Genomic DNA, 54,928 nt, shown 5'->3' with positions numbered 1-54,928 from the left:
CATGCCGACGGGGTCGAGCCGGGCCCGGAGAACCCGTTGGGATCGCGGGCCTTCTATCTCTACGTGGGTAACAGGGATACTTATCTGCGCATCCACGGCACACCCGAACCCCGGACGATCGGCGGGCGCGCGAGCTCGGGCTGCGTGCGCATGGTCATGGCGCACATCAACGATCTTTACGACAATGTCGAGACAGGCGTGACCGCATATCTCTATCCCGCCAACGGCACAGCGATCGCACGCGGCTGAGGCGCGGACTACCCCGCGGCCGACGTGCAGATCTTGCCGCCGCCGTCGGCGCGCAGCGGCACCATCACGGTTTCGACGGGTCCGTCGTAACGGTACCAGTAGCATCCATCCTGCGGCCGCAGCCGCACGGCATCCAGGTTCTGGTTCGGCGCCGCCATTTCGGCCACGTTGGCCGGGAGATCCTTGATGAATCCGTCCTCGTCAATTCCGGGCTCGGGTGCGGCGCAGGCGCCGGCGGCCATGAGGGCCGCGACGAGAGCCGCGATTCGCGCGCGCTGGGCAGAATGTGCGTGCTGGTTTTCGTTCATCGGTGATCCGTCCCCGTAACTTCTGAAACCTTGGTCGACTCGTCGCGGGCCCGGGTGTCCACGCCGGGGGTGCGCCCCGCTCCGGGTGCCGGCCCGCTAGTCATGCCACACTACACGCCGGGAAGCGAACCGCTTTCCGCACGCGCGCTGCAACCCCGGCAGGTGCGCGCCGCGCAGGTGCCGTGGCGCGGTGGTGAGACTGCGTGACGCATGCGGGCTGCGTTTCAATCTGCCGCGCGATCCATACGTGGGCTCGTAACGTGTTAAAAGAAGGAGTTTTTTCATGACCGACAGAAGCCGGAGCATCGACAACCTGCAAACCGCGCTCGCGATGGAATTGACGGCCGTGAACCAGTATCTTCTGCATGCCCACACGCTGGATGACTGGGGGCTGGACAAGCTGGCGCAACGGATGCGCGACGAGATGCAGGAAGAGCTGACCCACGCGGGCAGGTTCGCCGACCGGATCATTTTCCTCGGCGGGACACCCCGGATGACGCCCAAGAAAACACCGGCAATGGCATCGGGCCTTGCCGAGCTGTTCGAGGCCGACAAGACCGAAGAGCAGGGGGCGATCGAGTTCTGAAGCCAGGCCGCGCGGGATGCCGCGGACGTCAACGACATCGGGACACGAACCCTGTTCGAGACGATCGTTCTGGACGAAGAGGGGCATTGGGATTGGCTGGACAGGCAGACGGCCACGCTTGAGCGCATGGGCGAACCCGCCTTCATGTCGATCAACATGAGCGGCGGAAACAACGGGGTCTGAGCCGAGTCATGGCCGGTGAGCGGCAACGCAGAACGGTGCTGACAGCCGGTTTCGCCGGCAACGTCGTGGAATGGTACGACTTCGCGCTTTACGGCTTCATGGCCAGCGTGTTCTCGCGGATCTTCTTTCCCGAGGGGAACGAGCTGGCCAACCTGATCGCCGTCTACGGCATCTTTGCAGCCGGTTTCGTGATGCGCCCGCTGGGGTCCGTCGTGTTCGGCTGGTTGGGTGACAAGGTCGGCCGGTCCCGGACGATGATGATATCGGTCGCGCTCATGGCGATACCCACGTTCTGCCTTGGGCTGCTGCCCGACTACCAGGCCATCGGGCTCGCGGCGCCCGTGATGCTGGTTTTTCTCAGGCTGATTCAGGGGCTGTCGGTGGGCGGCGAGTTCTCGACATCGGTGGTCTACCTCGTGGAAACGGCACCGGATGACCGGCGTGGCCTGTCGGGCAGCATGGCCAACCTCGGCTCTGTCGCGGGCACGGCCTTCGGCTCGCTCATGGCAATGGGGGTGCTCAACCTCATGCCCGAGACGGATGTCGACAGCTGGGGGTGGCGAATCCCTTACCTTTTGGGTGGCGTGATCGGGATCGCGGCCTTTGGCTGCGGCGGCGGTTGCCGAAATCCCCCGCGTTCGAGCGCCAGGAAGCCGAACGCCAGCCCGACGCGCCCATCTGGGAAACCCTTTCGTCAACGCTGCCGCTCACCCTCAAGTCAACCTTGTTCGCCGCGGGCTACGGGATGTTTTTCTACGTCGCGATGGTCTATTTTCCGAACTGGCTGGACCAGCATGGCAACGTGTCCATCGACGCGGCGATGCGCGTGAACACCGCCGCGCTGGTCGCCATGCTGCCGGTTGTCCTGCTGGCCGGGTGGGTGAGCGACCGGTTGCCATCGCGCCGGATCCTCGCGGGGGGAACCCTCGGCGTGATATGCATCGCCGCGTGGCCGGCCTTCGGGGCTGCACTGTCGGGCGGCCTGTGGGTTGCGGGAATGGTGCAATTCCTGCTGGCGGGTCTGCTGGCCCTGCTTCTTGGCAGCGCGCCGGCGCTGTTTGCCGAGATTTTCCCGGCCACGAACCGCAATACCGGCTACTCGATCTCCTTCGCGCTCGGTATGGGAATCATGGGCGGGGCCACGCCGATGCTGGCAACGAGCCTGATAAAATGGACAGGGGCCGAACTGGCGCCGGCGCTGATGCTGGTGGCCGGCGGTCTTGCCGGAGCGTTGGCGGTATGGTCCATGCCCGAACGGACCGGCGCGGTACTGCAGGCGCGCGCCCGCGGGGTGCGCGCGTAAGGCGGCGGCACCGTGTTGCCCTGCCGGTCTCAGAGCTTCGCGCAGCGGGAGATATCGTCGGCGTTTTCCTGAACGATCCTGCGGCCCTCTTCCATTGCCTTCCGGGCGCGGTGGAAATCCAGAACCGAGAGCTTGGAGAGATGCGCGTCAAGCAGGACGTGCGGTGGATCGCCGGCCAGCTTGGCCCGGCGGATGCCGTCGGTCATGATGTCGATGGAGGCCGCGATGACATCGAGGTACTGCGGCTTGGGTTCGGCGGCGGCGTGGTCCTCGAACAGCCCGGAAAGCGCGGCGGGCAGATCGCGCAGGCGGTCGCCCCACGATTTCCAGAACGCCGGCAGTTCCCGTTCCCGCTCCGCCCAGAACGTGCCGTCGATCCGCCCGTTGGGGTTCGCCGCGATCACCACCTCGGCACCCAGTATCCGGCAGGCCGTGACCGGCACGGGGTTGGTGAGACCGCCATCGAGAAACCACCTGTCGCCCATGCGGAAAGGGCTGATGATACCGGGCAGCGCGACGGAGGCGCGCACGGCGTCGGCAAGGTTGCCCTCGGTCAGCCACACCTCGCGCCCCGTCGCCATGTCGGTGGCGACCAGCGCCAGCGGCACGTTCAGGTCCTCGATGTTCTCGCAGGGGACGAGGCGGCGGATGACGTTGACGATCTCGGCCCCCTCGACCAGCCCGCCGGAGGAAAGCTTCACGTCCAGCAGGCCGAAAAAATCCCGCGCGGTCAGGCCCGCGGCCCAGTTTTCCAGGGAATCGAGCGCACCGCCCGCGTAAACGGCGCCGATCAGCGCGCCCATGGACGACCCGGCGATGACGTCCGGTCGTAGCCCCATCTCCTCCAGTGCGCGCAGTATGCCGATATGGCACCAGCCCCGTGCACCGCCGCTGCCGAGGGCAAGGCCGATCTTGGGTCTGTTGGTTCCTGACATGTCCGTGTTCCGTGCCCGACTGTCCGGCCACCAGAGTGATGAAAGGTTGCGGAAAAGTCGATAGAGCGCGTCCGGCGCGCGGCGCCCGCGCGACTGGAACGGCGTATCACCGCGCAATCGGCCCCTGCGCGAGCTTGACGCTTGATCTATGATTCTTGACAATTATCATGGACAAAGGCGTTGTCCGCGACGACCCTCAGGGCTGGAATTTGGACGACTGCGTGATGGCAAGCATTCTGCTGATCGATGATGACAAGGACGTTCGGGAAACGCTCGGGCGGAGCCTGTCACATGCGGGCCATGACCTGGACTTTGCGGAAAACGGGGCCGTTGGGCTGCGGCGGATGAAGGCGCAGTGCCCCGACCTCTTGATCTGCGACATCCTGATGCCCGACAAGGAAGGCATCGAGACGATCCTGGAAATCAGGGCATCCGATACCGAGACTGCCATCATCGCGATATCCGGTGGGGGCAATTACATCAGCGCCGAGCAGGGGTTTCTTGACGACATTCTCGAAAGCGCCGAGCTGTTCGGGGCCAACTACACGTTGCGCAAGCCCTTTCGGCCGCGCGAACTGCTGGACCTTGTCGAGCGGGCCGTGCAGCGTGACGATGAAAAGAGTGGCTGACCCGCGCAGCATGCGCCGCGGCGCGATCGATGATGCATCGGGCGGGTCGCGGGCCGGGACAGACGAGGTTTCCAGTTGACCCTTCGCCGCTTCATCTGCCACGTTGCCCGAAAGTGCCTGCCGGGGTGCGCGCGCCTCGCAAGGCGGACCATTGCGGGCGTGTTGATGGCCGTGTCGGCCGGGGCCGCGCTTTCGGAGCCCGTCAAGCTGCGCGGTGTTCAATATATCGGCGATCTGCCCACCCTCATCGCAGATGGTCAGGGATTCTTCGAGACGTCCGGCCAAGATATCGAGGTGAGTTACGGCAAATCGGGCAAGGCGAACCTCGCCGCCTTGCGCAAGGGGGAAATCGACTATGGCCTCATGGCGATGACCCCGTTCGTTCTGGACAGGATGCGCGACCCTTCGCCGGGCGGCGTCGGCGACCCCGTTATCCTCGCCAACCTCACGCACGGTGCCCCGAACATACGGATCATCGCCCGTCAGGACCCGTTGATGCCGGCCGGGCCCGGACCCCGAAGCCTGGAGGGGCGGCGCATCGGGCTGCCAAAGGGGACGAACGCGGAATACCTGTGGTCGTTGTTCGCGGCCTTTCACGGCATCGATGTCCAGAGCATCGACCTGGTCGATCTCGGACCCGAGCAGATCGTCGAGGCGTTCAATGCCGGCGAGATCGGTGCCGCCATCGTGTGGGAGCCTTGGGACCATTCCGCAACGCTGGTGAACGACCGGAACCTGACGACCCATGACGACGCGCTGTTCAACTTCTACGCATCGCGCTGGATACTCGTCGCCCGGCGCTCCGATCCCGCCCGGACACGGCGGCACCGTGACGTGCTCGGGGCCTACGTCGCCGCGGTGGACTGGATACAGGGGCATCCCGGGCCGGCCGCCCGGCACTTCCGCGACGCGTGGGAGATCGGCGATTCCGCGGCGCCCGGTGCATTGCTGGGCTCGGCGATCTTCAACGTGACATTGGACTGGTCGCTGTTCGCCAGCTACCGCCAACAGCTCGAATGGGCCAGATGGGCCGGCTATCCTGTCCATGGCGGCACCGGCAGCTTTCTCTCGGCGATCGAGACGGCGCCCTTGCGCTCGGTGTCCCCCGCCTCGGTCCTGCTGCCCCGATTGTCCCCCGGAACCGGAAAACAGGAGCAGGAGTGAATACCAGCCTCGTCCGACTGTCGAAAACCGCGCTGATCCTTGTCCTCGTCACGATGGTCATGCTCGTGATCGGTGCCGGTTATCTGCTGTCGCGTGTCGAGCAGACCCAGCGTGAGGTGGCGGAAATACTCGTTCTGCAACGCCGGATCTCGGCATTCTCGGCAGCGGCAGATGCCCTGTTGCTGCAAGGGGCTGATCCGGTGTTGCTGAACGCGGTCAGTCGGGATGCCCGCGCAATCGAGGTGGAGCTGGAGGCCTTGGGCGAGGAATACCCCGACGCGATGAACGGGGTGCGGGCGATCGACCGCATGGTGCAGATGCTGGAGGCCGCGGGAAGCGTGCGGCGACAGGCCCGCGTCATCGGCTCGCCCGAGGGGCCGCCGCTGACCGAGAGCCTGTTCTCGACCATGGCGGCGCACGGGATCGCGCTTGATGCCGCTGTCGGAGAAGCACTGGAAGCCCGCCGGCAAGGCATCGCGACACAGACCAGTTGGCTTTTCGGGGGGCTTTCGGGCTTTTCGGTGTTGTTTGCCGCGGTCAGTTTCGGGGCTTTCTCGATGCTCTACTGGCGCGTGGGTGTGCCGTTGGGCCGGCTCGCCGCAACGATCCGCGCCATCGAGGACGGCGACACCAGTGCGCGTGCTGCCGAGAACCGGTCGGACGAGCTGGGCGAGGTGGCCAAGGCCTTCAACAGCCTGATCACGCGCCGACAGGCCGCCGAAAGCAGCCTGCAGAAGACCTCCGCGCTCGTCCGCATGGCCTCGGCCGTGGCGGATTTCGGCGGCTGGCGCTATGATCCTGAACGCGACAGGGTGGAGTGGACGGATGGCACCGCGCGAATCCACGACCTTCCGCCCGGAACGAGCCCGAGGTCGCAGGATGCGCTGGCGTTTTATCCCGAGGGGGAACGCCAACGCATCAGTCGCAGGGTCGAGGCCTGTCTCGCGCACGGCCGAAGCTTCGATGACACGTTCCGCCTCGTCACCGCCGCTGGCCGGCAGCTCACCGTGCGGGCGGTGGGGGAGCCGGAGTACGACGGTACGGGCCGGATCGTGGCGGTTCAGGGCGCCTTTCAGGACGTGTCGGAACTCATTCAGGTCCGCGAGCAGATCGCGCGCCGAAGCGCGCAGTTGCGCGATGTCCTGTCCGCCATCGGGGACGGGTTTTTCACGCTGGACGCCGAGTGGCGTTTCACCTTCATCAACCAGCGCGCGCAAGAGCTGGTCGGTCGCGCAGGCGACGAGCTGACCGGCCAATCCATGTGGGAGGCATTCCCCGAAATGCGCGGCACGCGGTTCGAGTCGCTGTGCCAGCGGGCGGTGAGAACGGGCGAAAGCCAGCTTTTCACCGAGCACCTGCCGACGGTCGAACGCTGGTTCGAGGCCAATGCCCATCCCACGCCGGACGGGCTGGCGGTATATTTCCGCGACTGCACGGCGCAACGCGAGACGCAGGAACGGCTCAAGCTGTTCGAGAAGGCGACGGAACGGCTCAACGACATGATCGTCATCACCGAGGCCGGGGAGGTCGACGGGCCGGATCATCCGCGGATTCTCTACGTCAACACCGCGTTCGAGCGGATCACCGGCTATACCCGCGACGAGGCGATCGGCAACACCCCCCGCATGTTGCAAGGCCCCGCGACCGACCGGACCGCGCTGGATGAAATCCGCGCCGCGCTCGAGGCGCGCAGATCCGTCCGCACCGAGATTGTCAACTACACCAAGTCGCGCACGCCGTGCTGGCTGGAACTGGACATCGTGCCGCTGATGGACCCGGACGGGCGGAACACGCATTTCGTGGCGGTCCAGCGCGATGTCACGGAACGCAAGCGCGCCGAGGAACGGATCCGCGAAGATGAGGAACGGCTGAGGCTGGTATCGCAGGTCACGACGGATTTCATCTGGGACTGGGATGTCAGAAAGGACGAGTGGACACGCAGCGATGCATATCTGGAACGGCTGGGCCTTTCCGCGCCGGAGGCGCCCAGAACATCCTTCGAGTCCGTCGGGCTGATCCATCCCGAGGACCGCGACCGCGTTGTCAAGGAGCTGCAGGACGCGGTCACGGGCGACGCCGGTTCATGGGAATCGGAGTATCGCATCCTCGACAAGGATGATGCCGTGCGACAGGTCGAGGTCCGGGCCGCCATCGTCCGGGACGACGAGGGAAACGCGACGCGTGTTGTCGGCGGCATGTCGGACGTTACGGAGCTGCGCGCGCTCGACCAGCAGTTGCACGAGGCGCAGAAACTGGAAAGCATCGGTCAGTTGACGGGCGGTGTGGCGCACGACTTCAACAACCTGCTGACGATCATCCTTGGCAACGCCGACATGCTGCTGGAGCAGGCCGCCGATGACACGACCCGCAAGCTGGCGGAAACCACGCTGGATGCGGCCGAACGGGGCGCTCGGCTGACCGACAGCCTGCTCACCTTTGCCCGGCGCCAGCCGCCACGGCCCGAGGCTACGGACGTCAATGCCTTGATCGATGAGGCCAGCACGCTGCTGCGCAAGAGCGTGGAAGAGGGCATCGACCTGCTGTTCGACCTCGGCGCCGAGGCGCCCGTCGTCAACATAGACGCCAATCGCCTGCAGGCGGCGATCCTGAACCTCGTGATCAACAGCAAGCTCGCCATCGGCGAGCGTGGAACCATCAACGTTGAAACCGCCGATGCCATACTCGACGAGGCCTATGTCAGCCAGCACCCGGGCCTGTCAGCGGGGGCATATCTGTGCATTGCCGTGACCGATGACGGCAGCGGCATGGCGCCCGATATCGTGGAAAGGGCGTTCGATCCCTTCTTTACCACGCGTCCGCCGGGGCAGGGCACCGGTCTGGGGCTCAGCTCGGTTTACGGGTTCGTCAAGCAGTCCGGCGGTCATGCCCGGATCTATTCGGAACCCGGGCTGGGAACCACCGTGCGGCTCTACCTGCCGGTCGTGCGTGACGACTCGGCCGCAAGGGAACAGGATACCGCCCCCGCCGACGTGAAAGGCCGGGGCGAGCACATACTGGTGGTCGAGGATGACGACAGCCTGCGCGCGAACGTGACCAGCCAGCTGAAGGGCCTGTGCTATCGCGTTTCGGCCGCGTCCGACGCCGAGGAGGCGCTGCGCATCCTCGACGCGACACCGGACATAGATCTCCTGTTCACGGATATCGTGATGCCCGGGCGGATGAACGGACGCGAGCTCGCGCAAGAGGCACAGCACCGACGCGTCGGCCTGCCGGTGCTTTTCACGTCGGGTTATTCGCGTCGTGCGCATCGTGCGCAACGGAAAGCTGGAAGAGGGGGTGAACCTGCTCGGCAAGCCCTATCGCCTTGCGGATCTTGCAAGGGCGGTGCGGCACGCGTTGTCGGCGGCGCCGCCCGAATGAGCGGCAGCGGGCGGCCGCGCGCCGGGGTGCAGGGCCACATGGCAGCGGCAGTATCTTGACCGTCGCCGCGTGCGGCTGTTTCCTGACATCCCGGCCGACAGGCCGGGGCGACGCGGCCCGGGGCGGCCAGAGGGCTGGCACGGCGGGGGATGAATTGACCAGAGGCGATGACGCAAACGGGGCAGGTGCATCCGTGCCCCTTGAATTCGAGGACGATCCGGGCGCCACGCGCTCGGCGTGGATCGCGCTCGGGCTGGTTTTGCTCGTGGCGGGGTGGTTCGCAAGCGGCATGCTGACCGGCAACGGGGAAGCGGCCCTGCCGTCGGCGGATGACGGCAACGATCCCGTGCAGGTGGCTGTCGCGGAATCCGTCGCCCGCACGGTTGCCGACGTGCTCGTCGCGGAGGGGCAGGCGATGCCCGATCGCGAAACCGAGGTGCTGGCCGAGGCGTCGGGCAAGGTGATCGAGGTCCCCGCGCCCAAGGGCGCCATGCTCGGCGCGGGGGATGTCATCGCGCAGCTGGACCCTACGGAACGCGAGGCCGACTTGCGCCGCGCAGAGACCGAGGTGGAGCGGACCCGGCGGGAATACCGCAACGCGCAGACGCTGCTGGAGCGCGGGATCAGCACGCTGGACCGCGTTGCCGATACCCGCGCCGCGCTGGCCGCCGCCGAGGCGCAGCTCGCAGCCGCGCGCGAGTCGCTGTCGGATGCAACCATCCGCGCCCCGTTCGCGGGCCGGCTGGAGGAGTTGCCGGTGAACCCGGGCGAATTCGTCGCGGCCGGTGCGCCGGTGGCACGCATCGTCGACAACCAGCCGTTGACGGTGCGGGCCCGCATTGCCCAGCAGTCGGTCGCGCGGATCAGCACGGGGCAATCCGCGGATGTCGGCTTCATCACCGGTGAAAGGCGCACGGGCAAGGTGGTGTTCGTCGGCGCGAACGCCGACGCGCGGACCCGGACCTTCCTGATGGAGGTCGAGGTGCCGAACGAGGGCGGCAAGATCCCCTCCGGCGTCAGCGCCGAGATCCGCATCGAGACCGGACAGACCAGGGCCCATTTCGTCTCGCCGGCGCTGCTGGCGCTGGACGAACGCGGCGCGCTTGGGCTCAAGACCGTCGACGACGACAACCGCGTCGGCTTTTACGAGGTAGACGTGGTCCGCGCCGGGACCGACGGGGTGTGGGTCACGGGCCTGCCCGAGAGGGTCCGCCTCATCACGGTCGGGCAGGGGTTCGTGCGCAGCGGCGAACAGGTCGAGCCGCGGCCTGATGACCGTGCGCTGCCCGCGATCGGCGACGGCCCGCAATGAACGCGCTGATCGACGCCGCGTTCTCGCGCAGCCGCGCCGTCCTGCTTGCGCTGGTCTTGCTTTTGCTCACCGGCGCGGCCGCCTATCGCGGTATCCCCAAGGAAGCGGCGCCGGAAGTCCAGATTCCCGTCGCGATCGTGACGACCTCGCTGGAGGGGATCACGCCCGAGGACAGCGAACGGTTGCTCATCCGTCCGCTGGAGACGGAGCTGGCCGCGCTTGCCGGGCTCGACGAGATGACGGCGCAGGCCGGCGAGGGGTTCGCCTCGGTCGTCCTGGAGTTCGAGCCGGGCGCGGATGCCGGGGAGGCGCTCGACCGGGTCCGCGAGGCGGTCGACCGTGCGCAGGGCGAACTGCCGGCGGACACGCGCACGCCCGTGGTCGAGGAAATCAACACGGCGCTTTTCCCGGTGCTGACGGCGGTGTTGTCGGGGCCGGTCCCGGAACGCACGCTCAACGGCATAGCCGACGACCTCAAGGCGCGCTTCGAAGCGCTCGAAGGCGTGCTGGAAGTCGATATCGCCGGCGCGCGGAGCGAGGTGCTGGAGGTGCTGATCGACCCCACCGTGTTCGAAACCTACGGCCTGTCCTTTGACGAGCTGATCCGGCAGGTGACCCGCAACAACCGCCTAATCGCGGCGGGGGCCATCGATACGCTGGCGGGGCGCGTCGTGCTCAAGGTGCCGGGGCTGATCGAGGACATCGACGACGTGATGGAGATGCCGCTCAAGGTTGCCGGGGATGCGGTGGTGACCTTCGGTGATGTCGCGGTGCTGCGGCGCAGTTTCGCGGACCCCGACGAATTCGCCCGTTACGACGGGCAGCCCGCGCTCGTTCTGGAGGTGACCAAGAGGGTGGGCGCGAACATCATCGAGACGGTCGGTGCGGTACGCGCGGAGGCCGCCGCCGCCTCTGGCGAGTGGCCCGACACCGTGCGCATCGCCTATCCGCAGGACCAGAGCACCGAGATCAAGGACACGCTGAGCGAACTGGAATCGAACGTCATCGCCGCGATCCTGCTGGTGATGATGGTCATCATCTGGGCGCTCGGCGTGCGCTCGGCGCTTCTGGTCGGCCTTGCCATCCCCGGCGCCTTCCTGACCGGCGTGGCCGCCTTGTGGGCCATGGGATACACGATGAACATCATCGTTCTGTTCTCGCTGATCCTCGTGGTCGGAATGCTGGTCGACGGTGCCATCGTCGTGGTGGAATACGCCGACCGACGGCTCGAGCGCGGCGGCCCCCCGCGGGCGGCATATGCCGCCGCGGCCAAGCGGATGGCATGGCCGATCATCGCGTCGATCTGCACGACCTTGTCGGTGTTCGTCCCGTTGCTGTTCTGGGGCGGTGTCGTCGGAGAGTTCATGAAATACCTGCCGATCACCGTGCTGCTGACATTGTCGGCCTCGCTTCTGATGGCGCTGGTGTTCGTGCCCGTTGTCGGTGGTGCCTTGGGCCGCCGGCGTCCGCAAACGGCCCGCGCGAAACGCGCGCTCCACGAATCCGAGCGGGGCGATCCGCGCCGCCTGCCCGGGGGCGCGGGGATCTATGCACGTTTCCTGAACAGGGCGCTGGCGCGTCCGATGACGGTCGTACTGGTCTCGGTCGCGGGGTTGCTGGCGGCGATCACGACCTATGCCCAGCATGGCACGGGGCTGGCCTTCTTCCCAGAGATCGAACCGGAAACGCTGATCGTCGAGGTGCGTTCGCGCGACAATTCATCTGTGTACGAGCGCGACGACCTCGTTCGCAGGGTCGAGCGGCGGCTGGCCGGGCGCAGCGATGTGGAGAGCGTCTATGCGCGCACGCTGCTGGGGGCGGAGGATGCCGAGGTCATCGGGCGCCTCACGCTGGAACTCGCCGAATGGGACACGCGCGCGCCGGCCGCCCGGATCGGCGAGGAGATACGGGCGGACATGGAGGATATCGCCGGCATCGAGGTGCAGGTACGCACGCCCGACATGGGGCCGACACCGGGAAAGCCGGTGAACCTTGAAATCCGGTCAGACGATCCGGGGGTTCTGGATGCGGCCGTGAAGACGGTTCACACGATGATGGACAGGCTCGGCGGTTTCACGGATGTTACCGATACGCTGCCCCTGCCGGGCGTGGAATGGCGGATCGACGTGGACCGCTCCGAGGCGTCACGCTACGGCGCGGATGTGAGCCTGCTTGGGCAGGCGGTGCAGCTTCTCACGCAGGGCGTCGAGATCGCCGAGTACCGCCCCGACGATGCGGACGAGCCCGTGCCCATTCGGGTGCGCTTCCCCGCCGACGAGCGGACCCTGGCCGAGCTTGGCAGCCTGCGCGTGCCGACCGCGGCGGGGCTGGTGCCGATCGAGAACTTCGTCCGGCTCGACCCGGCGCCGCGCAGCGGCACGATCCGCCGGGTGGATCAGACGCGCGTCGCGATTGTCGAGGCGGACGTGACCGCCGGGCGGCTGGTCAACGACCAGGTCTCGGCCCTGCGCGCCGCGCTGACGCAGGAGGGGCTTCCCGGCGGGGCCGAGTGGTCCTTCAAGGGCGAGGCGGAGGAACAGCAGGCGGCGATGGAGTTTCTCTCTGCCGCCTTCGTGGCTGCCATCGCGCTGATGTTCGGCATCCTTCTGTTGCAGTTCAACAGCTACTATCAGGCGCTTGTCGTTTTCACCGCGATCGTCTTCTCGATCACGGGCGTCTTGATGGGCCTGCTGGTGACGGGGCGCCCCTTCGGCGTGGTGATGGGCGGGATCGGGATGATCGCGCTGGCCGGCGTGGTGGTCAACGACAACATCGTTCTGATCGACACCTTCAACCGGCTGCGCGCCGCTGGGCAGGATGCGCGCGAGGCGGCGCTGCGCACGGGGGTGCTGCGCATGCGGCCGGTCATCCTGACATCCGTCACCACCGGGCTGGGCCTGATGCCGATGGTGCTGGCGCTGACGGTGGATTTCTACAATCGTGACATCGTTCACGGCGCGCCCTCGACCCAGTGGTGGACCGAGCTCTCGGCGGCGGTCGTGGGCGGGCTGACGGTTGCGACCGTGCTGACCCTCGTGGTTACGCCCGCGCTGCTCGTGCTCGGGCCGGGGCGTGACGCACAGTCAGGGGAGTCGCCCGCGCGCCCGCCGGCGGACTGAGGCGGTGCACGGGCCGCGCCCGATCATGCCATGGCAAAGGTGGCGCCGCGGAAAGCTGTTTGAGTGACATGCGCGGATTTCGGGCTATGATCACCTGCACTGCCAAGTGGAAACAGGCACCCCGCCATGGACAGAACGGCGCCTTGGAAACAGCTTGCGGCCGCCGCCGCGATGATCGCAGCGGCGGCATTGGCATGGCATTTCCGGGCCGAGCTGGACGCCATGTGGGCCTCTTTGGGGGCCAGGTCCGAGCAATCGGTGACGCGATCGGACCGCGCCCCTGGCGTGCCGGTCATCGTTGATGGCGTGCGCAGGGTCGAGGACGACCTGACATTCTCGGCCATCGGGACGGGCTTCGCGCAGCGCTCGGTGACGCTGCGTGCGCCCTCGGGCGGCCAGATCATGCAGCTCGATATCGTTCCGGGCCGGAAATACGCCGCGGGCGACCTGCTCATGCGGCTGGAGGACACCGACGAGCGGCTTGCGGTGCAGCTTGCCGAGGCGCGGTTCCGCCGCGCGAGCTCGGAACGCGACCGGTACCGCGCGCTGCAGGACACCGGTGCGGCCGCGACCGCGCGGATCGAGCAGGCCGAAACCGACTACCAGGTTGCGCGGATCGAGCTGGAAAAGGCGCGCGCGGAGCTTGACGACCGGACGCTGCGGGCCCCTTTCGACGGGGTGGCGGGGCTGGCCTCGGTCGAGACGGGCGACCGTATTGCCGCGGACGAAGCGATCTCCAGCTTCGATGACCGCAGCCGCATCCTTGTGGAGTTCGACCTGCCCGAGGCGCTGCTTGGCCGTGTCGCACCCGGCCTTGCGGTGACCGCCCGCACGCCGGCGGTGGAGGGGCGCGCTTTCGAGGGTGCGGTCACCGCGATCGACAGCCGGGTTGACGCGGCGAGCCGTACGGCCCGCGTGCGGGCCGCCATAGACAACACCACCGACGAGCTGCGCCCCGGCGCGTCCTTTGCCTTGCAGCTCGACCTGCCGGGCAAGACCTACCCGGCCGTTCCCGAACTGGCCCTGCAGTTCTCGCGCGGGGCGCTGCATGTCTGGCGCGTCGCCGACGGGGCGGCCGAGCAGGTCGAGGTGCGGCTGGTGCGCCGCCGGGCGGGGCTCGTGATCGTGGACGGCCCTCTGGACGCGGATGACCGGGTCATCGTGGAGGGCACACAGCGGTTGCGGCCGGGCCGGGCGGTGGAGGTGCTCAATACCCCCGGCACGGGGCCGTCATGACACTGGGCGGCCGTGGCATCACGGAGCTCAGCGTGCGCCGGCCCTATCTTGCGGCGGTGATGAGCCTGCTGATCGTCATCGCGGGGATCGGGGCGCTCTGGGGGATCGAGGTGCGCGAGCTGCCCGACGTGGACCGGCCCGTGGTTTCGGTGCGCGCAAACTATCCCGGGGCGTCGCCCACCACCGTCGATGCCGAGGTGTCTGCGCTGGTGGAAGGGGCCGTCGCCCGGGTGGCCGGGGTCGAGGCGGTGCGCACCTCTTCCGAGGAGGGCAATTTCCGCATGCGGGTGGAGTTCGGCGCCGACCGCGACCTCGCCAATGCTTCCAACGACGTGCGCGAGGCCGTCAGCCGCATCGAGACACGCCTGCCCGACGGCGTCGAGGACCTGTATGTCGTCAAGTCCGAGGAAGATGCCGACCCGATCATGGATGTCGCGGTATGGAGCGATGCGCGGTCCATGGCCGATCTCACGCGGCTGGTCGAGGACGCCATCGCGACGGAGTTCACCGCCGTTGACGGGGTCGCGGAGGTGGTATTGTTCGGCGACCGGCAGCGTGTCTTGCGGGTCGAGGTCCGCCCCGACCGGCTGGCGGCCTTCGGGCTGTCCATCGGCGAGGTCGCGGCGGTCCTGCGCGCGGCACAGTTCGACGTGCCGGTGGGCAGCTTTGCCTCGGGTCCGCTTGAGGTGCTGGTGCGCGCGGACGCCACCGTTGCCGACCCGGGCCGGATCGAGGATCTCATGCTGCGCGACCATGTTCGCCTCGGCGACGTTGCCGATGTCTATTTCGGTCGCGCCACGCCCGACAGCATCGCGCGGCTGGACGGGCGTCTCGTGGTCAGCCTTGGCATCGTTCGGCAGGCGCAGTCCAATACCGTGCGCATTTCCGACGATGTGAACCGCGCGATCGAGCGGCTCCGCCAGCGCTTTCCCGACCTCGGCTTTCAGGTGACCAGCGACGACGCGGTGTTCATCAAGGGGGCGATCGCCGAGGTTCTCAAGACGCTCGCCGTGGCCCTGTCCATCGTGATCGCGGTCATCTGGATTTTCTTCGGCCGTCTGGGGGCCACGCTCATCCCCGCCGTGACGATCCCGGTGGCGCTGATCGGATCGGTGGCCGGCATATGGCTGCTGGGGTTTTCCATCAACCTGATCACCTTGCTGGCGCTGGTTCTCGCGACCGGGCTCGTGGTGGATGACGCCATTGTCGTGACCGAGAATATCCAGAGACGGAGACAGGACGGGACAGGCCCGCGCGCGGCCGCGGTGATCGGGGCGCGGCAGGTGTTCTTTGCCGTGATCGCGACGACGCTGACACTGATCGCGGTCTTCGTGCCCATTTCCTTCCTGCCGGGTGATGCCGGACGGCTCTTTACCGAGTTCGGCTTCGTGCTGGCGGTGACGGTGGCGATCTCGTCCTTCGTCGCGCTGACCATGTGCCCGATGCTTGCGTCTCTGTCCGGGGGGTTGGGACGTGGGGGCGGCCCGTTCGCCGAGATCGGGCGGCGGCTCTCGGACGGGTATGCCGCGGTCATCCGCCCGATGATCCGTGCGCCGCTTGTCACCCTCGTGGGGGCGGGCGTGCTCGCCGGTGGTGCGATATTCGCCCATGACAGGCTGGGCGAGGAGCTGGTCCCGCAGGAAGACCGCGGCATGATCTCGGTGTGGATACAGGGTCCGGACGGCACAGGGCTGGATTACACCGACAGGCAGGTGGTGCAGGTCGAGGAGATCCTGCGCCCCTACGTGGATCAGGGGGTCGCGCGGGGGCTTTACTCCATCACGGGGCGCTACGACCTGAACCGCGGGAGCATCGGGATGCGCCTTGTGCCGTGGCAGGAGCGGGAGATCGGCCAGGCCCGGATCGAGAGCGAGATCCGGGCGGATCTGCAGCGGCTTCCCGGCGCGCGCCCCTTCATCTATGGCGGCAACAGCCTGGGGCTGCGCGGTGGGTCGGGTGGCGGGTTGAGCATCGCGCTGACGGGGCCGAACTATCCCGACATCGCGGCGGCGGCGGACGCCTTCGCGCGCGAGCTCGAGACACTCCCCGGGCTGTCGCGGATACGGGTGCAGTACCAGGCGACGCAACCGCAGCTTTCCATCGGGGTCGACCGCCAGCGCGCCTCGGACCTGCGCGTGCCGATGTCCACGCTGTCGGGCACTTTGCGGGCTCTCATCGACGAGGACGAGATCGCCGAGCTGACCATCGATGACGAGGCCGTGCCCATCCTTCTGCAATCCGCGGCGGGTGCGGTGCGCGACCCGGTCGACCTGATGAACCTCTACGTGCGCGCCGACACCGGCGGGCTTGTGCCGCTCAGCCAGATCGTGAGCTTCGAGGAGCGCGGCGTGGCCGCGGAGCTGGACCGACACGCACAGCGCCGCGCGATCGAGATCGACGCCTCGGTCGCCCCCGAGGTCACGTTGCGCGAGGTGATCGACACCGTGCGCGCCCGCGCGCAGGACCGTCTGCCCGAGGGGATCGGCCTGATCTTTTTGGGCGAGGCGGCGTCGCTCGACGAAACCTCCTCGGCCCTTCTGGCCACCTACGTGATTGCCCTGTTGGTCGTCTTTCTCGTGCTGCTGGCCCAGTTCGAGAGCCTCACCAGCGCCCTGGTGGTGATGACCACGGTGCCGTTCGGTGTCTGCGCGGCGATATACGCGCTCCTGCTGACCGGGACGACCATCAATATCTACAGCCAGATCGGCGTGCTCATGCTGATCGGGGTGATGGCCAAGAACGGCATCCTTCTGGTGGAATTCGCCGATCAGCTGCGCGACCGTGGCCGGCCGGTGCTCGAGGCCGCCTACGAGGCCGCCCGCGCCCGGCTGCGCCCGATCGCCATGACGCTGATCTGCACCGTCATGGCGGGGCTGCCGCTGATCCTTGGCACAGGCCCCGGCGCCGAGGCGCGCGCCGCCATCGGCTGGGTGATCGTCGGCGGGCTGGGAATGGCGGCGATCTTCACCCTTTTCCTGACACCCGCGGCGTATGCCCTGGTGAGCGGCCTGACCCGCGCCCGGGCGTCCAGCGCGGTGGCCCTGGAACGGGAGCTGCGCGAGGCCGGCGACGCCGGCTGATGGGGCGAACCGCGCCGCGCCCGCCCGGCGTGTTCGTTTAAATATCGGAAAATCCGCGACAATTACCCGGTTCGGCTTCACCGCGCGTTAAACGCCGCGGACAAGACTTTGCCGCGGTGAGAGTCATTGAGGGTGTGAGCCATGTATCTCAAGAAAGTGCCGGGGCCACGGGCGGTGACCCTGCCGGACGGAACCGTGATGACCCGGGCCGACCTGCCCCCGGCCGATACGCGCCGCTGGGTGGCGTCCCGCAAGGTGATGGTCATCCGGGCGGTCCTGCATGGCCTCATCACCCGGGACGAGGCGGAACGGCGCTACGGTCTGAGCGAGGAAGAGTTCGGCGAATGGGTCCGGGCCTATTCGCAACGGGGGCTGGACGGGCTGAAGGCGACGAATCGAAAGTTCTAGACAACCAATACGGGAGTTCACTATTTATTCTTCTGCGGTAACGAGCGATTAACCAATATTCGTCACTGTCCGTCATGAGACCACGGATTGTAGCGGAGACCGATATGCGTGTGCTTCTGGTGGAAGACGACCCCACGACCTCCAACAGTATCGAACTGATGCTGACCCACGCCAACCTGAATGTCTACACCACCGACCTGGGGGAAGAGGGCATCGACCTGGCAAAGCTGTACGATTACGACCTCATCCTTCTCGATCTCGATCTGCCGGACATGACGGGCCATGACGTCCTGCGCCAGCTGCGCCTTGCGCGGATCGAGACCCCGATCCTGATCCTGTCGGGGGCCGACGACACCGAGAACAAGATCAAGGGCTTCGGCTTTGGCGCCGATGACTACCTCACCAAGCCGTTTCACCGTGAAGAGCTCGTTGCGCGCATCCACGCCATCATCCGCCGGTCCAAGGGGCATTCGCAGTCGGTGATCCGCACCGGCAAGGTCAACGTCAACCTCGACGCCAAGACGGTCGATGTCGCGGGCACTCCGGTGCACCTGACCGGCAAGGAATACCAGATGCTGGAACTGCTCAGTCTGCGCAAGGGCACCACGCTGACCAAGGAGATGTTCCTCAATCACCTCTATGGCGGGATGGACGAGCCTGAACTCAAGATCATCGACGTTTTCATCTGCAAGCTGCGCAAGAAGCTGTCCGAGGCCACCGACGGCGAGAATTACATCGAAACCGTGTGGGGGCGCGGGTACGTGCTGCGCGATCCCGACCCGTCAGCGGGGGCCGACGAGCCCTTGGCGATCGGCGCCTGACGCCTTGCCCATGTCCCGGCCGACGGGCCACACGCGGCGCGACCCGCTGGACCTGAGGCGCGCAGCGCCCTATCACTCGTCCCTGTGATACAGGGCGGCGCCGCGCCGCCCGTTGGCGGTGGAGACGGTCCATGGGCGAAACAACGGAGGTCGAGGCGCTGAGCGAAGAGGAGGCGGCGCAGGAGCTCGCACGGCTGGCGAAAATCCTTGCCGAGGCCGACACCGCCTACCATACCGAGGACGCGCCGCGCATGACCGACGCGGAGTACGACGCGCTGAAGCAGCGCAACGCGGCGATCGAGTCGCGTTTTCCCCATCTCAAGCGCGCTGACAGCCCCAGCGAGCAGGTCGGCGCCGCCCCTGCCGAGGCGTTTGCCAAGGTCACCCATGCCGTGCGCATGATGAGCCTTGCAAACGCGTTCGAGGCCGGCGAGATCGAGGAGTTCGACGCCCGCATCCGGCGCTATCTCGGGCTGGCCGGCGATGCGGCGCTTACCTACACCGCCGAGCCCAAGATCGATGGGCTGAGCCTGTCGCTGCGCTACGAGAACGGCGGGCTCGTGCAGGCGGCGACCCGCGGCGACGGTACCGTGGGCGAGAACGTGACCGCGAACGCCCGCACGATCGAGGACATCCCGCGGCAGCTCGACGGGGCGCCGGCCGTGCTGGAGGTGCGCGGGGAGGTCTACATAAGCCATGCGGATTTCGAGGCGCTCAACGCGCGACAGGCCGAACGTGGCGGCAAGACCTTCGCCAACCCCCGCAACGCCGCCGCCGGGTCGCTGCGCCAGCTCGACGCGGAGATCACGCGCGAGCGGCCGCTGAAGTTCTTCGCCTATGGCTGGGGCGAGCTGAGCGTGCCCTTGTCGGACACGCAGATGGGGGCGATCCGCAGGTTGGCGAAGCTGGGTTTCCAGACCAACCCGCTGACGGAGTTCTGCGACGGCCCGGAGGAGATGCTGGCGCATTACGCCCGAATCGAGCAGCTGCGCGCGGAGCTGGACTATGACATCGACGGCGTCGTCTACAAGGTCGATGATCTGGCCCTGCAGGCCCGCCTTGGCTATCGCAGCACGACACCGCGATGGGCGATCGCCCACAAGTTTCCCGCCGAACTGGCATGGACGCGGCTGGAGGCCATCGACATCCAGGTGGGCCGCACCGGCGCGCTGTCTCCGGTCGCGCGTCTTCACCCCGTCACCGTGGGCGGTGTCGTCGTCTCCAACGCCACGTTGCACAACGAGGACTATATCGCCGGGCGCGACGCCAAGGGCAATGCCATCCGTGACGGCAAGGATATCCGCGAGGGCGACTGGGTGCAGGTCTACCGCGCGGGCGACGTGATCCCCAAGGTCGCGGATGTCGACCTGTCGAAACGCCCCGACGGCGCGAAACCCTTCGCCTTTCCCGAAACCTGCCCCGAATGCGGGTCCGAAGCGATCCGGGAAGAGGGAGACGCCGTCCGACGTTGCACCGGCGGCTTGATATGTCCCGCGCAAGCAGTTGAAAAACTTAAGCATTTCGTCTCACGCGCTGCCTTCGACATAGAGGGGCTGGGGGCCAAGCAGGTGGAGCAGTTCTACCTGCTGTCATGGATTCGCGAACCGGCGGACATATTCACGCTGCAACGGCGGGACCGTGACGGCGCCAAGGCGTTGCGCGACGCCGGCGATATGATCGACGAGCTGGCAGCGCAGGACCGGGCCGAGGCGCGGCAGCGGCTGGCAGAGGCCCTCGGGCTGGAGGTTTACGACGCCGACGAGGTTCGCACGCGGTTCGCCGAACGCAGCGAGACACCGCTCGCCGAGCAACTCGGATGGGGTGAAAAAAGCGCGAAGAACCTGTTTCAGGCCATTGATGAAAAACGAACAATCCCCTTTGGGCGCCTGCTTTTCGCGCTTGGCGTACGGCATGTGGGGGAACAGGCCAGCAACCTGCTCGCGCGGTTTTACGGGAGATGGGAGGAATTCACCGCGGCGATGGATGCGGCTGCCGACCAGAACGGGCCGGAATGGGATCGCCTGCTCGGGATCGATGGCGTGGGCGGGGTCATGGCGCGCAGCCTCGTGACCGCCTTCGCGCAACCCGAGGAGCGGGGCAGCATCGACCGCCTCGTCGATCACCTCACGGTGGAACGGGCAGTGCAACCGGCGGCCGCGGACAGCCCGGTCGCGGGCAAGACGGTGGTGTTCACCGGCACGCTCGAAAGGATGACCCGGGCAGAGGCCAAGGCGCGCGCCGAGGCCCTCGGCGCCAAGGTCTCGGGCAGCGTCAGCGCCAAGACCGATCTCGTCGTCGCCGGGCCCGGCGCCGGCTCCAAGGCGAAGAAGGCCGAGGAGCTGGGCGTGGACACCATCGACGAGGAGGGGTGGCTCGACCTGATAGGCGACGCATGAGCGGCCGGCCCGAAATCCTCTTTTCCCTTTTCGCCGGGCTCGAGACGCTGGAGGGCATCGGCCCGAAAACCGCGGCACATCTTCGACAGATGGAGATCGAACGCCCGCGTGACCTGTTGTTCACGCTGCCCCATTCCGGGATCGATCGGCGTCGTCGCGATACGGTGCAGGGGGGCGACATCCCGCGTGTCATGACCGTGGAGGTCACCGTGGGGCAGCACCGCGCCCCGCAGCGCCGCGGCGGCCCCTACCGTATCCATGTCACCGACGCGGCCACCGAGTTCCAGTTGGTGTTCTTCCACGCGCGGGAGGATTATCTGCGCCGCATCCTGCCCACGGGCGCCCGCCGGGTTGTCTCGGGCCGGGTCGAGCTGTTCGACGGCATGGCCCAGATGGTGCACCCTGACCATGTGCTGCCGCCGGACCAGGCCGGCGATATCCCCGAGTTCGAGCCGGTCTATCCCCTGACCGCCGGCGTGACGCAGCGCATGATGGGCAAGGCGGTACGTTCGGCAGTGGCGCACGCCCCGGACCTGCCGGAATGGATCGATCCGGTTCAAAAGGCACAGGCCGGTTGGCCCGGCTGGCAAGAGGCGGTGCGCCGCGCCCATGGTCCCGTCGAGCTGGCCGATCTTGCCCCGTCCGATCCCGCGCGAGAGCGGCTGGCCTATGACGAGTTGATGGCCCATCAGCTGACCCTCGCGCTGGCGCGCAGCAAGCTGCGGCGGGCCAAGGGCCGGGCCACTATGGGCACCGGGGCATTGCAGGCCCGGGTGCTGGACGTGCTGCCCTACACCCCGACCGGCGCGCAGACGCGGGCGCTGGCCGAAATCGCCGCCGACATGGCGCAGGACAGGCGCATGAACCGGCTGCTGCAGGGCGATGTGGGCGCGGGCAAGACACTGGTTGCGCTCAAGGCGTTGCTGATCGCGGTCGAGGCCGGCGGGCAGGGGGTGCTCATGGCGCCGACAGAGATACTCGCGCGCCAGCATCTGCAGGCGCTGAGACCGCTGGCCGAGGCTGCGGGCGTGGTCATCGAGATCCTGACCGGCCGCGACAAGGGGGCCGAGAGGCGGCGCAAGCTGGCGGCGCTCGAGGCCGGCGAGATCGGAATCCTCGTCGGGACCCACGCGGTGTTTCAGCGGGACGTGGAATTTGCCGATCTGCGCCTTGCCATCGTGGATGAGCAGCACAGGTTCGGCGTGCGCCAGCGGCTGGAGCTTGGGCGCAAGGGGCAGGGGGCCGACATGCTGGTGATGACCGCGACGCCCATTCCCCGCTCGTTGTCGCTGGCGCAGTACGGTGACATGGATGTGAGTATCCTCGACGAGAAACCCCCGGGGCGCAAACCGATCCGGACCGCGCTGGTGAGCATGGGCCGGATGGACGAGGTCGTCGATCACCTGCGTGACGCCATCGCGGACGGTCGTCAGGCCTACTGGGTCTGCCCGCTGGTGGAGGAGAGCGAGGCGATCGACCTGTCCAGCGCGGAAGAGCGTTTCAAGCGGCTGCGCGCGGCACTGGGCGAGGGCGCCGTGGGGTTGGTCCATGGCCAGATGCCGCCCGAGGAAAAGGATGCCGCGATGGCCCGCTTTCAGCGTGGCGAGACGGCCGTGCTCGTCTCCACCACGGTCATCGAGGTCGGGGTCGATGTGCCCAATGCCACGATCATGGTGATCGAACGCGCCGAGAGCTTCGGTCTGGCGCAGTTGCACCAGCTGCGCGGCCGGGTGGGCCGCGGTGAGGCGGCCTCGACCTGCCTGCTGATGTACCAGCCGCCGCTGTCGGAGGGCGGCGAGCGGCGGCTGACAACGCTGCGCGAGACCGAGGATGGCTTTCGGATCGCGGAGGTGGATCTCGAGATGCGCGGGGCCGGCGACCTGATCGGCACGGCGCAATCCGGTCTGCCCCGGTTCCGGATCGCGGATCTCGAGGGGCAGGCGGCATTGATGGCCGTGGCGCAGACCGATGCGCGCAAGCTGCTGGCCGAGGATGCGGACCTCACGGGAACGCGCGGGCAGGCGGCGCGGGTGCTCCTGTGGCTCATGGAACAGGATCAGGCGATCCGGTTGATCGGCGTGGGATGAGCGTGCCGCCGATCGGTTGCGAACGAGAGTAGAACAAAAATAATCTTGTTAAATCAGAATATTGGCGGCAGAAACTTGTTAATGTTTCGTGAATGTTCCACAAAACCGTTTACAAATGCACCGCAAAATGGAACAAATGGGAAACACACGGAGATTGGAAGGGAGTGACGCCATGCTCAGCCAGATCACGACAGCCGCACGCAGGTCGCGGGAAACGCTTCTGGGCGACCTGATCGGGGGGGCCGCGCTGATGGTGGCGCTGGTTGGCGGTCTGTTCCTTCCCGGGGTTCTGTAAAGGTCTGCCTGCAACGTTCCCGGCCCGGCCGCAGCCCGCGCATCGCCTGTCCCCATCATCCCTGATGCGCATCGCCGGCCCCGCGCCGCAAACGGGGTTTCTGCCTGATCCCGACCTGCGCCGCGCCATCGAGGGAACCGCGCTTCACTGCCGCCGCCGCCCGTTCCGGGTGCGCGGCGGTTTTTTTGTTCCGGTCATGTTGATCCCCGTAATGACGGTCTGCCAGCTTTCGGCGACGTTGAGCGGCATGCAAGCCGGAGAAAAATCATGAAATTTGCAATGTTTGCCATGGCCTTGGGGGCCGTCGCTGCCGCGGCGTCCGCAGAGGACATGACGTTCGGAGAGCTGGAGTACATGAATTCATGTGCGCAGTGTCACGGGAGCGAAGGCAAGGGCGGTGGACCCATGGCCGGATATCTCACCGAGTCGCTGCCCGACCTCACGCAGATCCAGAAGAACAATGGCGGGGTGTTTCCGGTTACGGCCGTTTCAACCTGATCGACGGAACGGATGCCATGGGGCCGCACGGGAGCCGTGAAATGCCCGCCTGGGGCAACCGGTACAAGGCCGATGCCGGCGACCAGCTCGTTTTCGATATGGCCGTCAGCCGTGAAACCTATGTGAGAACCCGCATCCTGGCGCTGATCGAACACCTTGCCGGCATACAGGAGCAATAAACGTCGACCGCGGCCGGGGCCGCGCCGCGGTCAATCCTCGACCCGCGACGGGCGGTGTATCCAGGCGGGGATCATGAAGCAGACGCACGCGATCAGGAAAGCGAGGCTCGCAATCAGCCCGATCACGTCGCCGGCGATCCACGTGCCCACGGTGAAGAATACCGCCGAAACGGTGAAGAGAACCCAGCCCGTGAAATTGAAGGTCCAAACCGTGCGTGGTGCCATGTCCAGCCTGATGGGTCTGCCGTTCGGTTCCTAGGCGCAGGATGTGGTTTTCCGTGCTTCCTCGAGCGCCTCGGTGGCGGCCTCCAGCGTCAACAGGATGGAGGCGTGGCGGTTCTTGTAATCGCGCGCCGGGCGCAGCACCTCCAACCCGTCGAAGGGCGCCGGCGGGGTAGGGCCGTCATGCTTGAGCATGGCTTTCAGCGCATCCCGCGCCCCTGTCACCTGTTCGAGGTCGCAGCCCATGATGTTGGCGCCCACCACGCTGGCCGCGGCCTGACCCAGGGCACAGGCCTTTACCTCGGCGGCGTAGTCGGTGATGACGTGGCCATCCGTCTTGATGTCCACCGTCACGGTCGAGCCGCAAAGCGGCGCTCGGCGCTTGACGCTGGCATCCGGGTCGTCCAGCCGGCCGTGATGCGGTATGTCGGCCGCCAAGTCGAGGATTCGCGCCGAGTAGAGCTTGATCAGGTCGGTGTCGCCGCTCATGGCTTTCCCTTTCCGTGTTCCCCTCATAGATAGAGGCGGATCGCGCCGACGGAAAGGGGATTTCGACATGGGGCTGGACCCGGAAACGCTGAAATGGAACTCGGACGGGCTGATCCCGGCGGTGGCGCAGGACGCCGCCAGCGGCGAGGTGCTGATGATGGCGTGGATGAATGCGCAGTCGCTCGCGGAGACGCTGCAAACGGGGCGCGTCACCTATTGGAGCCGCTCGCGGCAGGCGCTTTGGGCCAAGGGCGAGAGTTCAGGGCACGTTCAGACGCTGGTGGAGTTGCGCGTCGACTGCGACCGCGACTGCCTGCTGCTGCTCGTCGAACAGAGCGGCCCGGCCTGCCATACCGGCCGGAGAAGCTGTTTCTACACGGCGCTCCGTGACGGCCAGGAGGTGGAGATCCTTTCGCCGGAGTCCTGACAGGCGGCGCTCGGCCGGCTCCTCGGCAGGGGTGGGCATGGCGCGGTTACAGCCCGACCATGCGGCGGATGTCTTCTGGTGACAGTCCCCGTTCCCGGTAGGTTGCGATGGCGCGGGCGTCGTCACGCTTGGCAAGGCGCCGGCCGTCCGCGTCGCGGATCAGCCGGTGATGGTGATAGACCGGCGTCGGCAGGTGCATCAGCCGCTGCAGCAGGACGTGGATCTGCGTGGCCGCGAAAAGATCCTGACCGCGGATGACATGCGTAATGCCCTGGTCGGCGTCGTCGCAGACAATCGCGAGATGATAGGCGGCGCCCATGGCCGGCCGGGCGAGCGCCACGTCGCCCACCCTGTCTGTCATGTCCCGTGGTCGAACCAGCCCCGTCTCGCCGTCCGGCCCGGCGCCGGTTTCGGTGAAGGTGAGCGGCGTGTCGAGCACGGCAAGCGCCCGCGCCATGTCCAGCCGCAGCGGCGTGTCTGGCAGTGGCCCGGCAGGCGGCGTTGCGGGGCGGCAGGTGCCGGGATAGACGACTCCGTCGGGACCGAGCAGCGGGGCGCCCTCTTGCGGTGCGGCGGCGGCGGCACGGATGTCGGCGCGCGTACATGAACATGGATATAGAAGTCCTTGATCCCAAAGCATTCCGAGCGCCGAGCGATAACGTGGAAGCCGCTCTGATTGACGCCAGACAGGCTCAGCCCATTCCAGCCCCAGCCATGCGAGGTCGTCGCGGATCCGCGCCTCCCACTCCGGGCGGCTGCGGCTGCGGTCGAGGTCGTCCATGCGCAGATGGAACCGCCCGCCCGCGGCGCGCGCCATGTCGTGCGCCAACAGCGCGGAATACGCGTGCCCCAGATGCAGCGGCCCCGTGGGCGATGGCGCGAAACGTGTTTCGAAAATCACGCTTTTTCAATAATATATACGTTGCACTTTATGTTCTGGCCGGGCAGGTGGTCGCCGTACTCCTTGAAATTCAGCCGCGCGGCGCCCGCCTCCAGCCACGCGGTCATCGCGGCTTCGTATTGCGGGTCCGCCAACGCGTGATCGTTGAGGCTGAAGGCCAACAAACCGCCGGGTGGCAAGGCGGTCAGCAGCGTGTCGAACAGCGTGGCCGGCCCCGCGCCGGGCCCGATCACGCCGGTGGCCGTGATCGCGTGATAGGCGTCCTGCGGCACCGGCGCGGGATCGTCGAGGTCCATCACCGACAGGGTGCGGTAAATGTCCTTGCGGCGCGCGCCCTCGACCATTTCCTCGCTGGGGTCCATGCCGTCGATCACCTCGAATCCGGCGAGCCGCAGCGCGAGCCCCGACAGCCCGGTGCCGCACCCGTAATCCAGCACCGGCGTGGCGGGGTCTGCAACATGGGCGTGCAATGCGGCCGCGACCCGCTCCGGCGTTGCATAGCCGTTTTCAGCGATCTCCGCGTCGTAGCTGGCCGCCCACGCGTCATACATGGCCTTTGTCGCCTCGGGTGTGCCGGCACCGTACACGCGATCGAGGAATTTCTCTGACATGTCCCTAGGAAATCACACCGCCTGCGCGGCGTCCAGTGGTCCGTGCGAGAGCCAGCCGCTCCACGCCGCCTTGGCGCGGTCGGTATACGCCTTGTAACGGTCGCGGCGCCCTTTCCGGCCGCCCTTGAGCCCGTCGACCGGTCGGAACAGGCCGAAATTGACGTTCATGGGCTGAAAGGTCCTGGCCTCGGCCCCGCCCGTGATGTGATGGATGAGCGCGCCCATGGCGCTGTCCTGCGGTGGCGGGGGGAGCGGCCGGCCAAGCATCTCCGAAGCCGCGAGGCGCCCCGCCAGCAGCCCCATCGCGGCCGATTCGACATAGCCTTCCACCCCGGTTATCTGCCCGGCAAAGCGCAGGTTTGGGCGCGCGCGCAGGCGCATCCGGTCGTCGAGCAGGGTGGGCGAATTGAGGAAGGTGTTGCGGTGAATCCCGCCAAGGCGCGCGAAGCTGGCGCTCTCCAGTCCCGGGATGGTCCGGAAAACATCTACTTGTGCGCCATACTTCATCTTCGTCTGGAAGCCGACCATGTTGTAAAGCGTGCCGAGCCCGTTGTCCCGGCGCAGCTGCACGACGGCGTGCGGCTTGGTGCCAGGCGCGTGCGGGTTGGTCAGCCCGACCGGTTTCATCGGGCCGTGGCGCAGCGTCTCGCGCCCGCGCTCGGCCATCACCTCGATCGGCAGGCAGCCATCGAAATAGGGGGCCTCCTCGCCCTCGTGAAACTCGGTCTTCGGCGCCGCGATCAGGGCGTCTATGAATGCCTCGTACTGCTGGCGGTCCATCGGGCAGTTGAGGTAGGCGGTGCGTTCCTCCTCGGTATCGCCCTTGTCATAGCGCGACTGCATCCACGCCTTGGACATGTCGATCGTGTCGAAATAGACGATCGGGGCGATGGCATCGAAAAAGGCCAGCCGCTCGGCCCCGGTGGCGCGGGCGATGGCGTTGCCAAGCCGGGTGGAGGTCAGCGGGCCAGTGGCGATAATCCAGTGGCCCTCTTGCGGGAGATCCGTGATTTCCGCCGTCTCGACGGTCACGTTCGGGTGCGCGCGCAGGGCCGCCGTGACGCCGCGTGCAAACGGCTCCCTGTCGACCGCCAGCGCACCGCCGGCGGGCAACCGGTGCCGGTCGGCCATCTGCATGACCAGCCCGCCCGCGGCCCGCATTTCCCAGTGGAGCAGCCCGACGGCATTCTGTTCGTCGTCGTCCGAACGGAATGAATTGGAGCACACCATCTCGGCCAACTCGCCCGTGTGGTGGGCAAAGGTTTCCACCTTCGGGCGCATCTCGTGGATCACGACCCGCACGCCCATTTGTGCGGCCTGCCAGGCGGCCTCGGACCCGGCCATGCCGCCGCCGACGATATGAAGAACTTCATCCATGGCTGCTGATCTAGGCGGGATGCGCCCCGCTGAAAAGGCCTATTGTTGCCACTCGGGGGGGCGCTTTTCGATGAAGGCGGCGATACCTTCCTCGGTGTCCCGGTAAAGCATGTTTTCCACCATGACATCGCGCGTGTAGGTGTACGCGTCGTCCAGACCCATCTCGAGCTGGTTGTAGAATGCCTGCTTGCCGATCCGCACCGCCGAGCCCAGCTTGCCCGCGATGGTTTCGGCCAGCTCCGTCGCCGCATGGTCGAGCGCGTCCGCGGGCACGGCATCGTTGATGAGGCCGATCTCCATGGCGCGGTCGGTGTCGACGAACCGCCCGGTGGTCAGCATCTCGAAGGCCTGCTTGCGCGGCACGTTGCGCGACAGCGCGACCATGGGGGTGGAGCAGAACAGCCCGATATTCACCCCGTTGACGCCGAAACGGGTGCCCTCGGCCGCAACTGCGAGGTCGCAGGACGCCACCAGTTGGCAGCCCGCCGCGGTGGCGATACCATGGGGCTTGGCGATGACCGGCTGGGGCAGGTCGCGGATGGCCGTCATGACCTGCGAGCAGCGGCTGAACAGGTCGGCGAAATACGCCTTGCCGCCGTCCTCGGCCTGTCGGCCCTGGGTCATTTCCTTGAGGTCGTGGCCGGCACAGAAGGCCTTGCCCGCGCCGCCGAGCGTGACGGCCCGGATGTGCGTTTCACCTTTCAGCCGGTCGAATTCCGCCTGAAGCGCGGCAAGCATCTCGTCGCTCAGCGCGTTCAGCTTCTCCGGCGCGTTGAGCGTAAGATGTGCCAGCGCGCCGCTATCCTCTCGGATCAGAATTGGCATCTTGTCTCTCCCTTGGCGTTGTGTTCCTTCTTAACCGCGATTTCGGAAGGAGAAAAGCATGGGGCTGAAGATGACGGCCGGCGAGGTGGCCGCGCTTCTGGAGCGCGAGTTTCCGCAGGTCAGCGACCATTTCACCATCGAGTCCCTCGACGAAATGCGCATCCGCGTCCGTCTGAACGTGGGCGAGGCCCACCTGCGGCCCGGCGGCACCGTCTCCGGCCCCTCTATCTTCGCGCTGGCCGACGTGGCCGTCTACATGGCGGTGCTGGGCATGGTTGGTCCCAAGGCTCTGGCCGTGACGACGAACTGTTCCATTGACTTCATGCGCAAGCCCGCCGCGGCGACCGACCTGATCGCGGATTGCCGGCTGCTGAAGCTCGGCCGGGTGCTCGCTGTGGGTGACGTGCTGGTTTATTCCGACGGCTCGGACCAGCCCGTGGCGCGTGCAAGCTTGACATATTCCATCCCGCCGAGAGACTAGGCCCATGCTGGCGCGTATGGTTTCGGGACTCGTCTTGGCCGCGGGCCTTGCCCCCGCCGCGGCGCTGGCCTGTGCCTGCTGTGCCGATCCCGGGGCGCGGTTTGAACAGGTGGCCGGGCTGGGAGACTGGGAAATCTCGCAGATCGCCGCGCTTTCGGCGCGGGGGCCGGCGCGCCTGTATGTCAGCGCCTGCGGGATGGAGTGCGTCGCGGGCATAGACACCCCCCAGGACAGCTATGACGTGGAAATGCGTGCCGACGAAAACGGCCTGACGTTCAAGATGTCGACCGGCAAGACGGCGCGGGGGCAGATCGTCTTTGCATGGCCCGATGCGTACACCTGGTTCGGCACCGATACCAACCTCGATGCGCGCGACGGCGCGGCGGAGCTTTATACCGAGTTGCGGTTCGTCGGCTCCGTGACCGGCAGCGGCGACTTTGCCGGAGATGGCCCGAGCCGGGCCGAGCTGGTCTTTTCGGGATCGGGCAACACCTGCATCACCACGCGCAGCTTCGACGGCTGGATGCTGAGCGTCCGGGACGAGCGCGCCGATTACCGCCTTTTCGGAGCGGTTGCCGGAGAGTGATCCGCGCGGCGGGGCGCCGGATGGCGATATTGTGGGGTATATAAATACCTTATTTGTAAGCTATTGATAATACGTAAATAATTACCGGTGCATGCACTTGACTGCGTGCGGAAATCGCGTAGAACACGCGGATCGAATGTCACCCTCCGAAGGGAAGAGCGAGAATGAAAACCTTTTCTGCAACGCCGGCGGATATCGACAAGAAATGGATCCTGATCGACGCCGAGGGCGTGGTGCTGGGCCGTCTTGCCTCGATCATCGCCACGCGCCTGCGCGGCAAGCACAAGCCGAGCTTCACGCCCAGCATGGACATGGGCGACAATGTCATCGTGATCAACGCCGACAAGGTTCAGCTGACCGGCAACAAGCGGGAGAAGCCGAACTACTGGCACACCGGGTATCCCGGCGGGATCAAGTCGCGCACCAACGCCCAGATCCTCGAGGGTGAGCACCCCGAACGTGTCGTCATGCAGGCGGTCAAGCGCATGTTGCCGGGCAACCGCCTGGCACGCCAGCAGATGACCAACCTGCGTGTCTATGCCGGGGCCGAGCATCCGCACGAGGCTCAGCAGCCGGAAGTGCTGGACGTCAAGAACATGAACAGCAAGAACACGCGGGTGGCCTACTGATGTCTGAAGAAATCAAATCCCTCGAAGGGCTGGATGCCGTGGCCGAAGGCACCGCAACGCCCGCAGCCGAAGAACAGGCGACGCGCGAACCGGTGCGCGACGCGCTTGGCCGCTCTTACGCGACAGGCCGGCGCAAGGACGCCGTCGCGCGTGTCTGGATCAAGCCCGGCTCGGGCAAGGTCGAGGTCAATGGCAAGCCGATCAATACGTATTTCGCGCGCCCGGTGCTGCAGATGATCCTGCGGCAGCCGTTCTCGGTGGCGGGCGTCGAGGACCAGTTCGACGTGATGGCCACCGTCAAGGGTGGCGGCCTGTCGGGCCAGGCGGGCGCGGTCAAGCACGGGATCTCGCGCGCGCTGCAGCTTTACGATCCGGCACTTCGGTCGCCGCTCAAGGCCGCCGGCTTCCTGACGCGGGACAGCCGCGTGGTCGAGCGCAAGAAATACGGCCGCCGCAAGGCGCGCCGGAGCTTCCAGTTCTCCAAGCGCTGACGCGCCGGAGACGGGACGTTTCGAATCGGGCCGCCTGCAGGCGGCCCTTTTCATTTGTCGCCGCCCACGGGCAGCGTTGCCTCATTCGTCGGGCGGGATCAGGCCGAGACCGCGCAGGTAAATGCCGATACCCGTCTCCAGCAGGTCCTCGGGCGGGAAGGGCGCGCGCGTGCCGGGGCTGTTGCGCGCGAACAGTTCCACCACCCCGTGCGACATCGCCCAGACATGTGCCGAGAACATTGCCGGGGGCGGGCGCTTTTCAGGTGGGATGTGCCGGCTCAGCTCCTCGGCGGCGCGTTCCAGCACGCCGCGGGCGCGGTTGGCCGCGGCGGCGAGTTCGGGTGTGCGGTTGACCGAGATGCCGGATTCGAACATTGCGATGTAATGCCCGGGATACCTGCGCGCGAAGGCCAGATAAGCCCGTCCCGTCGCCTCGAAGCTGGCCAGCGCCGATGGCTGGCCCTTGTCATAGGCGTATTGCATCACGTCCGCGAAGATTTCGTAGCCCTGCCGCGCGGCCTCGGCGATAAGGTCCTCGCGGCCGGCGAAATGGCGATAGACGGCCGCGGGGGTCACGCCGGCCTGCTTGGCCGCTTCCGACAGGGTAAAGCCCGCGGGGCCGCGTGCCTCGATCAACTCGAGCGCGGCGTCGATCAGCGCCTGCCGCAGGTTGCCGTGGTGGTAGCCGCGTTTAGCCATCCGGTGCCCCCGGCCGGCCGTAGAGGCGTGGCGCCGGCCGGACGGCGGCATTCCCCGGGGCCGCGGACGGCCCGGCGCCGCCGCGGGCGGCATCGCCCGTCGCCGCCGATACCCGCCGTTGGGGATACAGGCCGATTGCCCCTTTGCGGGGAAGATTCATCGCCAACTCCTGTCCATGTGCCGTCGGGGTGGGTCGTGCCTGTCTAGACGCTCGGCGCATCGCCGTGAAGCCTGTCGATGACCCTGCGAATGAGCGCGAGATCGTCGAACACGCCGTGGAGATCCTCCTCGATGTCATCGACAGGCCGTGTCAGGCTGCCGACCTCCATGAATTTGCCGTCGCGTTCCAGCGCCAGGTAGAACGAGTCGTCCTGGAAGCCCGCGCGCAGGGCCCGCGCGCCCTTCTTGCCGCCCTCGGCCTCGGCAATCGCCAGCAGTGTATCGAGGAACCCCGTCGGCATGATGCTGCGCGCCTCGTCAGGGTCGTCTGCATAGACGGCAAAGGCGGATTCGAACTCGGGATGGTCGAACGCCACTCGCGGCATGCTGCGCCCGGTTCCGAACGCGAACATCTCGCCCAGCTTGTTGCCGAAACTGCCCAGCTCCTGGGTGATGAAGATGTCCGTTCCGACCGGCTCGGGCACGCCGATACGCATCAGCAGCCCGTTGAAGACCGTCTTGGTACTGCTGCTGTTGTCGTCGTCGCCTGAGGAGGACTTGCGGCGCAGCCGCGCCTCGACCAGTTCGAAGGGCGTGTCGCGATAGGTGCCTTCCAGCCGGTCCTCCAGCGTGGAGCGGTTGAAATCGCCGATCAGCCCCAGCCCCTGTATCCGGTCCAGCGGGAAGCGTTTGCGCGCCTTCTTGTCGTGCTGCAGCCCGCCGAGAAATCGGCAGATCACGGGCATCACCGTTTCGGTCAGCCGGTCGCCCCACTTTCCTGACTGGCGCGACCACAGGAACGCCGCGATGACGCCGCCGAAGGCCAGCGCCACGACCGCGCCCACCAGCCGGCCCTCCCAGTCATCGGCGCCCAACAGGCTCCAAACCGCCAGCAGACCGGCAATGCCAAGGGGGATGCCGGCATGTTTCTTGGCCTTGGCGAGCAGTTCCTGCCTGTCCTTTTCAACCTTTTCGAGCTCGGGCGCGATCTCGCAGTCGAAAACCTCGGCAAAGCCGGTCTCGATCGGCGCGCGTTCCGTGAAAGTCATGCGATCCTCCCGTTTGCTGCACGCGGCGCACGCTAGGGGGGACGGCGCACCGTGACAAGGCGCGAAGGGTCAGTCCACAGGGGCAAGCCCCGCCGCACGGCGGATGGCCGCGACGACGCTGTCCTCGTCCGCGTGATGCGGCATGTGGCCAACACCCGCCAGGCGGGTCAGGTTGGCATCGGGCAGGAGCTCTGCCAAGGGTTCGGAATGGATGTCCATCGGCACGATGGTATCCTCGGTCCCGTGCACGATCTCGACCGGCATCGTCAGCGTGTCCGCGTATCGTCGGGACATCCGCACGATATGCGGGCGCAGGGACTGGACCTGCTGGGCGTTGGCACGCAGCGCGCCACGCTGCAGCGACAGGCCCACGCCCATGTGCACGGCATACCCCGGCGGCGGGTGCTGCGGCGCGAACACCGACGCCACCGCGTCATCGATGGCCCCCCGGGGCGCAAGAGCGGTGATGAGCGGCACGACCGTCGCCCCCCCGACCGCCGATCCATTGATCGCGTAAAGGGCGCCGAGACCACCGGGCCACGGCATCGCGGCCCCGGCAAGCAGCACCAGGGCGCGCGTCGCCCCGGGCCGTTCGAGCCCCCAGGCGAGCGCCACCGCGCCACCGTAGGAGTGTCCCACGACCACCGGGTTCTGCACGCCGATCCGCTCTGCCGCGGCGTGCAACAGGGCGGCCTGCTCTGCCGGGCTTTCCCCGCGGGAGCTGCCCGCGCCGCCGTGACCGGGCAGGCGTTCCGTCCAGCCAAGACCGGGACGGTCGAACACGATGACACGGAAATCCCGTGCCAGCCGCCCGGCCAGCGAAAAGGTGAAATCCCGCAGGTTCCCGCTGGCCCCGTGGATCAGCACGACGTCCGGGCCATGCCCCTCGACCCGGACGTGAACGCGGGTGCCCTCAACCTCGATGACGCGTCCCACGGGCGGGTACTGCGCCCGCGCGGCGGCCTCGCGCCGTTCAGCAAGCATGGCGCAGCCTGCCGCGAGGACGATCGCGACGGCACAGATTGCCGCCGCTGTCATTGATCCACGCATCCGGACATGCACGCGCGTCAGCCGCGCTCTGCGGCGTTGGCGGTGCCGATCCGGCCGATGTCGAAGGGGGTGGACTGGTAGATCTCGTTCACCCAGTTCCCGTAGAGCAGGTGCGCGTGGCTGCGCCACCGGTTCTGCGGCGCGCAGGCGGGATCGTCGTCGGGATAGTAGTTGCCGGGCACGTTGATCGGCGTTCCGCTGGCGATGTCGCGGTCATATTCCTGTTTCAGCGTGTCGCTGTCATATTCGAGATGGTTGAAGATATACAGCGCGCGGTGGCCCGGGTCCTCGACCAGGCAGGGGCCGACCTCGTCACTGTGCAGCAGCACGCTCAGCCCGGGTGCCGCGTCGATCTCGTCCTTGCGCATCTCGGTCCAGCGGCTGACCGGGATCACGAAGTCATCGGAAAACCCGCGCAGGTAAGGTGACGCCGGCGCCATGTTGCGGTGGCGGAAGCAGCCGAATGCCTTGGCGTCCAGCATGTGCTTGTCGATGCCGTGGAAATGGTGGATCATCGCCATTCCGCCCCAGCAGACACCGAAGGTGGAATGGACATGGGTCTGCGTCCAGTCGAACACGCGGCGCAGCTCGTCCCAGTAGGTCACCTCCTCGAAGTCCAGATGCTCTATCGGCGCGCCGGTGATGATGAGGCCGTCGAATTTCTCGCCCGACGCGGCGACATCCGCGAACGGGCGATAGAAGCTCTCCATGTGTTCGGCGGCCGTGTTGCGCGTCTGGTGCTCGGTCATGCGGATGAGCGACATCTCGATCTGCAGCGGCGTCGCCCCGATCAGGCGCGAGAACTGGGTCTCGGTCTGGATCTTCTTGGGCATGAGGTTCAGCAGGCCGATATGGAGCGGCCGGATATCCTGCCGTGCCGCGTGGTCCTCGCTCATGACCATCACGCCCTCGCGCGTGAGCACGTCATAGGCGGGAAGGTCGGCGGGGATCTTGATCGGCATGTCCGGCTGTCCTGGCGTGGCGGTGCGGCAGACATAGGCCAGTCACGCCGGCACCTCAAGCCGTCGCCGGCGCGGCGATCTCAGCCCGCGGGCGCGCGGTCGATCGCCCGGCCGATCAGCGTGTTGAAATCCTGCTCGCTCTGGACCGCCGCGACCTCGTCCGCGGTAACGGTCACGCCCCATTTGGCCATTGCCGCGTAGCGCGGCTCGCGATGCGCGAGCGCCCGGGCATAGGTCCAGCGGATGAAGGCGTCGGGATCGACCTCGTCCTCGCCCTGTCCCGTCTCCGCGAGGTAGTCGCGCCACGCACCGTCGAGGAACTCGGGCTGGTAGCACATCGGCTTGGGGGCCCGGTCGAAGCGGCGGATCAGTTCCTCGGTGTGGGCGGCGTCACCCTTGATGCGGATCAGCAGGCAGTGACGGCTCAGCTCGGTCAGCAACGGGTCGTCGGGGTCGTCGCCATCCACCCACTCGCAGATCGACCCGCCGGTATCGCAGATGAAATGCGGATACCCGTAGAGTGCCTCCGCCCGCCGGATGAAATAGGCGGTATCCTCCAGCGCCGATATCTCTGCGCGGCGGAACTGGTCCTGCCGGCGGCGGAATTCCTCGATCGGCAGCCCGCCCCGCGCGGGATCGCCCGGCTTGCCGAGATAGGTCGAGACGGGTTGGAGGTTATGGAAAGTGATGTTGGAGCCGATATAGATGGAATCCGAAAGCAGCAGGTCGCGCAGGAACGGCACCTTCATCGCGTGGGCCTTGGCGTTGTCGGTGATGTATTCGCCCATGTAGCGCGTGCCGATCCGGTAATCGATCGAGTAGTGGAACCAGTCGCCCGATGCCCTGAGCAGGTTGGACAGGTGCGTCTTGCCCAGCCCCGACATCCCGTAAACGAGCACCCGCTTGCGCGGCGCGGCATACCAGTCCTTGGAGGTTGGATAGATCATCGGCGGCCCCTTTTCCCGCGGCCGTGGTAGCCAGCACCGGTGCGGGGGTCAAACCCAAAGCCGCACGGCAATGAAAAACCCCGCCCCGGCTGGGGGCGGGGGTTGTCCGCACGGGCCGGGTGGTCAGTTCAGAGAGATGCCGACCTTTAGTCCGAGCGCCAGCGCGTCGTTGTCGTTGAACTGCGCCCCCGGCGCCCCCGCGAGCGCCGTGGTGGTGTCGCCGATCCAGACATAGCGCAGGCCGCCGGATATCTCGATCTCGCCGACCGTGTATTTCAGGCCGACACCTATGCTGCTCTGGCCGTCGGTCGGCCCGAGATTGGTGAACAGCGTGTTGGCCTGCGGCTCGTAGCTGTAGCTCAGCGATCCCGACCAGCTTTCGTTGAACCGGCGTCCGACACCGATGGAATAGGTGGTCGTGTCATCGGTGTAGCTCAGCAGAGGTGAGCCGCCCGTTAGCACGAGGTAGTCGGACGGTGCGATGACATAGTCCGACCAGTCCGCCCACCGGACCGATCCGAACAGGAGCGTCCCGGGCGCGATCCCGGTCTGGGCGTGAAGATTGACCGACTCCGGCGAGCTCACATTGGTGATCGAGGTGTTCGTGCCCAAGGGTCCCGACGTTTCGGTCGTGGCAAGGCTGTGATCGACCTCGGAATGATAGGTCAAGGACACCCGCGCCGCGATGTCGGGTTTTTCCCATGCCGCGCCGAGAACGTAGCCGAGCGCGCCGCTCCGGCTTGCCACGGCGCTGTATCCCGCCACGAACGGGATTCTCGCCGAGGCCTTGAGCGTCTCGTAACGCGGCCCGCCATAGACGCTGAACGTGCTGCCGCTGTCCTGCGCCACGGGCAGGTCGTATTTCAGCAGCATCGTCACGTTGTTGGTGTCCAGTTTCGCCTGCGCCCCGCTGGCGAAATAGCCGGGCACGACCGGGTACACGGTGTCGGCGCCGAAGGGCTGGTCGAAGATGAACGCCGCAGCGAGGCCGTTGCCGAAGTCATGCTTGTAGGCGGCGCCGTAGACCATGTAGTCGTCGGCCATGTCGCCCGATGGCGTGCCCGGCGCCACCGAAACGGACACGCCCGAAACGTTGGGCGAAACGGAGCCGAAGCTGAACTCGGCGTAGTTGCCCTCTTCGAACAGAACCTGAACGCTTTGCCCGGAGCGGTCGAGCCCTCCTGCCGCGGCGGTGCCGGCACCGAGGGCGAGCGCGCCCGCGATACACGTTATTCTATGCATTTACGTCCTCCTCCCGAAACTTCCGCGACCGTAGGTGGCTTGGAAATCCGGGACAATTCTGACGCCGCGTCATCTGTTTTTCGCAATGCTGTTACAGTCGCAAAAAATCCGGGGATGTGCGAAACATGTCACGCACCGGGACGCGGGCGCCGCATCTTGCGCGTCTCGACCCACAGGTTCGCGTAGTTGGCACCGAAGATCAGCGCCGCGCCGACGATCACGAACATGTCTATCGCTTCGCCGAAGGCCAGAAGGCCGATCACCGCGATCAGTGGCAGGCGCAGGAAATCCACCGGCGTGACGAGTGTCGCGGGCGCGATGCGCAGCGCGGTGGTCAGGCAGACATGTGCCATGAGGCCGCCGAGCGCGATCAGTGCCAGCCATGGAACGGACCGGGACGAGGGCAGGGCGATGTCCCCGTCGAACCCCGCGCAGAGCAGCCCGAACACCGATTGGGTGAGTGTCATCCAGAACAGTATGCACACCAGCGTCTCGGTCCGTGTGAGACGCTTGGTGAACAGGACCGATCCGGCAAAGCCGATCGCCGCCGCCGCCGCCGAGACCGTGCCGAGGTTGAGCGTGTCCGGGCTGGGGCGCGCGACGACGAGGATGCCGGCAAACCCCACGATGGCGGCCAGAACGCGCATGCGCGTCAGCCGTTCGCCCAGGAAAAGCGGTGACAGGACCAGCACCCAGAGCGGCGAGGTGAATTCCAGCGCGAAAACCTGCGCCAGCGGGATCAGCGTGATGGCATGGAACCAAAGGTTCTGGCCGGCGAAGTGAAAGACATTCCGCAGCAGGTGCAGATGCGGCGTGCGCCGGCTCACCTGGCCGAGCCTGCCCGCGAGCCCCGCCGCGGCCACGAGCATGACGAAACCGATGACGCTGCGGTAGAGCATGATCTCGAACGTATCGAGCTCGAAACTGACCATCCGCCCGGCCACGGCCATCGCCGAAAAGGAGGCAACCGCGCCCAGCATCCAGCCTGCAGCCTGCAGGATGCTTGCGGCGTCGGTACGATGCGGATCGGGCAGCGCGGTCATCGTGCCGGCGGTGACGGGGGCCGTCGTTCAGCCATCACGGCGCAGCGCACGACGCACACGACGCCAGTAATCGAGCATCCCGAACGCCGCCCAATGCAGCGGCGTGTAATTGCCCGAATACCGGCGCAGGAAGCGCGGCAGCACCTGCAGGTCGGCCATGCCGATGCGTGTCGGGTGCCAGTCCATGGGCAGTTCGTCGAAGTTCGACAGCACGGTTCCGTCAAACCCCACGAAAACGAAGCGGCGCGCGTCGGGGTCGGCCATTTCCTCGACCGGCGGCGGCGGCGTTTGCGTGACACGCTCGAGCAGGTCGTTGCGCACCGCGAGAAGGTTGCTCGCATGCACGCAGACGGTCGTGTATCCCTTGTCCCGCGCCAGGTTGTCCATTGCCTTGACCCCGTTGCCGTGATTGACGGCAAAGTCCGGCGGCTGGACATAGGCGATGTCCACCGGGATCGTGTGATTGAACTCGATGATCACGGCCTTGGGCCTGTAACGCTCGACGCTTTGCCAGACGTGGTAATCGCAGCTGTCGATATCGATCGAGAGCAGGTCGAAATCCTCGGGGATGTCCGTCTGCGCCAACAGCGCGTCGAGCCGGCTGTCGCCGTCGAGCGTGACGAAACGGTTGACCTTGACGATCTCCTCATCGGGGTGGTTGCGGCAAAGGTCACGGTAACGCCGGGTCTCGCCCTCGATCAGGACTGCGCGAAAGCCGTGGTTACGGATCAGGTTGCAGGTGTTGGACAGGTGTACACCGTCCCACGCGCCGAACTCCACGCACCATTTTTCCCCGTCGCGGTCGAAAACGCCGAGCCTGTTCATCAGCTCGGATATGATGCCGTCCTCGCCCGTCTGCGAATAGGCGTCCCATGCGTGGCTGTTCAGCGGCTCGAACATGTCATTCCCACTCGATGGTTCCCGGCGGCTTGCTGGTCACGTCGTAGGTGACGCGGTTGATGCCCTTGACCTCGTTGATGATGCGGGTCGCGGTTTCCCCGAGGAAATCGTGCGTGAACGGATAGGTGTCGGCCGTCATCCCGTCCACCGAGGTTACCGCGCGCAGCGCGCAGGCGTAGTCGTAGGTGCGCCCGTCGCCCATCACGCCCACGGTGCGCACGGGCAGGATGGCGACGAAGGCCTGCCAGATCTCGTCATACAGGCCGTGCCGGCGGATCTGGTCGATGTAGATCGCGTCGGCCTTGCGCAGGATTTCCAGCTTGTCGCGGGTGATCTCGCCGGGGCATCGGATGGCCAGCCCCGGGCCGGGGAAGGGGTGGCGGCCGATGAAACCCTGCGGCAGCCCCAGTTCGCGGCCGAGGGCGCGGACCTCGTCCTTGAACAGCTCGCGCAGGGGCTCCACCAGCTTCAGCCCCATCTTCTCGGGCAGGCCGCCCACGTTGTGATGGCTCTTGATCGTGACGGACGGCCCGCCGGAGAACGACACGCTCTCGATCACGTCCGGGTAGAGCGTGCCCTGTGCGAGGAACTCTGCGCCCTCGATATCGCCGGCGTGGCGCTGGAACACGTCGATGAACAGCCGCCCGATGGTCTTGCGCTTCTGCTCGGGGTCGCTCACCCCCTCGAGCTGGCCAAGGAACAGTTCGGCCTCGTTGGCGTGGATGAGCGGGATGTTGTAGTGGTCGCGGAACATGGTCACGACCTCGTCCGCCTCGCCCTGGCGCAACAGGCCGTGGTCGACGAAAACGCAGGTAAGCTGGTCGCCGATCGCCTCGTGTATCAGCACTGCGGCCACCGCGCTGTCGACCCCGCCCGAGAGGCCGCAGATCACCTTGCGGTCACCGACCTGCTCGCGGATCTGGCGGATGGCCTCGTCGCGGTAGGCGGCCATGGTCCAGTCGCCGGTGAAGCCGGCCAGCCGCACGAAATTCTCGTAGAGCTTGCGGCCGTTGGGGGTGTGGTGCACCTCGGGATGGAACTGAACCGCAAAGAAGTTCCGGTCCGCGTCGGCGGTCACCGCGAAGGGCGCGTTCGGCGAGGTGCCGTAAACCTTGAACCCCGGCGCCAGTGCCGAAACATGGTCGCCATGGCTCATCCAGACCTGCTCGCGTCCGTCCTCGCCGGCGAACCAGCCGTCCAGCAGGGGCAAGCGTTCCTCGCTCGGGCTGACATAGGCACGCCCGAACTCGGCGGTGCCGTCGCCGCGGGTCACCCGTCCGCCCAGCATGTCCATCATCACCTGCTGGCCATAACAGATCCCGAGCACCGGAACCCCAAGCCGGAAAACGCGCTCTGGCGGCCGCGGCGCGTTCGCATCCAGCACCGAGGCCGGCCCGCCCGACAGGATCACGGCCTTGGGCGCGAACGCGTCGAGGAACGTCTCGGTCACGTTCTGGTAGGGGTGGATCTCGCAGTAGACGCTGAGCTCGCGCAGGCGGCGCGCGATCAGCTGTGTCACCTGGCTGCCGAAATCGACGATGAGGAGGCGGTCGTGCTGGGCGGGGTTCTGCATGAGCGCCCTCTACCCCGACGCCGGAGACGTTGCAAGACAGCCGGCGCGGCCGCGCACGGGCGGACGCGTGATTAGACGTTGCAAGACAGCCGGCGCGGCCGCGCACGGGCGGACGCGTGATTTTGTCCGAACATGTCGGTTTTGGCCGGGCATGGCCGCAAACCTGCCGGAGATGCGCCGGCGCTGGAGATAAAAACCCTCTCAAGGGCGCCGATCAGCGCGCGCGTCGCGACCAAGGAGACCTGTTGATGACACAAGCAGCAGCCCGCAGAAGAAGCCGTGGCGGTGGCGGGGCCGCCCGCCGCGCCAGCCGCAGCGCCGTCAGTTTCGACACGGCGCGGTACATAGAACGCAACATCCCGAATTTCGAGGTGCTCAACGAAGAGGCGCTCGATATCATCGAGCACAACGCGGAAACCGTGCTCGAGGAGATCGGCGTCAATTTCGTCGAGAACCCCGCCGCGCTGGAGCGGTGGCGCGCGGCCGGGGCGGACGTGGAGGGCGACCGCGTGCGCATCCCGCGCGGGATGGCGCGCGAACTGGCCAGGTCGGCGCCTGCGCAATACACGCAACATGCCCGCAACCCCGAGCGCAACGTGGTGGTGGGCGGACGCAACATGGTCTGCGCTCCCATCTACGGCCCGCCCTTCGTGCGCGACATGGAGGGGGGGCGGCGCTACGCGACGCTCGCCGATTTCGAGAAATTCGTGAAGCTTGGCTACATGTCCAAGTGGCTGCACCATTCCGGCGGAACGGTGTGCGAACCCACCGATGTCCCCGTCAACAAGCGCCATCTGGACATGCTCAAGGCGCACATGACGCTTTCGGACAAGCCGTTCATGGGCTCTGTCACCGACCCCGACCGGGCCAAGGACAGCGTGGAGATGTGCAAGATGCTGTTCGGCAACGATTTCGTGCAGGACAACACGGTCATGACCTCGCTGATCAACATCAACTCGCCCATGACCTTCGACGAGGTGATGATGGGCGCGCTGGAGGTGTACGCCAGCAACAACCAGGCCTGCATCATCTCGCCCTTCATCGTGGGCGGGGCCATGGCGCCGGTTTCGGTGGCGGGCACCCTGACGCAGGTGCTTGCCGAGGTGCTGGCGGGGATTGCCTATTCCCAGCTCATCCGGCCGGGTGCGCCGGTCATCTTCGGCGCCTTTGTCACCTCGATCGACATGAACAGCGGTGCACCGACCTTCGGCACGCCCGAGGCGTCGCACATCACCTACGGCGCCGGCCAGCTGGCACGGCGGCTCGGGCTGCCGTTCCGCTCCGCGGGTTCCTTCAACGGGTCCAAGCTGCCCGACGCGCAGGCAGCATACGAAACGGCCAACAGCCTGAACCTCGGCCTACTGTCCGGTGTGAACTTCATGCTGCATTCCTGCGGCTGGCTCGAAGGCGGGCTTGTGGCCAGCTTCGAGAAGTTCGTGATGGATGCCGACCAGCTGGGCGTGCTGCATCACCTCGCCAAGGGCATCGAGATGGATGAGAACGGCCAGGCGATGGATGCCATCCGCGAGGTGGGGCCTGGCGGGCACTATCTTGGCTGTGCGCATACCCAGGCCAATTTCAAATCGGCCTTCTGGCGGTCGGACGTGCTCGACTACAAGCCGTTCGAGCAATGGGCCGAAGAGGGCGAGCGCGACACCGTGAGCATCGCGAATGCCAAGATGCGCCAGATGCTGGACAACTACCAGCAGCCGCCGATCGATCCCGGCGTGGCCGCCGCGCTGGAGGCCTACGTCGCCGAGAAGAAGGCGTCGATGCCTGACGCCTTCGGCTGAGGCGCCGAGCGCGAGGCGCGCATCAGGCGGGCCTCGCCCATCAACGCGATCATGACATCCACGTGGCGCGCCGGCGAATAGCCGGCGTCCCCGGCTTGCCTGCCCTCCTCGAGCGCGTCCTCCAGTTCCATCAGTGCTGACAGCGCCGCGCCGTTTCCGGGCAGATCGTTGCAGCCAAGATGCCGGCGCAGGGCGCGTTCGCGGCGATATTCGGCCGCACCGATGCGCGCCGCCTGAACGAGAAGGGGCGGGCGGCGACGCTGGTCGAGCAGGCTCAGCAGATCGGTCATGGCAGTCTCCGGTCGTTTCAGGTTTCGCCGGCAGGAAAGCACAACCTAAGCGGGTGTTGCGTTTATGTAACGATTGCCGAGCGCTGAGGCTTTCTATTGTTAATGAAATGGCAACAATCATCACGATATCAAAAATTGTTAACTTTTGGGTAACAACTGCCGCGCATCCCTGTGGACAACCTGTGGATGAAACCTCGCGGTCATGTGTCGCCGACCCCAGCCAGGAATGAGGACAGCCAAATGCTCCACGCCTCACCTCGTTCGCCCCTCGCCGAAACCCTCCCGTCCTGGGTGCCCAAGGAGGCCGTAACCTATCTCGCCCACACCGAGACGGGGCTGGCGATCCGTGCGCTCGCACGCGAGGCAGGGGTTCATGCCTCGACCGTCCTGCGGCAGGTGCGTGCGCTCGAGGCGCGGCGCGAGGACATTCTCGTGGACCGGGCGTTGCGCCGTCTGGGCCGGCAGGTGCGCGATGATCGCGATGACGTCGCCGAGGGGCAGGGCGCGGCCCCCACGCCGGAGCGGCTGGAGGCAGAGGCGCGGCGCGTCCTGCGCCGCCTGTGCGAGACCGGCGCGGTACTGGCCGTGGCGGCGGATCTCGACAAGGCCGTCGTCGTGCGCGAGACAGCCAGCGGCGACACGACGCGGCTTGCCGTGGTCGAGCGCGACGTGGCCGAGGCAATGGCGCTCAAGGAGTGGATCCTTTGCGACCGACCTGCGCGGGTGTCGCGCTATCACATCACGCGTGCCGGGCGCGAGGTGTTGAACCGTCTGGTGGCGCAGGCCGAAAACTGCGCGGTGGGTTTTGCCGAGGCGCAGGCCCCGTTTCAGCCCGATCCGTGGCCGCGGGCAGCATGCAGTCAGGCCGCGCGGCCGGCACGGCCGCGGCATCACCGTGCGGAGACGCCTCTGGCATTGCTTGCGCGCCGCCGCGACCGCGCGGGGCACAGGTTCCTGTCCGCCGACCTCGTGCGCGCGGGCGAGCGGCTGCGCGAGGATTACGAGATGGCCAACCTGTCCGGGCGCCGCGGCCAGGGATGGGACCGGTTCCTGACGGAAGCGCAAGAGGCCGCCAGCGGCGGCACGCCGGCATCTCGCGCCGCCTGCGCGCGCGTGACCGGGGCGCTGCGCGACCTGGGGCCGGGGCTGGGCGATGTCGCGTTGCGCTGCTGCTGTTATCTGGAGGGTCTGGAACAGGTCGAGAAGATGCTCGGCTGGTCGGCGCGGTCCGGCAAGATCGTCCTGAGGATCGCGCTACAGCGGCTCAAGCGGCACTATGACAGCCTTGGCGAGGCCGGCGACCTGCTGGGCTGAATTCCTCAGGCCCCCACGATCCAGCCCACGCCGAATGCCACCACCGCGCAAAGCGTGCCGACGAGCACCGTCTCGCCCACGCAGCGCACCAGCCTCTCGCCCGTCGCGTTCCAGCGCAGCAGCCCGAGCGCAACAAGCGCGAGTGCCGTCGCCGAGACCGACAGGGTGAAGGTGCGCGAATCCGGATCGAGCAGGAAATACGGCACCAGCGGCACAGCGCCAAAGACGACGAAGGACAGGAAAGTCGACAGACCGCTCAGCGCCGGGTTCTCCTCGTCGGGGCTGTGCATGCCGAACTCGTAGGTCATCATCAGATCGGCCATCAGGTCGGGATGGCGTGACAGGATCGCGGCGGCGGTATCGGCCTCGCCGGCCGGCAGGCCGCGCTGGCGCAGGATCTCGAAAAGCTCGGTGCGCTCCTGTTCGGGATCGGACGCGATTTCCTCCAGCTCGCTGTCGCGTCGCGCGCGGTACAGGTCGTGCTGCGAGCGGAGCGAGAGGTATTCCCCCAGCCCCATGCTGACCGCGTCTGCGAACAGGTTGGCCAGACCGAAGACGAGCACGGCCACGCCGCCGATCTGGGCGACGCCGTCCGCCTGCGCCCCGGCGAACCCGGCGACGATGGCAAAGGTGGTGACGATCCCGTCATTGCCGCCGTAGACGATCTGTTTGAGGTATTCCTGCGTCCGGCCGAGCCTGTGCGCCTCGCGCCTGTGAGCCTGCCAATCCATCGCGTGCCCGTGAGTTGTTGCTTGCCGCGGTCCTGTCCGGCGGCGCAACCATAACGCCCCGCGCGGCGGGCGCAACGGGGCATCCGCGCCACCCGCAGCGACACGGAACTGGCACTCCCCTCCATACTGTATTATCTGTCGGACGACACGCAATTCCGATCGCGGGGAGAGATTCCGTGAGAGACCTCAGCATCCCAGAGCAACGTCACCCCGAGAAGGCCCGCCGGCCGGACAACGCGCAGCCGAAGAAACCGGACTGGATCCGGGTCAGGGCGCCCGACAGCGAGGGGTACCGCGAAACGCACCGGATCATGCGCGAGAACAAGCTGGTGACGGTCTGCGAGGAGGCCGGTTGCCCCAACGCGGGCGAATGCTGGAGCCGCGGCCACGCCACGATGATGATCATGGGCGAGGTCTGCACCCGCGCCTGCAGCTTCTGCAACATCGCCACGGGCAAGCCGCCCGAGGAGCTCGACCCGTTCGAGCCGGGCCGTGTGGCCGACGCGGTGCAGAAGCTGGGGCTGAACCACGTGGTCGTCACGTCCGTCGACCGCGACGATGTCGAGGATGGTGGCGCCGAGCATTTCGCCCGCACCATACGCGCCATCCGACACCGCAGCCCGGGCACGACGATCGAGATCCTGACGCCGGATTTCCTGAACTGTGATCCCGCGGTGCTGGAAACGGTCGTCGCGGCACGCCCGGACGTGTTCAACCACAACCTCGAAACCGTGCCGGGGCTATACACCGAGGTGCGGCCGGGCGCGCGCTATTTCCATTCGCTGCGGCTGCTGCAGCGTGTCAAGGAGCTGGACCCTGCGATGTTCACCAAGTCGGGGATCATGGTCGGGCTGGGCGAGAGCCGCGCACAGGTTCACCAGGTGATGGATGACATGCGGGCGGCGGACGTGGATTTCCTGACCATCGGCCAGTACCTGCAGCCCACGCCCAAGCACCACGCTGTGGACCGTTTCGTGCATCCCGACGAGTTTGCCGCCTACGAAAAGGTGGCATACGGAAAGGGCTTCTTGATGGTGTCGGCGACACCGCTCACGCGGTCTTCCTATCATGCGGGCGAGGACTTTGCCCGCCTGCGCGCGGCACGGCTCGAACGGCTCGGGGCGTGACGGCCCGCCGCGGGCGCGTGATGTTCCCAAAACGGTGAAACGATGGCAGTGCCGCCCGTGTTACGGGCGGGCGCCGGTACCGGGCGTCAGCGGCCCCAGCTGCGCACCGGCCCGCAATCCATGTGGACGAAGTTGCTGCCGGAATAGCGGCCGACACCGCCGCCCTTGCACGCCATGGCGGCGCGGTACATCTGGTTGACGCTGCGCGATCCAAGGCGCACGTCGGCCGCCTGTCCGCGCAGGTGCCGGGAATTCTTGGCCACCCCGCTGGACCGGCGGCGCAGCATCCGATTGGTTTCGGGGCTGCGGTACCCGGACAGGAGCATGTAGGGTTCCGTCACCTCCAGCAGGTTGTGACTGGCAGCCAGGATGTCGATCGTGCGCGTGTCGATGTCGTGCACGTCGTCGGTACGCCAGTCGCGCATGAAAAGCGTGATTTCGCGCACGGCATCGCGGATATAGTCGCCCTCGATCCAGTAGATGGTGTCGATCGACTCACCGGTCCGGGGCGATGTCATCTTGAGCCGGCGGATGTCGCCTGCCCCCCTCAAAAGGCCGGCGGCATTGGCGAAGGTCGGTGCCGCCGTGATTGTGGTGGCGGCGAAAGCGCCCAGCAGGGCGCGCCGTGTCATGCTCGTCGAGCCGGAGTCCGTCATGATGTCTTTGCCTGTCCCGTCGCTTACCTGATCCCGCTTTCGCGGCGTTGTTGATCACCGTCCCCATGGTGCGTGCCGCATTTATGGCAGATTCAGAATCGGGTCGAAAGGCGAAGATGCAACAATCCGTCGGGTTCAACCTTTTTCGGCAAAAACTTGCGCAAAACCGTCGTGCTGTGCCGTTTTTGCGCGAGTGTTGCCCGCACGATGCACCCGGTGCGCGGTGCGCAATGCGCTGTTCAAGATTTGATTGGACAGCAATGCCGTGACGGCGAAGATGGATTATATTGCAAGAAACGGATTGGGATGACAGGGGAAGCGAAATGATTCTGCGATTTCTTGGGAACAGCGCCATCGGCATGTGCTTGGCGCTGTGCATTGCCGTGCTCGCGGCGACGGGGGCGCCGGCGGCGGAAACGAGGTTCACGGCCTTCAAGCAGGCGGTGGCCGAGGCGGCCGCCGATGACCGGGACATCGCTGCCTTCTATCGCTCCAACGATTTTGGCGCGGTCTGGACCGGCGCGGGCGAGGCCGACCGCGCGCGGCGCAGCGCGCTTCTGTCGGCAATGCAGACGGTGGGGCTGCACGGCCTGCCCGAAGCCCGCTACAACCCCGAGCGGCTGCTGGATGTGCTGGCCTCTGTCGACAGCGCGCGCGACCGCGGCTTTGCCGAGGTGGCCATGACCAAGGCCTTCATCCAGCTTGCCCGCGACATGCAGTCGGGGGCGCTCGACCCCTCAGCCGTTGACGATGACATCAAGCGCGACGGCGTCTACCGGGATGCGACGACCTACCTCGCCGGGTTGACGGAATCCGACCACCCGCGTGCCTATTTCCGCTCGCTCGTGCCGCAAACCCGCGAATACGCGCGGCTGATGAAGGAAAAGATGCGGCTTGAGCGCGTGATGGAAACAGGCGGGTGGGGCCGGACCGTGGCCGCCCGCGCGCTTGAACTGGGCGACCGCGGCGATGGTGTTGTCGCCCTGCGCGACCGGTTGATGCGCATGGGCTATCTCGACCGGACCTCGACCATGGTCTACGACGACAACATCGCCAAGGGCGTGTCGCGCTTCCAGGAGGCGCACGGTCTCGCGGTCGATGGCAAGGCCGGTGCCAATACCATCGAGGAAATCAACCGCCCCGCGGCACACCGCCTGCGGTCGGTCATCGTGGCGATGGAGCGCGAACGCTGGCTCAACAAGGAACGCGGCAGCCGCCACATCCTCGTCAACCTGACCGATTTCAGCGCCCGGATCATCGACAACGACCGCATCACTTTCCAGACGCGCGCAGTGGTGGGCGCCAATTCCAGCGACCGGCGCAGCCCCGAGTTCTCGGACGTGATGGAACACATGGTCATCAACCCGACATGGAACGTGCCGCGCTCGATCGCCGTCAACGAGTACCTGCCGCAGATGCAGGCCAACCCGGGTGCGGCCAGTCACCTGCGGCTTTACGACTGGCAGGGGCGACAGGTCAGCCGGGCGGGCATCAACTTCAACGCCTACAACCGCAATACCTTCCCCTTCGATCTCAAGCAGCCGCCGTCGGACAGCAACGCGCTTGGCCTGGTGAAGTTCATGTTCCCCAACAAGTACAACATCTACCTGCACGACACGCCGGCCAAGCACCTGTTCAGCCGCACGCGGCGGGCCTACAGTCATGGCTGTATCCGGTTGGCCGACCCTTTCGAGTTCGCCTACAAGCTGCTCGCCCGTCAGGAGGAAAACCCGAGGGATGTATTCCACAGGATTCTTGACACCGGCCAGGAAACGCAGGTCGATCTGGAACAGGAGATCCCGGTGCACATCATCTATCGCACCGCGTTCACGGACGCGAAGGGGCGAGCGCATTACCGCGAAGATGTCTACGGCCGCGATGCCCGCATCTGGAACGCGCTTCTCGGGGCCGGGCTGGATGTCCCCGTTCAGGTGGCGAACGCCCGGTGGGAGCCGCGTCAGGCCCGCCCCGCGCCCCAGCCCAGCACACAGCCCCGTCAGCAACAGGCACAAACCGTGCCGCAGCAGAACGTGCAGACGCCGCAATACCGCCAGGTCATCTATGAAAGCCCCGCGGCGACGACCACGCGCTCGCGGTCCAGCACGCGCGGATCCAGCACACGGACACGCCGCATCGATCGCTGAGCATGGCGCACCTGCCCGGCCGGCCACGCGGACGGGCAGGGGTTTCACATGGGGCCATTCGGGGCTAAACGTCTTGCGCCAAGGCAGGAGGTCGAGATGCCCTACACGGTAGACCAGATCGCGCAATCCCTCGGGGTGGAGGCCGTCGGCGCAACGGATCTTGCAATCGATGGCGTCGCAGAGCCCGCGGATGCGGGGCCGCGGCAACTGGCCATCGCGATGAAACCGGAATTCGCCGATGGGCTCGCCCAAGGCGAGGCGCGCGCGGCGATTCTTTGGGACGGGGCGGACTGGCAGGCGCTTGGCCTTGAGGCCGCGATCCTCGCGCCGCGGCCGCGCTACGCGATGTCCGGTCTCACGGCGATGCTCGATCCGGGACAGGAATGGGAGGATGGGATTCATCCCACCGCCGTCATCCACGCCACGGCGCGGCTGGAGGAGGGCGTCAGCGTGGGGCCGCTCAGCGTGATCGGGGCGCACGCCCATATCGGCGCGGGCACGGCCGTGGGGCCGCAATGCAGCGTCGGGGCCGGGGCCAGCATCGGCCGCTCGGGCCTGCTGCGCGAGGGCGTGCGGATAGGGGCCCGGGTGCGGATCGGCACCGGGTTCATTGCCCAGCCCGGCGCAGTTGTCGGCGGTGATGGCTTTTCCTTCGTGACGCCGGAAACCTCGGGCGTGGAGAACGTGCGCAAATCACTCGGCGACAGCGGATCGGCCGCGGCGCAGAGCTGGACGCGCATCCATAGCCTCGGTGCCGTCGAGATCGGGGATGACGTGGAAATCGGCGCCAACACGACGATCGACAGCGGAACGGTCCGCAGCACGCGGGTGGGCAGCGGCACCAAGATCGACAACCTCGTGATGATCGGTCACAACGTGGAAATCGGGTCGGACTGCCTGCTGTGCGGGCTGGTGGGCGTTGCGGGGTCGACCCGGATCGGCAACCATGTCGTGCTGGGCGGCAAGACCGGCGTGAGCGACAATATCTTTATCGGCGACAACGTGATAACCGGCGGCGGGACGATCGTGCTGGCAAATATCCCCTCTGGGCGCGTGATGCTTGGCTATCCGGCAATGAAAATGGAAACCACCATGGAGGTGTTCAAGAGCTTCCGGCGGCTCAAGCGGCTCTTCTCGGATGTGGCCGACCTCAAGAAAACGGTTTCCAACCGACCCGCGAACGACTAAATCGGGCGCGGACGCAGGAAGGGGCCCGGAGCGATGGACATCAAGGATCGTGTCATCAGGATCATTGCCGAGCAGGCGGTGCTGGAACCCTCGGACGTGACCATGGACAGCACGCTGGACGATCTGGGGATCGACAGCCTTGGGCTTGTCGAAAGCATCTTTGCCATCGAGGAGGAATTCGACATCGCCGTGCCGTTCAACGCCAACGAACCGCAGGAGAGCGATTTCGATATATCGTCCGTCGCCTCGATCGTGGCCGGTATCGAGAAGCTCGTGGCAGAGCAGTCGTGAAGCGGGTCGTCATTACCGGGGCCGGGACGATCAACGCGCTCGGCCACTCCGTCCCTGAAACCCTTGAGGCCATGCGCGAGGGGCGGTGCGGTATCGGCGAGCTGGATTTTCGCGACGTGGAGCGTCTTGCCATCCGGATTGGCGGCCAGGTGCGCGGCTACGAGGCCGAGACCCGTTTCAACCGTCAGCAACTGGCGCTTTATGACAGGTTCACGCAGTTCACGCTGGTGGCCGCGCGCGAGGCGATCGGCCAGTCGGGGCTGGAATTCTCCGGCGAGCTGGCCGCGCGCACCGGCGTGGTGTTGGGCAATTCGGGCGGCGGGATGACCACGCTCGACGAGAATTACCGCTCTGTCTACGAGGAGGGCAAGAACCGCGTGCATCCCTTCGTGGTGCCCAAGCTCATGAACAACGCGGCGGCCAGCCACGTGTCGATGGAATTCAACCTCAAGGGGCCGAGTTTTACGGTCTCGACCGCTTGTGCGAGTTCGAACCACGCCATGGCGCAGGCCTTTCAGCTGGTTCATGGCGGCGCGAGCCCGGTGATGATCACCGGCGGATCGGAATCGATGTTGTGTTTCGGCGGCGTCAAGGCTTGGGAGGGGTTGCGCGTCATGTCCAAGGACGCGTGCCGCCCGTTCTCGGCCAACCGGAACGGCATGGTTCAAGGCGAGGGCGCCGGCGTGTTCGTGTTCGAGGAGCTGGAGCACGCCAGGAAACGCGGGGCGCCGATCCTTGCCGAGATTGCCGGGTTCGCCATGACGTCCGATGCCTCCGATATCGTGATGCCCTCGAAACAGGGCGCTGCGCGGGCCATGCGCGGGGCGCTGCAGGACGGGCGGATCGACCTGCAGGACGTGGGCTATATCAACGCGCACGGCACGGGCACCGCCGCCAACGACAAGACCGAGAGCGCCTCCGTTGCCGACGTGTTCGGTGCGCATGCCGACCGGCTGATGATTTCCTCGACCAAGTCGATGCACGGCCACCTGATCGGTGGCACGGGGGCGGTCGAACTCTTGGCGTGCATCATGGCGGTGCGCGACGGGATCGTGGCTCCGACCATCGGCTATGACGAGCCTGATCCGGAATGCGCGCTCGACGTCGTTCCCAACGAGGCGCGCGAGGCCGATGTCAGCGTCGCCCTTTCCAACGCGTTTGCCTTCGGCGGCCTGAACGCGGTGCTTGCCCTGAAGCGGTTCGGCTGAGCCGCGCTCAGACGTCGAGATTATCCGGGGTCATGTCGATGGCCACCTCGTTGATGGTGATTTGCGGCGGTCCGGCGAAATGCGGCGCGAACCGGGACATGACGGCGCGAAACTCCGGCGAGGCCGCCATCTCGCGATAGGATTCCGGCGCGCGCCAGTATGCGATGACGGTGACCCTGTGCGCGTCCCGGTCGAGCAACATCCGCGCGCCCAGCCAGTCCGGCCTGTCCCGAACCAGCGCCGGGTTGGTCTCCTCGAACAGCGCGACGACCTGCTCGGCCGCGCCGGGCAGGATGTCAACGGTGGTCACGACCGCGTACAAGACGCCAGATCCCGGCCGTGCGGGTCAGTTCGGCGCGATCGAGACGTTCTCGTACGCGGCGGTGAACCCGCTGAGCGACGCCTTGATCAGCACACGCTCGCTCGGGGCCTGCGCGGGCACGATCACGAGGTTCGCCTCGCCGCCGGCCTGGAACGCCTCGATCTCGGCCTCGGTAAAGCCGATGCGCGCGAAGCAGCCGACCATGGAACAGAAGGAGAAGTTGTAGGCCTTGGCCTTGCCGTCATCCACCGATATCCGCAGCCCCTCGGTCAGCAGGGTGCCGAGCGGCACCACGATCGTCGCCCCGGCCACAGCGGGAGAGTCCTCGGGCAGCTTGAAAAGGCTGAACTCCGCCACGGGGTTGCCCGCCTCCTCGCGCAGAAGCTGGTACATCTGGCAGGGGTCTTCCTCGGCCTCGCTGCGGAAGCACTGCAGTTGCCAGTCCTCGTAGGTTTCCTTGACGTAAGAGGCGTCTTCCCGGACCTCCTGGCCCATGTCGAGCCCCGGTTCGGGGTCCGCGGCGTCGTCCGTGGCGTCCTGCGCCGCTGCGCCGGTCCCGAGGGCCGCGAGCGCGATCAGCGGAAAGGTCAAAAGCAATCTGGACATGAAATCCCCGTTCTCGTGGTCACTGTCGTTCGCGGGGCGTTTCGCTGGCCGCCGCTGCGCGCGATAAAATCGCACAGTCCGGCAGGTTGCAAGGTGCATTCTGTGGCACGGGCGGCGGCGCGGCACCCCATAAAAAAGGAAAAGAGACCTCGCGGTCTCTTCCCCTGGTTCTCCCTGCCGGACTGGCCGACTTAGTTGTATCGCGAACGCTATGACAGTTCCCGCGACCCGTCAACAGCTGGGGTTGAAATTTTTCATGACGCTGAAAACACGGGAAAAACGTATCCACGGCTCATGTTTCTAGCGCCCCGGACGCGGCGGCGGCAACGCGCCCGTGACGGGGCGACAAAAAAGGCCGCACCCGAAAGCGCGGCCAGTCTGACAGGGAGGAAGTCACCCCGGGCCAAGAGGACATGAGACCCGAGGTCAGCGCGAGCCTCGCGCGGAAAGGTTAATTTTGTATGGTCGGAACGTGAAAATTTCCGGGCGCGGCATGAAGCGTGGTGCCGGGCGTGCCTGTGCCGCGGCCCCGCTGCTCAGCTGTCCAGCTCGCGCATGTCCCCGAGCAGCTCCTCGTAAAACGCCTCTGACCGGCGGATGCGAGAGCGCGACAGCGCCTTGGACTCCACGCGGATCAACGCCTCGACCCCGATCATGAAGGGCAGGGCGAGGGCCGTTTCCATCTCGTCGAGCGCGAATGCCCCTGCGAAGGCGTCGAGACCGGCCCGGTCGACGCCGAAACGCCGCTGTCCCGAGGGGATCAGCCCGCGCCGGCCCATATGGGCGAGAAAGCGGGCCATGTCCTTGTAGACGGGCAGCTTGGCCGATCCGCCCGTGTCGATCCCCGTCAGGCGCGTGCCCTCCACCAGCAGGTTGTTGGGGTGGAAATCGCCGTGACAGATGGCCACGCGCCACGGCCTGCCCGCAAGCGCGGGGGCGATGCGCTCCATTTCGGCAAGCAGCGCGGCCTCGACCGGGCGCAGGTGCTCGTAGGGCTGGCTCGCCGCGGCCTTGCGCGCCCGCGACAGCCATCCCTCCAGCCGCGCCGGGATGCGCTCCTCGGTGGGGGCGGTGTACTTGCGCAGCCAGCCTGCCGCGGGCGCCAGGTATTCCGCCCGCGCCGCATGCGGCGCGCGCCATAGCCGCTGCATGAGCGGCATGCCCTGCACGTGCTCGACCACCACCAGCCCCAGCTCCGGCGCGTGGTCGAGCGGCGCGTTCACGCGCAAGTCCCCATCGCACATGTAGGCGAAGGCGCGCGTCAGCTCTGCCCAATTCCGCGTCGCGTTCTTCTGTGGCTCGTCGATATGAAAGCGAAACACCGCCCGGCGCCCCGCGTACCGCCCCGAAAGGATCGCGCGCTTGCCGGGGACCAGCCTGAGCACGTCCTCCAGCGCGGCGCCGGTCATGGCCGGATCGCCCTTTGCCCGGTCCTTGAATGCCTGCACGATGTCCATCGCGGCAGAGCTGTCGGCGACAGGAGGGCGTGGTTTCGACATGCCGCGAACCATCCTCCACACCCGTTGGGCCGTCAACCGAATTGAACCCGGCCCTGCCCATGTCTATGGTGGCTGCGCAACCGGCCGTGAACAGGAGGCGCCCCATGACCGAAACCCCGGTGTCCGAGATGTCCTTCGAGGAGGCGATGAAGGAACTCGAACAGGTCGTTACGAAGCTGGAACGGGGCGACGTGGCGCTGGAGGAGTCGATCAAGCTCTACGAGCGGGGGGCAGAGCTCAAGAAGCGCTGCGAGGAAAAGCTGAAGCAAGCCGAGGAAAAGGTCGCCGCGATCACGCTGGATGGCGAGGGCAACCCGACCGGCACGAAACCGGCCGAGGGGATGTGAGCGCGCAAATGGAGGCGGCACTGGCCGCGACCCGCGAGCGGGTGCAGGCCCATCTCGATCACGTTCTGGAATCGTTTGGCGATGACGCGGTGGCGGCAGGGATGCGCTATGCCACGCGCGGCGGCAAGCGCGTGCGCGCCGCGCTGGTCATGGAGGGCGCGCGCCTGCATGGCGTGGCGGCGGAGCGCGCCGTGTGGCCCGCCGGCGCGATCGAGGCGATGCATGCCTACAGCCTCGTGCATGACGACCTGCCCAGCATGGATGACGACGAGATGCGCCGGGGCCGGCCGACTGTGCACGTGAAATGGGACGAGGCAACGGCCGTGCTGGTGGGGGACGCGCTTCAGGCGCTGGCCTTCGAGCTCGCGGCACACCCCGAGGGCGCCGAAACCGGCGCGGCGCGGGCCGAACTGGTGCTCAGCCTCGCGCGGGCCGCGGGCGGTCGGGGCATGGTGCTGGGACAGGCCCTCGACATCGCCGCGGAGAATGCGGAGGTTTCGCTCGGGCTGGACGAGATCACGGCGCTGCAGGCGGGCAAGACCGGCGCGCTCATCGAGTGGGCGGCCACCGCGGGGGGGCG

Annotated in this window: 56 protein-coding genes (1 of these 56 cut by a window edge); 33 read left to right on the top strand and 23 right to left on the bottom strand. The window is 66.7% G+C overall.

Annotation, left to right across the window (positions count from 1 at the left end):
- Positions 1–249 carry the end of a L,D-transpeptidase family protein gene (locus ACH13J_RS11285; protein WP_397543435.1) on the top strand. 417 nt of this gene lie to the left of the window's left edge, so only the last 249 of its 666 coding nucleotides appear in the window; the start codon falls outside the window, past its left edge; its stop codon occupies positions 247–249.
- 8 nt (positions 250–257) lie between these two features.
- On the opposite strand, the gene ACH13J_RS11280 is transcribed toward ACH13J_RS11285, so the two are convergent.
- Positions 258–557, bottom strand: coding sequence for a hypothetical protein (locus tag ACH13J_RS11280; RefSeq protein ID WP_397543434.1), 300 nt, complete (start codon positions 555–557; stop codon positions 258–260).
- A 283-nt stretch (positions 558–840) separates the two neighbouring features.
- Between ACH13J_RS11280 and ACH13J_RS11275 the strand changes: the two genes are divergently transcribed.
- The 3 genes from ACH13J_RS11275 (at position 841) to ACH13J_RS11265 (ending at position 2,629) form a co-directional block, all read left to right on the top strand.
- Positions 841–1,143 carry a ferritin-like domain-containing protein gene (locus ACH13J_RS11275; protein ID WP_397543433.1) on the top strand — a complete coding sequence of 101 codons (303 nt, stop codon included), beginning with the start codon at positions 841–843 and terminating at the stop codon, positions 1,141–1,143.
- A 191-nt stretch (positions 1,144–1,334) separates the two neighbouring features.
- On the top strand, positions 1,335–2,156 hold the full coding sequence (locus tag ACH13J_RS11270; protein ID WP_397543432.1) for an MFS transporter: 822 nt from the start codon (positions 1,335–1,337) through the stop codon (positions 2,154–2,156).
- Positions 2,072–2,629 carry an MFS transporter gene (locus ACH13J_RS11265; RefSeq protein WP_397543431.1) on the top strand — a complete coding sequence of 186 codons (558 nt, stop codon included), beginning with the start codon at positions 2,072–2,074 and terminating at the stop codon, positions 2,627–2,629. Before ACH13J_RS11270 ends, ACH13J_RS11265 begins: the two co-directional genes overlap by 85 nt.
- A gap of 29 nt (positions 2,630–2,658) precedes the next feature.
- On the opposite strand, the gene ACH13J_RS11260 is transcribed toward ACH13J_RS11265, so the two are convergent.
- Positions 2,659–3,564 (bottom strand): patatin-like phospholipase family protein, encoded by a 906-nt coding sequence (locus ACH13J_RS11260; RefSeq protein WP_397543430.1) that lies wholly within the window; start codon positions 3,562–3,564, stop codon positions 2,659–2,661.
- 224 nt (positions 3,565–3,788) lie between these two features.
- Here ACH13J_RS11260 and ACH13J_RS11255 point away from each other — a divergent pair, with 224 nt between their 5' ends.
- The 15 genes from ACH13J_RS11255 (at position 3,789) to ACH13J_RS11185 (ending at position 24,169) form a co-directional block, all read left to right on the top strand.
- On the top strand, positions 3,789–4,193 hold the full coding sequence (locus tag ACH13J_RS11255; RefSeq protein ID WP_397543429.1) for a response regulator: 405 nt from the start codon (positions 3,789–3,791) through the stop codon (positions 4,191–4,193).
- Positions 4,194–4,268: 75 nt separating this feature from the next.
- Entirely contained in the window at positions 4,269–5,357 is a 1,089-nt protein-coding gene (locus tag ACH13J_RS11250) for an ABC transporter substrate-binding protein (RefSeq protein WP_397543428.1), read from the top strand.
- Positions 5,354–8,797 carry a PAS domain S-box protein gene (locus tag ACH13J_RS11245; protein ID WP_397543427.1) on the top strand — a complete coding sequence of 1,148 codons (3,444 nt, stop codon included), beginning with the start codon at positions 5,354–5,356 and terminating at the stop codon, positions 8,795–8,797. The genes ACH13J_RS11250 and ACH13J_RS11245 overlap by 4 nt, the downstream gene beginning before the upstream one ends.
- A 134-nt stretch (positions 8,798–8,931) precedes the next feature.
- Positions 8,932–10,050, top strand: a complete 1,119-nt coding sequence (locus ACH13J_RS11240; protein WP_397543426.1) for an efflux RND transporter periplasmic adaptor subunit — start codon at positions 8,932–8,934, stop codon at positions 10,048–10,050.
- A complete protein-coding gene (locus ACH13J_RS11235) occupies positions 10,047–13,169 on the top strand; it encodes an efflux RND transporter permease subunit (RefSeq protein ID WP_397543425.1) in 3,123 nt (1,040 codons plus the stop codon). The genes ACH13J_RS11240 and ACH13J_RS11235 overlap by 4 nt, the downstream gene beginning before the upstream one ends.
- Before the next feature lie 126 nt (positions 13,170–13,295).
- Positions 13,296–14,405, top strand: coding sequence for an efflux RND transporter periplasmic adaptor subunit (locus ACH13J_RS11230; RefSeq protein WP_397543424.1), 1,110 nt, complete (start codon positions 13,296–13,298; stop codon positions 14,403–14,405).
- A complete protein-coding gene (locus ACH13J_RS11225) occupies positions 14,402–17,485 on the top strand; it encodes an efflux RND transporter permease subunit (protein WP_397543423.1) in 3,084 nt (1,027 codons plus the stop codon). The genes ACH13J_RS11230 and ACH13J_RS11225 overlap by 4 nt, the downstream gene beginning before the upstream one ends.
- Before the next feature lie 141 nt (positions 17,486–17,626).
- Complete coding sequence (gene sciP, locus ACH13J_RS11220) at positions 17,627–17,893, top strand: CtrA inhibitor SciP (protein WP_397543422.1); 267 nt, start codon at positions 17,627–17,629, stop codon at positions 17,891–17,893.
- A gap of 104 nt (positions 17,894–17,997) precedes the next feature.
- Complete coding sequence (ctrA, locus tag ACH13J_RS11215) at positions 17,998–18,714, top strand: response regulator transcription factor CtrA (RefSeq protein WP_397543421.1); 717 nt, start codon at positions 17,998–18,000, stop codon at positions 18,712–18,714.
- A 131-nt stretch (positions 18,715–18,845) separates the two neighbouring features.
- A complete protein-coding gene (ligA, locus tag ACH13J_RS11210; protein ID WP_397543420.1) occupies positions 18,846–21,110 on the top strand; it encodes an NAD-dependent DNA ligase LigA in 2,265 nt (754 codons plus the stop codon).
- Positions 21,107–23,197 carry an ATP-dependent DNA helicase RecG gene (gene recG, locus ACH13J_RS11205; RefSeq protein WP_397543419.1) on the top strand — a complete coding sequence of 697 codons (2,091 nt, stop codon included), beginning with the start codon at positions 21,107–21,109 and terminating at the stop codon, positions 23,195–23,197. The genes ligA and recG overlap by 4 nt, the downstream gene beginning before the upstream one ends.
- Before the next feature lie 172 nt (positions 23,198–23,369).
- Positions 23,370–23,492, top strand: coding sequence for a hypothetical protein (locus tag ACH13J_RS11200; protein ID WP_397543418.1), 123 nt, complete (start codon positions 23,370–23,372; stop codon positions 23,490–23,492).
- Positions 23,493–23,556: 64 nt separating this feature from the next.
- Positions 23,557–23,763 carry a hypothetical protein gene (locus ACH13J_RS11195; protein ID WP_397543417.1) on the top strand — a complete coding sequence of 69 codons (207 nt, stop codon included), beginning with the start codon at positions 23,557–23,559 and terminating at the stop codon, positions 23,761–23,763.
- Positions 23,760–23,990 (top strand): c-type cytochrome, encoded by a 231-nt coding sequence (locus tag ACH13J_RS11190; protein ID WP_397543416.1) that lies wholly within the window; start codon positions 23,760–23,762, stop codon positions 23,988–23,990. Before ACH13J_RS11195 ends, ACH13J_RS11190 begins: the two co-directional genes overlap by 4 nt.
- A 41-nt stretch (positions 23,991–24,031) precedes the next feature.
- Positions 24,032–24,169, top strand: a complete 138-nt coding sequence (locus ACH13J_RS11185) for a hypothetical protein (protein WP_397543415.1) — start codon at positions 24,032–24,034, stop codon at positions 24,167–24,169.
- Positions 24,170–24,199: 30 nt separating this feature from the next.
- Here ACH13J_RS11185 and ACH13J_RS11180 read toward each other — a convergent pair whose 3' ends face one another.
- Together ACH13J_RS11180 and ACH13J_RS11175 are read right to left on the bottom strand one after the other, a co-directional pair.
- Positions 24,200–24,394, bottom strand: a complete 195-nt coding sequence (locus tag ACH13J_RS11180; protein WP_397543414.1) for a hypothetical protein — start codon at positions 24,392–24,394, stop codon at positions 24,200–24,202.
- A gap of 30 nt (positions 24,395–24,424) precedes the next feature.
- A complete protein-coding gene (locus ACH13J_RS11175) occupies positions 24,425–24,880 on the bottom strand; it encodes an iron-sulfur cluster assembly scaffold protein (RefSeq protein WP_397543413.1) in 456 nt (151 codons plus the stop codon).
- A 67-nt stretch (positions 24,881–24,947) separates the two neighbouring features.
- Between ACH13J_RS11175 and hisI the strand changes: the two genes are divergently transcribed.
- Positions 24,948–25,307, top strand: a complete 360-nt coding sequence (gene hisI / locus ACH13J_RS11170) for a phosphoribosyl-AMP cyclohydrolase (protein WP_397543412.1) — start codon at positions 24,948–24,950, stop codon at positions 25,305–25,307.
- Between the two features lie 46 nt (positions 25,308–25,353).
- On the opposite strand, the gene gluQRS is transcribed toward hisI, so the two are convergent.
- The 4 genes from gluQRS to ACH13J_RS11150 are packed head-to-tail and all read right to left on the bottom strand — an operon-like array spanning position 25,354 to position 29,021.
- Positions 25,354–26,205, bottom strand: coding sequence for a tRNA glutamyl-Q(34) synthetase GluQRS (gluQRS, locus tag ACH13J_RS11165; RefSeq protein ID WP_397543447.1), 852 nt, complete (start codon positions 26,203–26,205; stop codon positions 25,354–25,356).
- On the bottom strand, positions 26,205–26,819 hold the full coding sequence (locus ACH13J_RS11160; protein ID WP_397543411.1) for a methyltransferase domain-containing protein: 615 nt from the start codon (positions 26,817–26,819) through the stop codon (positions 26,205–26,207). The genes gluQRS and ACH13J_RS11160 overlap by 1 nt, the downstream gene beginning before the upstream one ends.
- 12 nt (positions 26,820–26,831) lie before the next feature.
- Complete coding sequence (gene trmFO, locus ACH13J_RS11155) at positions 26,832–28,196, bottom strand: methylenetetrahydrofolate--tRNA-(uracil(54)-C(5))-methyltransferase (FADH(2)-oxidizing) TrmFO (RefSeq protein WP_397543410.1); 1,365 nt, start codon at positions 28,194–28,196, stop codon at positions 26,832–26,834.
- 39 nt (positions 28,197–28,235) lie between these two features.
- Complete coding sequence (locus ACH13J_RS11150; RefSeq protein WP_397543409.1) at positions 28,236–29,021, bottom strand: enoyl-CoA hydratase; 786 nt, start codon at positions 29,019–29,021, stop codon at positions 28,236–28,238.
- Positions 29,022–29,079: 58 nt separating this feature from the next.
- On the opposite strand from ACH13J_RS11150, the gene ACH13J_RS11145 reads away from it, so the two are divergent.
- The 4 genes from ACH13J_RS11145 (at position 29,080) to rpsI (ending at position 31,208) form a co-directional block, all read left to right on the top strand.
- Complete coding sequence (locus ACH13J_RS11145) at positions 29,080–29,502, top strand: hotdog fold thioesterase (protein WP_397543408.1); 423 nt, start codon at positions 29,080–29,082, stop codon at positions 29,500–29,502.
- Positions 29,503–29,506: 4 nt separating this feature from the next.
- The gene (locus ACH13J_RS11140; protein WP_397543407.1) at positions 29,507–30,088 is read left to right on the top strand and encodes a hypothetical protein; all 582 of its coding nucleotides are present in this window, start codon (positions 29,507–29,509) and stop codon (positions 30,086–30,088) included.
- Positions 30,089–30,252: 164 nt separating this feature from the next.
- Complete coding sequence (gene rplM / locus ACH13J_RS11135) at positions 30,253–30,717, top strand: 50S ribosomal protein L13 (protein WP_397543406.1); 465 nt, start codon at positions 30,253–30,255, stop codon at positions 30,715–30,717.
- On the top strand, positions 30,717–31,208 hold the full coding sequence (gene rpsI / locus ACH13J_RS11130; protein ID WP_397543405.1) for a 30S ribosomal protein S9: 492 nt from the start codon (positions 30,717–30,719) through the stop codon (positions 31,206–31,208). The genes rplM and rpsI overlap by 1 nt, the downstream gene beginning before the upstream one ends.
- A gap of 81 nt (positions 31,209–31,289) precedes the next feature.
- Here rpsI and ACH13J_RS11125 read toward each other — a convergent pair whose 3' ends face one another.
- The 9 genes from ACH13J_RS11125 to guaA all read right to left on the bottom strand — a co-directional run bounded on the left by ACH13J_RS11125 (position 31,290) and on the right by guaA (position 40,832).
- Entirely contained in the window at positions 31,290–31,907 is a 618-nt protein-coding gene (locus ACH13J_RS11125) for a TetR family transcriptional regulator (RefSeq protein WP_397543404.1), read from the bottom strand.
- A 203-nt stretch (positions 31,908–32,110) separates the two neighbouring features.
- On the bottom strand, positions 32,111–33,115 hold the full coding sequence (locus tag ACH13J_RS11120) for a DUF3137 domain-containing protein (protein ID WP_397543403.1): 1,005 nt from the start codon (positions 33,113–33,115) through the stop codon (positions 32,111–32,113).
- A gap of 69 nt (positions 33,116–33,184) precedes the next feature.
- A complete protein-coding gene (locus ACH13J_RS11115) occupies positions 33,185–34,153 on the bottom strand; it encodes an alpha/beta fold hydrolase (RefSeq protein WP_397543402.1) in 969 nt (322 codons plus the stop codon).
- Between the two features lie 29 nt (positions 34,154–34,182).
- Complete coding sequence (gene metA / locus ACH13J_RS11110) at positions 34,183–35,127, bottom strand: homoserine O-acetyltransferase MetA (protein ID WP_397543401.1); 945 nt, start codon at positions 35,125–35,127, stop codon at positions 34,183–34,185.
- A gap of 80 nt (positions 35,128–35,207) precedes the next feature.
- Positions 35,208–36,074 (bottom strand): ATPase, encoded by an 867-nt coding sequence (locus ACH13J_RS11105; protein ID WP_397543400.1) that lies wholly within the window; start codon positions 36,072–36,074, stop codon positions 35,208–35,210.
- 123 nt (positions 36,075–36,197) lie between these two features.
- Complete coding sequence (locus ACH13J_RS11100) at positions 36,198–37,316, bottom strand: hypothetical protein (protein WP_397543399.1); 1,119 nt, start codon at positions 37,314–37,316, stop codon at positions 36,198–36,200.
- 128 nt (positions 37,317–37,444) lie between these two features.
- Positions 37,445–38,359 carry an EamA family transporter gene (locus tag ACH13J_RS11095; protein WP_397543398.1) on the bottom strand — a complete coding sequence of 305 codons (915 nt, stop codon included), beginning with the start codon at positions 38,357–38,359 and terminating at the stop codon, positions 37,445–37,447.
- Positions 38,360–38,386: 27 nt separating this feature from the next.
- On the bottom strand, positions 38,387–39,259 hold the full coding sequence (locus tag ACH13J_RS11090; protein WP_397543397.1) for a hypothetical protein: 873 nt from the start codon (positions 39,257–39,259) through the stop codon (positions 38,387–38,389).
- 1 nt (position 39,260) lies between these two features.
- Positions 39,261–40,832 (bottom strand): glutamine-hydrolyzing GMP synthase, encoded by a 1,572-nt coding sequence (gene guaA / locus ACH13J_RS11085; protein ID WP_397543396.1) that lies wholly within the window; start codon positions 40,830–40,832, stop codon positions 39,261–39,263.
- A 248-nt stretch (positions 40,833–41,080) separates the two neighbouring features.
- On the opposite strand from guaA, the gene ACH13J_RS11080 reads away from it, so the two are divergent.
- Positions 41,081–42,625, top strand: coding sequence for a trimethylamine methyltransferase family protein (locus tag ACH13J_RS11080; protein WP_397543395.1), 1,545 nt, complete (start codon positions 41,081–41,083; stop codon positions 42,623–42,625).
- On the opposite strand, the gene ACH13J_RS11075 is transcribed toward ACH13J_RS11080, so the two are convergent.
- Positions 42,580–42,915 carry a DUF6477 family protein gene (locus ACH13J_RS11075; protein WP_397543394.1) on the bottom strand — a complete coding sequence of 112 codons (336 nt, stop codon included), beginning with the start codon at positions 42,913–42,915 and terminating at the stop codon, positions 42,580–42,582. The genes ACH13J_RS11080 and ACH13J_RS11075 overlap by 46 nt on opposite strands.
- Before the next feature lie 240 nt (positions 42,916–43,155).
- Here ACH13J_RS11075 and ACH13J_RS11070 point away from each other — a divergent pair, with 240 nt between their 5' ends.
- On the top strand, positions 43,156–44,229 hold the full coding sequence (locus ACH13J_RS11070; protein WP_397543393.1) for a DUF6456 domain-containing protein: 1,074 nt from the start codon (positions 43,156–43,158) through the stop codon (positions 44,227–44,229).
- A gap of 5 nt (positions 44,230–44,234) precedes the next feature.
- Here ACH13J_RS11070 and ACH13J_RS11065 read toward each other — a convergent pair whose 3' ends face one another.
- Positions 44,235–44,960, bottom strand: coding sequence for a VIT1/CCC1 transporter family protein (locus ACH13J_RS11065; protein ID WP_397543392.1), 726 nt, complete (start codon positions 44,958–44,960; stop codon positions 44,235–44,237).
- 176 nt (positions 44,961–45,136) lie between these two features.
- On the opposite strand from ACH13J_RS11065, the gene lipA reads away from it, so the two are divergent.
- Positions 45,137–46,087 (top strand): lipoyl synthase, encoded by a 951-nt coding sequence (lipA, locus tag ACH13J_RS11060; RefSeq protein ID WP_397543391.1) that lies wholly within the window; start codon positions 45,137–45,139, stop codon positions 46,085–46,087.
- Positions 46,088–46,173: 86 nt separating this feature from the next.
- Here the strand turns inward: lipA and ACH13J_RS11055 are convergent, their stop codons facing one another.
- Complete coding sequence (locus tag ACH13J_RS11055; protein ID WP_397543390.1) at positions 46,174–46,743, bottom strand: YcbK family protein; 570 nt, start codon at positions 46,741–46,743, stop codon at positions 46,174–46,176.
- Between the two features lie 323 nt (positions 46,744–47,066).
- Between ACH13J_RS11055 and ACH13J_RS11050 the strand changes: the two genes are divergently transcribed.
- The 4 genes from ACH13J_RS11050 to ACH13J_RS11035 all read left to right on the top strand — a co-directional run bounded on the left by ACH13J_RS11050 (position 47,067) and on the right by ACH13J_RS11035 (position 51,574).
- Entirely contained in the window at positions 47,067–48,887 is a 1,821-nt protein-coding gene (locus ACH13J_RS11050) for a L,D-transpeptidase scaffold domain-containing protein (RefSeq protein WP_397543389.1), read from the top strand.
- A gap of 96 nt (positions 48,888–48,983) precedes the next feature.
- Positions 48,984–50,075, top strand: a complete 1,092-nt coding sequence (gene lpxD, locus ACH13J_RS11045; protein ID WP_397543388.1) for a UDP-3-O-(3-hydroxymyristoyl)glucosamine N-acyltransferase — start codon at positions 48,984–48,986, stop codon at positions 50,073–50,075.
- A gap of 33 nt (positions 50,076–50,108) precedes the next feature.
- Positions 50,109–50,366 (top strand): phosphopantetheine-binding protein, encoded by a 258-nt coding sequence (locus ACH13J_RS11040; protein ID WP_397543387.1) that lies wholly within the window; start codon positions 50,109–50,111, stop codon positions 50,364–50,366.
- Positions 50,363–51,574 (top strand): beta-ketoacyl-ACP synthase II, encoded by a 1,212-nt coding sequence (locus ACH13J_RS11035; protein ID WP_397543386.1) that lies wholly within the window; start codon positions 50,363–50,365, stop codon positions 51,572–51,574. The genes ACH13J_RS11040 and ACH13J_RS11035 overlap by 4 nt, the downstream gene beginning before the upstream one ends.
- 7 nt (positions 51,575–51,581) lie before the next feature.
- Here the strand turns inward: ACH13J_RS11035 and ACH13J_RS11030 are convergent, their stop codons facing one another.
- From ACH13J_RS11030 to ACH13J_RS11020, 3 genes are all read right to left on the bottom strand, one after another.
- Positions 51,582–51,884 (bottom strand): antibiotic biosynthesis monooxygenase, encoded by a 303-nt coding sequence (locus ACH13J_RS11030; protein WP_397543385.1) that lies wholly within the window; start codon positions 51,882–51,884, stop codon positions 51,582–51,584.
- Between the two features lie 36 nt (positions 51,885–51,920).
- Positions 51,921–52,502, bottom strand: coding sequence for an invasion associated locus B family protein (locus ACH13J_RS11025; protein ID WP_397543384.1), 582 nt, complete (start codon positions 52,500–52,502; stop codon positions 51,921–51,923).
- Positions 52,503–53,038: 536 nt separating this feature from the next.
- Complete coding sequence (locus tag ACH13J_RS11020) at positions 53,039–54,001, bottom strand: phosphotransferase (protein WP_397543383.1); 963 nt, start codon at positions 53,999–54,001, stop codon at positions 53,039–53,041.
- 104 nt (positions 54,002–54,105) lie between these two features.
- Between ACH13J_RS11020 and ACH13J_RS11015 the strand changes: the two genes are divergently transcribed.
- Positions 54,106–54,348: an exodeoxyribonuclease VII small subunit gene (locus ACH13J_RS11015; RefSeq protein ID WP_397543382.1), complete on the top strand. Its 243-nt coding sequence runs from the start codon at positions 54,106–54,108 to the stop codon at positions 54,346–54,348.
- 8 nt (positions 54,349–54,356) lie between these two features.
- On the top strand, positions 54,357–54,928 hold a 572-nt coding region (locus tag ACH13J_RS11010; protein ID WP_397543446.1), incomplete at its 3' end, for a polyprenyl synthetase family protein.

The sequence above is a fragment of the Roseovarius salis genome (assembly GCF_044472985.1).
Taxonomy (GTDB): Bacteria; Pseudomonadota; Alphaproteobacteria; order Rhodobacterales; family Rhodobacteraceae; genus Roseovarius; species Roseovarius salis.
Note: the sequence above shows the minus strand (reverse complement) of the source record. Positions and strands in the feature narration are given on the sequence as shown.

What these genes read in the sequence shown, in the direction of transcription:
- ACH13J_RS11145 (WP_397543408.1), top strand. Translation starts at nt 29,080, where the DNA reads ATGGGGCTGAAGATGACGGCCGGCGAGGTGGCCGCGCTTCTGGAGCGC.
- ACH13J_RS11115 (WP_397543402.1), bottom strand. Translation starts at nt 34,153, where the DNA reads ATGACAGCGGCGGCAATCTGTGCCGTCGCGATCGTCCTCGCGGCAGGC.
- ACH13J_RS11260 (WP_397543430.1), bottom strand. Translation starts at nt 3,564, where the DNA reads ATGTCAGGAACCAACAGACCCAAGATCGGCCTTGCCCTCGGCAGCGGC.
- ACH13J_RS11015 (WP_397543382.1), top strand. Translation starts at nt 54,106, where the DNA reads ATGACCGAAACCCCGGTGTCCGAGATGTCCTTCGAGGAGGCGATGAAG.
- ACH13J_RS11100 (WP_397543399.1), bottom strand. Translation starts at nt 37,316, where the DNA reads ATGCATAGAATAACGTGTATCGCGGGCGCGCTCGCCCTCGGTGCCGGC.
- ACH13J_RS11180 (WP_397543414.1), bottom strand. Translation starts at nt 24,394, where the DNA reads ATGGCACCACGCACGGTTTGGACCTTCAATTTCACGGGCTGGGTTCTC.
- hisI (WP_397543412.1), top strand. Translation starts at nt 24,948, where the DNA reads ATGGGGCTGGACCCGGAAACGCTGAAATGGAACTCGGACGGGCTGATC.
- ACH13J_RS11275 (WP_397543433.1), top strand. Translation starts at nt 841, where the DNA reads ATGACCGACAGAAGCCGGAGCATCGACAACCTGCAAACCGCGCTCGCG.
- ACH13J_RS11280 (WP_397543434.1), bottom strand. Translation starts at nt 557, where the DNA reads ATGAACGAAAACCAGCACGCACATTCTGCCCAGCGCGCGCGAATCGCG.
- ACH13J_RS11230 (WP_397543424.1), top strand. Translation starts at nt 13,296, where the DNA reads ATGGACAGAACGGCGCCTTGGAAACAGCTTGCGGCCGCCGCCGCGATG.
- recG (WP_397543419.1), top strand. Translation starts at nt 21,107, where the DNA reads ATGAGCGGCCGGCCCGAAATCCTCTTTTCCCTTTTCGCCGGGCTCGAG.
- ACH13J_RS11025 (WP_397543384.1), bottom strand. Translation starts at nt 52,502, where the DNA reads ATGTCCAGATTGCTTTTGACCTTTCCGCTGATCGCGCTCGCGGCCCTC.
- ACH13J_RS11150 (WP_397543409.1), bottom strand. Translation starts at nt 29,021, where the DNA reads ATGCCAATTCTGATCCGAGAGGATAGCGGCGCGCTGGCACATCTTACG.
- ACH13J_RS11040 (WP_397543387.1), top strand. Translation starts at nt 50,109, where the DNA reads ATGGACATCAAGGATCGTGTCATCAGGATCATTGCCGAGCAGGCGGTG.
- lpxD (WP_397543388.1), top strand. Translation starts at nt 48,984, where the DNA reads ATGCCCTACACGGTAGACCAGATCGCGCAATCCCTCGGGGTGGAGGCC.
- ACH13J_RS11235 (WP_397543425.1), top strand. Translation starts at nt 10,047, where the DNA reads ATGAACGCGCTGATCGACGCCGCGTTCTCGCGCAGCCGCGCCGTCCTG.
- ACH13J_RS11055 (WP_397543390.1), bottom strand. Translation starts at nt 46,743, where the DNA reads ATGACGGACTCCGGCTCGACGAGCATGACACGGCGCGCCCTGCTGGGC.
- ACH13J_RS11120 (WP_397543403.1), bottom strand. Translation starts at nt 33,115, where the DNA reads ATGACTTTCACGGAACGCGCGCCGATCGAGACCGGCTTTGCCGAGGTT.
- ligA (WP_397543420.1), top strand. Translation starts at nt 18,846, where the DNA reads ATGGGCGAAACAACGGAGGTCGAGGCGCTGAGCGAAGAGGAGGCGGCG.
- ACH13J_RS11200 (WP_397543418.1), top strand. Translation starts at nt 23,370, where the DNA reads ATGCTCAGCCAGATCACGACAGCCGCACGCAGGTCGCGGGAAACGCTT.
- ACH13J_RS11080 (WP_397543395.1), top strand. Translation starts at nt 41,081, where the DNA reads ATGACACAAGCAGCAGCCCGCAGAAGAAGCCGTGGCGGTGGCGGGGCC.
- ACH13J_RS11095 (WP_397543398.1), bottom strand. Translation starts at nt 38,359, where the DNA reads ATGACCGCGCTGCCCGATCCGCATCGTACCGACGCCGCAAGCATCCTG.
- ACH13J_RS11160 (WP_397543411.1), bottom strand. Translation starts at nt 26,819, where the DNA reads ATGTCAGAGAAATTCCTCGATCGCGTGTACGGTGCCGGCACACCCGAG.
- ACH13J_RS11140 (WP_397543407.1), top strand. Translation starts at nt 29,507, where the DNA reads ATGCTGGCGCGTATGGTTTCGGGACTCGTCTTGGCCGCGGGCCTTGCC.
- ACH13J_RS11265 (WP_397543431.1), top strand. Translation starts at nt 2,072, where the DNA reads ATGTTTTTCTACGTCGCGATGGTCTATTTTCCGAACTGGCTGGACCAG.
- sciP (WP_397543422.1), top strand. Translation starts at nt 17,627, where the DNA reads ATGTATCTCAAGAAAGTGCCGGGGCCACGGGCGGTGACCCTGCCGGAC.
- rpsI (WP_397543405.1), top strand. Translation starts at nt 30,717, where the DNA reads ATGTCTGAAGAAATCAAATCCCTCGAAGGGCTGGATGCCGTGGCCGAA.
- metA (WP_397543401.1), bottom strand. Translation starts at nt 35,127, where the DNA reads ATGCCGATCAAGATCCCCGCCGACCTTCCCGCCTATGACGTGCTCACG.
- ACH13J_RS11195 (WP_397543417.1), top strand. Translation starts at nt 23,557, where the DNA reads ATGCGCATCGCCGGCCCCGCGCCGCAAACGGGGTTTCTGCCTGATCCC.
- ACH13J_RS11020 (WP_397543383.1), bottom strand. Translation starts at nt 54,001, where the DNA reads ATGTCGAAACCACGCCCTCCTGTCGCCGACAGCTCTGCCGCGATGGAC.
- ACH13J_RS11070 (WP_397543393.1), top strand. Translation starts at nt 43,156, where the DNA reads ATGCTCCACGCCTCACCTCGTTCGCCCCTCGCCGAAACCCTCCCGTCC.
- ACH13J_RS11255 (WP_397543429.1), top strand. Translation starts at nt 3,789, where the DNA reads ATGGCAAGCATTCTGCTGATCGATGATGACAAGGACGTTCGGGAAACG.
- rplM (WP_397543406.1), top strand. Translation starts at nt 30,253, where the DNA reads ATGAAAACCTTTTCTGCAACGCCGGCGGATATCGACAAGAAATGGATC.
- ACH13J_RS11185 (WP_397543415.1), top strand. Translation starts at nt 24,032, where the DNA reads ATGCCCGCCTGGGGCAACCGGTACAAGGCCGATGCCGGCGACCAGCTC.
- ACH13J_RS11075 (WP_397543394.1), bottom strand. Translation starts at nt 42,915, where the DNA reads ATGACCGATCTGCTGAGCCTGCTCGACCAGCGTCGCCGCCCGCCCCTT.
- ACH13J_RS11090 (WP_397543397.1), bottom strand. Translation starts at nt 39,259, where the DNA reads ATGTTCGAGCCGCTGAACAGCCACGCATGGGACGCCTATTCGCAGACG.
- trmFO (WP_397543410.1), bottom strand. Translation starts at nt 28,196, where the DNA reads ATGGATGAAGTTCTTCATATCGTCGGCGGCGGCATGGCCGGGTCCGAG.
- ACH13J_RS11270 (WP_397543432.1), top strand. Translation starts at nt 1,335, where the DNA reads ATGGCCGGTGAGCGGCAACGCAGAACGGTGCTGACAGCCGGTTTCGCC.
- ACH13J_RS11175 (WP_397543413.1), bottom strand. Translation starts at nt 24,880, where the DNA reads ATGAGCGGCGACACCGACCTGATCAAGCTCTACTCGGCGCGAATCCTC.
- ACH13J_RS11125 (WP_397543404.1), bottom strand. Translation starts at nt 31,907, where the DNA reads ATGGCTAAACGCGGCTACCACCACGGCAACCTGCGGCAGGCGCTGATC.
- ACH13J_RS11105 (WP_397543400.1), bottom strand. Translation starts at nt 36,074, where the DNA reads ATGATCTATCCAACCTCCAAGGACTGGTATGCCGCGCCGCGCAAGCGG.
- ACH13J_RS11065 (WP_397543392.1), bottom strand. Translation starts at nt 44,960, where the DNA reads ATGGATTGGCAGGCTCACAGGCGCGAGGCGCACAGGCTCGGCCGGACG.
- ACH13J_RS11190 (WP_397543416.1), top strand. Translation starts at nt 23,760, where the DNA reads ATGAAATTTGCAATGTTTGCCATGGCCTTGGGGGCCGTCGCTGCCGCG.
- ctrA (WP_397543421.1), top strand. Translation starts at nt 17,998, where the DNA reads ATGCGTGTGCTTCTGGTGGAAGACGACCCCACGACCTCCAACAGTATC.
- ACH13J_RS11225 (WP_397543423.1), top strand. Translation starts at nt 14,402, where the DNA reads ATGACACTGGGCGGCCGTGGCATCACGGAGCTCAGCGTGCGCCGGCCC.
- ACH13J_RS11050 (WP_397543389.1), top strand. Translation starts at nt 47,067, where the DNA reads ATGATTCTGCGATTTCTTGGGAACAGCGCCATCGGCATGTGCTTGGCG.
- guaA (WP_397543396.1), bottom strand. Translation starts at nt 40,832, where the DNA reads ATGCAGAACCCCGCCCAGCACGACCGCCTCCTCATCGTCGATTTCGGC.